50 protein-coding genes (1 of these 50 only partly in view) are annotated in these 57,671 nt (G+C 31.4%); 6 read left to right on the top strand and 44 right to left on the bottom strand.

Going from position 1 to position 57,671, the window contains the following annotated elements:
• The 3 genes from BUA92_RS09770 to BUA92_RS09760 all read right to left on the bottom strand — a co-directional run.
• On the bottom strand, positions 1–5,221 hold the 5' portion of the coding sequence (locus BUA92_RS09770; protein ID WP_073019108.1) for a glycoside hydrolase family 94 protein. The gene continues 3,383 nt to the left of window position 1, outside the view; 5,221 of the gene's 8,604 nt are visible here — the first part of the coding sequence; it begins with the start codon at positions 5,219–5,221; its stop codon lies off the left edge, out of view.
• A gap of 129 nt (positions 5,222–5,350) precedes the next feature.
• Positions 5,351–5,620: a putative Se/S carrier protein gene (locus BUA92_RS09765; protein WP_073019106.1), complete on the bottom strand. Its 270-nt coding sequence runs from the start codon at positions 5,618–5,620 to the stop codon at positions 5,351–5,353.
• A gap of 31 nt (positions 5,621–5,651) precedes the next feature.
• Positions 5,652–7,220 (bottom strand): P-loop NTPase family protein, encoded by a 1,569-nt coding sequence (locus BUA92_RS09760; protein WP_341412238.1) that lies wholly within the window; start codon positions 7,218–7,220, stop codon positions 5,652–5,654.
• A 258-nt stretch (positions 7,221–7,478) separates the two neighbouring features.
• Between BUA92_RS09760 and BUA92_RS09755 the strand changes: the two genes are divergently transcribed.
• Complete coding sequence (locus BUA92_RS09755; protein ID WP_073019104.1) at positions 7,479–8,615, top strand: aminotransferase class V-fold PLP-dependent enzyme; 1,137 nt, start codon at positions 7,479–7,481, stop codon at positions 8,613–8,615.
• Positions 8,616–8,844: 229 nt separating this feature from the next.
• Here the strand turns inward: BUA92_RS09755 and BUA92_RS09750 are convergent, their stop codons facing one another.
• The 5 genes from BUA92_RS09750 to BUA92_RS09730 all read right to left on the bottom strand — a co-directional run bounded on the left by BUA92_RS09750 (position 8,845) and on the right by BUA92_RS09730 (position 13,182).
• Complete coding sequence (locus BUA92_RS09750) at positions 8,845–9,930, bottom strand: ABC transporter permease (protein WP_073019101.1); 1,086 nt, start codon at positions 9,928–9,930, stop codon at positions 8,845–8,847.
• Position 9,931: 1 nt separating this feature from the next.
• Positions 9,932–10,666 (bottom strand): ABC transporter ATP-binding protein, encoded by a 735-nt coding sequence (locus tag BUA92_RS09745; RefSeq protein ID WP_073019099.1) that lies wholly within the window; start codon positions 10,664–10,666, stop codon positions 9,932–9,934.
• Between the two features lie 199 nt (positions 10,667–10,865).
• Positions 10,866–11,636 (bottom strand): YhfC family intramembrane metalloprotease, encoded by a 771-nt coding sequence (locus tag BUA92_RS09740; protein WP_073019096.1) that lies wholly within the window; start codon positions 11,634–11,636, stop codon positions 10,866–10,868.
• 17 nt (positions 11,637–11,653) lie between these two features.
• Positions 11,654–12,784 carry a DUF1648 domain-containing protein gene (locus BUA92_RS09735; protein WP_073019094.1) on the bottom strand — a complete coding sequence of 377 codons (1,131 nt, stop codon included), beginning with the start codon at positions 12,782–12,784 and terminating at the stop codon, positions 11,654–11,656.
• 20 nt (positions 12,785–12,804) lie between these two features.
• Positions 12,805–13,182 carry a GntR family transcriptional regulator gene (locus BUA92_RS09730; RefSeq protein ID WP_073019092.1) on the bottom strand — a complete coding sequence of 126 codons (378 nt, stop codon included), beginning with the start codon at positions 13,180–13,182 and terminating at the stop codon, positions 12,805–12,807.
• Between the two features lie 177 nt (positions 13,183–13,359).
• Between BUA92_RS09730 and BUA92_RS23260 the strand changes: the two genes are divergently transcribed.
• Complete coding sequence (locus BUA92_RS23260; protein WP_175550885.1) at positions 13,360–13,524, top strand: hypothetical protein; 165 nt, start codon at positions 13,360–13,362, stop codon at positions 13,522–13,524.
• A 99-nt stretch (positions 13,525–13,623) separates the two neighbouring features.
• Here BUA92_RS23260 and BUA92_RS09725 read toward each other — a convergent pair whose 3' ends face one another.
• The 3 genes from BUA92_RS09725 to BUA92_RS09715 form a co-directional block, all read right to left on the bottom strand.
• Positions 13,624–14,919, bottom strand: coding sequence for an acetyl-CoA hydrolase/transferase family protein (locus BUA92_RS09725; RefSeq protein ID WP_073019090.1), 1,296 nt, complete (start codon positions 14,917–14,919; stop codon positions 13,624–13,626).
• Between the two features lie 297 nt (positions 14,920–15,216).
• Positions 15,217–16,104 (bottom strand): hypothetical protein, encoded by an 888-nt coding sequence (locus tag BUA92_RS09720; protein ID WP_073019088.1) that lies wholly within the window; start codon positions 16,102–16,104, stop codon positions 15,217–15,219.
• Between the two features lie 12 nt (positions 16,105–16,116).
• On the bottom strand, positions 16,117–16,311 hold the full coding sequence (locus BUA92_RS09715) for a hypothetical protein (protein WP_073019086.1): 195 nt from the start codon (positions 16,309–16,311) through the stop codon (positions 16,117–16,119).
• A 283-nt stretch (positions 16,312–16,594) separates the two neighbouring features.
• On the opposite strand from BUA92_RS09715, the gene BUA92_RS09710 reads away from it, so the two are divergent.
• Positions 16,595–17,233 carry an isochorismatase family protein gene (locus tag BUA92_RS09710; RefSeq protein WP_073019084.1) on the top strand — a complete coding sequence of 213 codons (639 nt, stop codon included), beginning with the start codon at positions 16,595–16,597 and terminating at the stop codon, positions 17,231–17,233.
• Positions 17,234–17,314: 81 nt separating this feature from the next.
• Here the strand turns inward: BUA92_RS09710 and BUA92_RS09705 are convergent, their stop codons facing one another.
• The 33 genes from BUA92_RS09705 to BUA92_RS09545 form a co-directional block, all read right to left on the bottom strand.
• Complete coding sequence (locus BUA92_RS09705; protein ID WP_073019082.1) at positions 17,315–18,169, bottom strand: hypothetical protein; 855 nt, start codon at positions 18,167–18,169, stop codon at positions 17,315–17,317.
• Positions 18,170–18,291: 122 nt separating this feature from the next.
• Positions 18,292–18,474: a hypothetical protein gene (locus tag BUA92_RS09700; protein ID WP_021803588.1), complete on the bottom strand. Its 183-nt coding sequence runs from the start codon at positions 18,472–18,474 to the stop codon at positions 18,292–18,294.
• Between the two features lie 123 nt (positions 18,475–18,597).
• Positions 18,598–21,150, bottom strand: coding sequence for a selenium-dependent xanthine dehydrogenase (gene xdh, locus BUA92_RS09695; protein WP_073019079.1), 2,553 nt, complete (start codon positions 21,148–21,150; stop codon positions 18,598–18,600).
• A gap of 12 nt (positions 21,151–21,162) precedes the next feature.
• The gene (gene hydA, locus BUA92_RS09690) at positions 21,163–22,551 is read right to left on the bottom strand and encodes a dihydropyrimidinase (protein ID WP_073019077.1); all 1,389 of its coding nucleotides are present in this window, start codon (positions 22,549–22,551) and stop codon (positions 21,163–21,165) included.
• 23 nt (positions 22,552–22,574) lie between these two features.
• Complete coding sequence (locus BUA92_RS09685) at positions 22,575–23,663, bottom strand: 4Fe-4S binding protein (RefSeq protein WP_073019075.1); 1,089 nt, start codon at positions 23,661–23,663, stop codon at positions 22,575–22,577.
• A 26-nt stretch (positions 23,664–23,689) separates the two neighbouring features.
• Complete coding sequence (gene ssnA / locus BUA92_RS09680; RefSeq protein ID WP_073019073.1) at positions 23,690–25,015, bottom strand: putative aminohydrolase SsnA; 1,326 nt, start codon at positions 25,013–25,015, stop codon at positions 23,690–23,692.
• Positions 25,016–25,036: 21 nt separating this feature from the next.
• On the bottom strand, positions 25,037–26,626 hold the full coding sequence (locus tag BUA92_RS09675) for an N-acyl-D-amino-acid deacylase family protein (RefSeq protein ID WP_073019071.1): 1,590 nt from the start codon (positions 26,624–26,626) through the stop codon (positions 25,037–25,039).
• Between the two features lie 12 nt (positions 26,627–26,638).
• Positions 26,639–27,826 (bottom strand): YgeY family selenium metabolism-linked hydrolase, encoded by a 1,188-nt coding sequence (locus tag BUA92_RS09670; protein WP_073019069.1) that lies wholly within the window; start codon positions 27,824–27,826, stop codon positions 26,639–26,641.
• An 18-nt stretch (positions 27,827–27,844) separates the two neighbouring features.
• On the bottom strand, positions 27,845–29,062 hold the full coding sequence (gene dpaL, locus BUA92_RS09665; protein WP_073019067.1) for a diaminopropionate ammonia-lyase: 1,218 nt from the start codon (positions 29,060–29,062) through the stop codon (positions 27,845–27,847).
• Between the two features lie 352 nt (positions 29,063–29,414).
• A complete protein-coding gene (locus tag BUA92_RS09660) occupies positions 29,415–29,843 on the bottom strand; it encodes an MOSC domain-containing protein (protein ID WP_073019065.1) in 429 nt (142 codons plus the stop codon).
• A 2-nt stretch (positions 29,844–29,845) separates the two neighbouring features.
• Positions 29,846–30,814, bottom strand: coding sequence for a GTP 3',8-cyclase MoaA (moaA, locus tag BUA92_RS09655; protein WP_073019063.1), 969 nt, complete (start codon positions 30,812–30,814; stop codon positions 29,846–29,848).
• Between the two features lie 17 nt (positions 30,815–30,831).
• Complete coding sequence (locus BUA92_RS09650) at positions 30,832–31,425, bottom strand: nucleotidyltransferase family protein (RefSeq protein WP_073019060.1); 594 nt, start codon at positions 31,423–31,425, stop codon at positions 30,832–30,834.
• Between the two features lie 18 nt (positions 31,426–31,443).
• A complete protein-coding gene (gene xdh / locus BUA92_RS09645) occupies positions 31,444–33,999 on the bottom strand; it encodes a selenium-dependent xanthine dehydrogenase (protein WP_073019058.1) in 2,556 nt (851 codons plus the stop codon).
• A 380-nt stretch (positions 34,000–34,379) separates the two neighbouring features.
• A complete protein-coding gene (locus BUA92_RS09640; RefSeq protein WP_073019055.1) occupies positions 34,380–36,125 on the bottom strand; it encodes a sigma-54 interaction domain-containing protein in 1,746 nt (581 codons plus the stop codon).
• 18 nt (positions 36,126–36,143) lie between these two features.
• Positions 36,144–36,638 (bottom strand): cyclic pyranopterin monophosphate synthase MoaC, encoded by a 495-nt coding sequence (gene moaC, locus BUA92_RS09635; protein ID WP_073019053.1) that lies wholly within the window; start codon positions 36,636–36,638, stop codon positions 36,144–36,146.
• Positions 36,639–36,651: 13 nt separating this feature from the next.
• On the bottom strand, positions 36,652–37,668 hold the full coding sequence (locus BUA92_RS09630; RefSeq protein WP_073019051.1) for a molybdopterin-binding protein: 1,017 nt from the start codon (positions 37,666–37,668) through the stop codon (positions 36,652–36,654).
• A 12-nt stretch (positions 37,669–37,680) separates the two neighbouring features.
• Positions 37,681–38,169, bottom strand: coding sequence for a MogA/MoaB family molybdenum cofactor biosynthesis protein (locus tag BUA92_RS09625; protein ID WP_073019049.1), 489 nt, complete (start codon positions 38,167–38,169; stop codon positions 37,681–37,683).
• Between the two features lie 2 nt (positions 38,170–38,171).
• Positions 38,172–38,972, bottom strand: a complete 801-nt coding sequence (locus BUA92_RS09620) for an XdhC family protein (RefSeq protein ID WP_073019046.1) — start codon at positions 38,970–38,972, stop codon at positions 38,172–38,174.
• Between the two features lie 127 nt (positions 38,973–39,099).
• A complete protein-coding gene (yqeB, locus tag BUA92_RS09615) occupies positions 39,100–39,894 on the bottom strand; it encodes a selenium-dependent molybdenum cofactor biosynthesis protein YqeB (RefSeq protein WP_073019044.1) in 795 nt (264 codons plus the stop codon).
• Positions 39,894–40,481 carry a molybdenum cofactor cytidylyltransferase gene (gene mocA / locus BUA92_RS09610; protein WP_073019042.1) on the bottom strand — a complete coding sequence of 196 codons (588 nt, stop codon included), beginning with the start codon at positions 40,479–40,481 and terminating at the stop codon, positions 39,894–39,896. The genes yqeB and mocA overlap by 1 nt, the downstream gene beginning before the upstream one ends.
• Positions 40,474–41,193 (bottom strand): selenium cofactor biosynthesis protein YqeC, encoded by a 720-nt coding sequence (gene yqeC, locus BUA92_RS09605; RefSeq protein ID WP_073019039.1) that lies wholly within the window; start codon positions 41,191–41,193, stop codon positions 40,474–40,476. Before yqeC ends, mocA begins: the two co-directional genes overlap by 8 nt.
• Positions 41,183–41,449, bottom strand: coding sequence for a putative Se/S carrier protein (locus BUA92_RS09600; RefSeq protein ID WP_073019037.1), 267 nt, complete (start codon positions 41,447–41,449; stop codon positions 41,183–41,185). Before BUA92_RS09600 ends, yqeC begins: the two co-directional genes overlap by 11 nt.
• Positions 41,450–41,460: 11 nt before the next feature.
• The gene (gene yedF / locus BUA92_RS09595) at positions 41,461–42,060 is read right to left on the bottom strand and encodes a sulfurtransferase-like selenium metabolism protein YedF (RefSeq protein WP_073019035.1); all 600 of its coding nucleotides are present in this window, start codon (positions 42,058–42,060) and stop codon (positions 41,461–41,463) included.
• A gap of 15 nt (positions 42,061–42,075) precedes the next feature.
• A complete protein-coding gene (selD, locus tag BUA92_RS09590) occupies positions 42,076–43,107 on the bottom strand; it encodes a selenide, water dikinase SelD (protein WP_073019033.1) in 1,032 nt (343 codons plus the stop codon).
• 6 nt (positions 43,108–43,113) lie between these two features.
• Positions 43,114–43,881, bottom strand: coding sequence for an acyl-CoA dehydratase activase (locus tag BUA92_RS09585; RefSeq protein WP_073019030.1), 768 nt, complete (start codon positions 43,879–43,881; stop codon positions 43,114–43,116).
• Between the two features lie 8 nt (positions 43,882–43,889).
• Entirely contained in the window at positions 43,890–45,041 is a 1,152-nt protein-coding gene (locus tag BUA92_RS09580) for a double-cubane-cluster-containing anaerobic reductase (protein WP_073019028.1), read from the bottom strand.
• 149 nt (positions 45,042–45,190) lie between these two features.
• Positions 45,191–46,057 (bottom strand): FAD binding domain-containing protein, encoded by an 867-nt coding sequence (locus BUA92_RS09575; RefSeq protein ID WP_073019025.1) that lies wholly within the window; start codon positions 46,055–46,057, stop codon positions 45,191–45,193.
• Positions 46,051–46,524, bottom strand: coding sequence for a (2Fe-2S)-binding protein (locus BUA92_RS09570; protein WP_073019023.1), 474 nt, complete (start codon positions 46,522–46,524; stop codon positions 46,051–46,053). Before BUA92_RS09570 ends, BUA92_RS09575 begins: the two co-directional genes overlap by 7 nt.
• Positions 46,511–48,652 (bottom strand): xanthine dehydrogenase family protein molybdopterin-binding subunit, encoded by a 2,142-nt coding sequence (locus BUA92_RS09565; RefSeq protein ID WP_073019021.1) that lies wholly within the window; start codon positions 48,650–48,652, stop codon positions 46,511–46,513. Before BUA92_RS09565 ends, BUA92_RS09570 begins: the two co-directional genes overlap by 14 nt.
• Positions 48,653–48,762: 110 nt before the next feature.
• A complete protein-coding gene (locus BUA92_RS09560; RefSeq protein WP_021803617.1) occupies positions 48,763–49,692 on the bottom strand; it encodes an ABC transporter permease in 930 nt (309 codons plus the stop codon).
• Complete coding sequence (locus BUA92_RS09555) at positions 49,693–50,778, bottom strand: ABC transporter permease (RefSeq protein ID WP_073019019.1); 1,086 nt, start codon at positions 50,776–50,778, stop codon at positions 49,693–49,695. It abuts the gene before it with no gap.
• Positions 50,759–52,294: an ABC transporter ATP-binding protein gene (locus BUA92_RS09550; protein WP_073019017.1), complete on the bottom strand. Its 1,536-nt coding sequence runs from the start codon at positions 52,292–52,294 to the stop codon at positions 50,759–50,761. The genes BUA92_RS09555 and BUA92_RS09550 overlap by 20 nt, the downstream gene beginning before the upstream one ends.
• 20 nt (positions 52,295–52,314) lie before the next feature.
• Positions 52,315–53,421 carry a BMP family ABC transporter substrate-binding protein gene (locus tag BUA92_RS09545; protein ID WP_073019015.1) on the bottom strand — a complete coding sequence of 369 codons (1,107 nt, stop codon included), beginning with the start codon at positions 53,419–53,421 and terminating at the stop codon, positions 52,315–52,317.
• A gap of 696 nt (positions 53,422–54,117) precedes the next feature.
• Between BUA92_RS09545 and BUA92_RS09540 the strand changes: the two genes are divergently transcribed.
• The 3 genes from BUA92_RS09540 to BUA92_RS09530 are packed head-to-tail and all read left to right on the top strand — an operon-like array spanning position 54,118 to position 57,633.
• The gene (locus tag BUA92_RS09540; RefSeq protein ID WP_073019013.1) at positions 54,118–54,912 is read left to right on the top strand and encodes an FAD binding domain-containing protein; all 795 of its coding nucleotides are present in this window, start codon (positions 54,118–54,120) and stop codon (positions 54,910–54,912) included.
• On the top strand, positions 54,906–55,355 hold the full coding sequence (locus BUA92_RS09535) for a (2Fe-2S)-binding protein (protein ID WP_073019011.1): 450 nt from the start codon (positions 54,906–54,908) through the stop codon (positions 55,353–55,355). Before BUA92_RS09540 ends, BUA92_RS09535 begins: the two co-directional genes overlap by 7 nt.
• Before the next feature lies 1 nt (position 55,356).
• Positions 55,357–57,633: a xanthine dehydrogenase family protein molybdopterin-binding subunit gene (locus tag BUA92_RS09530; protein WP_073019009.1), complete on the top strand. Its 2,277-nt coding sequence runs from the start codon at positions 55,357–55,359 to the stop codon at positions 57,631–57,633.
• The last annotated feature ends 38 nt before the right edge of the window (positions 57,634–57,671 follow it).

The following is a 57,671-nucleotide window of genomic DNA, read 5'->3' as shown; positions in this document are numbered from 1 at the left end:
ATGTTGGATGAACTATATCTGCATTATAAGGTGCAAGCGTAGCTTCAGCATAACTAGTTACCTCCACAGTTCTGCTATGTTCACTATGATTAGTTATGGATATTCTTCTTACTTCTGCATTGTCCTCTTGAGACACAGTTATTTCATAATAAGTTGTAAGATTTCCATCTTTTCTCCTAAACTCAGCTTTATCCAGAGAGAATATAACCTCATACTCTTCTCCTTCATTCCCACATGGTGAATAAGCTGCGCTCCAATACTCATTAGAGTTTAAATTCTTTATATAAAAGAACATTCCTGTATTATCTAAAGTAAGATCTTCTCTCCATCTGTAAACAGTCATATCTTTTAGCTTGCCGTATCCACTTCCACTATTAGTTATCATGGTTGAATAATTACCATTTGATAAAAGATGACCCTCTGGATACTTACTCTTAGCAGTATTAAAGGTTCTTACTACAATATCTTGTTTTTCTAAGTTTAATTCTATAGGTTCAAATTTTTGTGGTCTATCATATACAACTCTCTTAGATACCTTCTCTTGTAGCAATAGTTCAGTAGCCTTAACCCTTGGTATTCTGTGGAATCTATCTTGAAAAATATTATGATTTAATACATTGGTTAAAGCCATTAAGCTCATGCCTTGATGATGAACCATAAAGCATTTAACTATGGCCTTATTTACATCTTTAGATAATCTATCCTTTGTATAATCAATAGCTTCATATAAACCATATTTCCCATCTAGTCCTTCATTTTTTAGATTTTTTATATTCTCTAAAGAACCTTTAAAATCTATTTGAAGTCCCATTACTGTGGAATATGGAGATACTACTAACTCGTTTGCTAACCCTCTTTTTAGGCCTATACTTGGAACTCCAAAAGCTTTATATTGATAATTTTTTGAGATATCAAATGTATAAAATGCTGACTCTGATATTCCCCAAGGCACCCCTCTTTTCCTTCCGTAACGCTGCTGAACACCTATTACTTCTCTATAAGTCTCATTTAACAGAGTATCTGGATAGTTTCTCATAATAAGTAGGGGCATGTAGTATTCAAACATAGTTCCAGACCAAGAAACAAGACCTTTTCCACTATCCATAAGAGTCATTGCTCTTCCTAAACTAAACCAGTGTCTTTGCTCCACATCACCTTTGGCTACTGCTATAAAACTTGCTTGCCTTGATTCTGATGCAAGTAAGTCATAATAAGAATTTCCAAGCTCATCTCTCTCTATGTCATATCCTATAGCAAAGAGATTTCTGCTTTTATTATATAAAATTGAGAAATCAGTATTCTCTGCCATACTGCATAAATTATCTTTTACTCTATTGATTTTATTGATTATTTTATTTACTTCTTCTTTTCCGTTATTAAAAAGAAGTTTAAACTCTTCCCACCAAACTTCATTTATATGGGTACCTGAAATAACTTCATCTATTTTATTATTTAATTCTGATAACTTAGTATTAGAAGGAATCTTTTTAAGCTCCTCTTCTTTCATATCTATTGAAGATATGTTTTGTATAAATATATCTACCCAAGGGAATATCCTTTGTATTTCTCCTAAATACTTATTTACAGAACTTTTTAACTTATTGTTCCAATACAAGTTTCTACAGCCATCAATCTTATCAACTTCTAAGGCTTTATTTCTTATATTAGTTAAAAGATTTCTCCAACTTATAATATCTAAATCTACTTCTCTAATATCACTTATTATAGGTGAGTAGATTTCTTTTATTCCTGAGGTTAACTCTATTTCTTCGTTGCATAACTCTAAAACATCGCATAATCCATCTATCTTCTTTTTATTAACTATAATATCATTTTTATATTCTTCAAGGGCTTCCTCAGCCACCCATAAATATCCTACTAGATTTCCACTATCAACTGTAGAAACATACCTTGGATATAAAGGTTCTTTACTTACAGTGTCATACCAATTATAAAAGTGTCCTTTATATTTTATAAGCCCATCCATGCTGGTTAGTATTTTTTCTAATCTATCTACAGTTTCTACTACCCCTATATATCCTAAGTCATAGGCCGCTAAATTAGATGTGATACCCATTCCCATGTTAGTAGGTGAAGTTCTTGTGGCTACTCCATTTGGAGGATCAGCCTGATAATTATCAGGTGCTAACCAGTTGTTTTCCTTATTAACAAAATCCTCAAAATATGCCCATGTCTTTCTGCTTAAAATTCTTAATAAATGAGTATCTTCCTTATTTATATCTAGACGAGTTAACGGTATATCACTACTAATATAATAAGCGACTACTGGACTTAAAAACCATAAAATACATGAAGGAAGTATTAATAACCCCGCTTCTGTGGAATTTAAGAAAGAAACCGCTAAAATTAATAGGGCTATAGCGGAACCTTGCCACATAAATGAAATAAAATCCTTCATTCCCCTCTTAAGCTTTGACTCCACATCTGCTGCTGTTTGCCATTCAAGAAGATTTTTTTTGCTAATAAAAACTCTATATAAAGTTTTTATTATGGCATTCATCATTAAATAAGCTTGATAAGGTAAAAAGCAAAAAATTAATAAAGTTTGTTCTAATGCTGTTTTCCCATTTCCTATTTTTCCTGATAAACTTATTCCCTTAATAGGTGAAACTACTGCCTCTGACACATCAAAAAGAATAGGACATAAAATAGCTAATAAAGCTATTACAATCCATTCTTCACTATGAGGAAATATAACAAAAGATAATAGTGTCAATAAAATAATCGATGGTGCTAAAATACTTCTCCTTAAGTTATCAAATATCTTCCACCTAGAAACAGTGTTTAAAGGAGACTTTTTAGTAATCCATTTAATAATCTGCCAATCTCCTCTTACCCATCTATGAAGTCTCATAGAACTCGAATTATAATAAGCCGGGTATCCATCTATAAGCTCTATATCTGTAACTAATGCTGTCCTTACATAAGAACCTTCTAATAAATCATGACTAAGCACTGTGTTTTCTGGAATTTCATCTTTAAGCATATAGTTAAAAATATCTACATCATAAATTCCTTTCCCTGTAAAAATGCCCTCGCCAAAAAAATCATTATATACATCTGATATAGCTGTAGTATATTTATCTATTCCTGTTTCCCCTGAGAAAATCTTTGAAAAAACAGTTTTATTTGCTGCAATAGTACCAACGCTTACTCTAGGCTGCATTAAGCCATATCCTCTTTTAACCCTTTTATCTTTTTCATCAACATGAGGTTTATTAAGTACATGGCACATAGCCCCTATAAGTTTTTTTGCAGTTTCTCTAGGTAATTGAGTATCTGCGTCTAAAGTTATTACATACTTAACTTTTTGAAGTTTTGTAATATCTCCGCTTATAGTATCATAACTTGTGTTTTTTGCTCCTCTTAGTAGAGCATTAAACTCCATAAGCTTACCACGTTTTCTTTCCCATCCAATCCATATATTTTCCTTGTCGTTATATTGTCTATATCTGTTAAAGAAATAAAATATATCTTCGCCATTATTTGAGTATTTATCATTTAATCTTTTCACTTCATTTAAAGCTACTTCTAATATGTGTTTATCTTCTTTTTCTTCTTTATTTTTACCGTCCTTAAAATCTCCTAAAAGCCCAAAGTATAGGTTTTTATGTTGATTTGCAAGATAATATACCTCCAAATCTCCTATCAAATCCAAAACTCTATCTTTATTACTTAATAGAGTTGGAATTACAACCATGGATGTGCAATCCTCTGGTAATTCCTTTGATAGCTCCATTTTAGGAATAAATTTAGGATCTAATAATTTATTTATACTCCAATGTAATATAGAAATAACTATCTCACTGCAAGGTATAAGAAGTACTAAAAAAGCTACTACATAAGTAATAGGATTTAGAGAATTCTTTACCATTCCTATAGATATAAAGCTTAATAAAATAGTGACAACAGTTATCGTACATAAGTAGAGGGCAGTTTTATGATTAAATATAAAACCTTCAAAACCATCCTTTATACTTCTTTTTCCACCAACTACTTTTTTCAATTTACTTATACCATCATCTATAAGGTAATAACCTATATGTCTTATATAAGCTTCATCACTATCAGCATTTTTTGCACACTCAATAGCTTTTTGTGCTATAACAACCTCATCTACATCTATGGTTTTTGATAATTTTTCTATCTTATGTCTATAGTGGTCTCTAGATTCAAAATCCATATTACAATAAATATTAGCTGGATCATTTTGCAATATTTTCTCCACCATACTTATTTCTTCGAATATGTCTCTCCAATTTATTGCAGCTACTGCTCTTATACTAGTAACTGAATTCCCCATTGATATCTGATAACTTCCTTGCTTTTGATGCTCAACAATTATCATCTTGTCAGCAGTAGTTTGCTGCAAAATTAACCTATCATCTATCCATTTATAAAATGGTGCTCTATCTACACCATTATCTCTAACAACCTTAAGTAATCTTTCCACAAAATGTGAACTATACTCTATATTTTCCTCTAAGGATATCCTTCTAAGTTCATCCTCAAGTCTTTCATTATTATATGCCTCTATAATTTTCTCAGCTAAAGTTTCTGCCTTTTGCTTTTCTTGTTGTGCATAAATTATTTTTTCTGCTATCTTACTTATATTTTGAATTAAAGCTATCCTTATCATAATAGGTAAAGCCCAAAGCTCTCCTGTAGTAAGAACAGAATTTTTTTGATATGCCTTTATAAAGGTTTCTATAATCTCTTCATCTACGGCTCCATCTGTATGAGAAATAAGTTCTACTGCTATGTGATAACACCTAGCATATCCCTTCATTATCCCTTTTTTAATTACCGGAAGCCCCTTATAATATGACATTGGCATATTATGTTTTATGTCCTTATATTCTCTTTCAATTAAATATAAATTATCTATCATCCATTCAGCTGCTGGCAGAATTTCTTTTCTTTGTTTAACCTGCTTATCTAAATATTCATAAGTCTTAATTATCTGACCATAACTATTGTCTAAGCTTTTAATTAATTTTCTTCTACAATTGGACTTCCTCGTAATGGTAGAAAAATATTGTGATATCTGAAAAGCATGCTTTTCTAAACTTTCTTTATTTATACTTATACTAGGAACATCCTCCATTAAATTATGGTCTTCTTCTCCTCTGCCTCTTAATAACATATAAAGTATAGCTACTCCAATTACTGCTAATATAGTTATATATCCATAGAGCATGTAATCCTCTCCTCACTTTTCTGATTAATAAAATTATTATGCCCCAAGAAATAAAAATTATATGAACCTATATAACAAAAAAATCACTATACTGTAGAATAATTTCTATCTACCTTATAGTGATTTTCCTTAAAGCTCTATTTTTTCTATGTTTCTATTTAATCCAATCTTACTAACATTGTAATATCCAGCTACATCAATATTTTCTTCTTTTAGCGTAGACATGGCTTTCTCTAAATCCTCAGTTTTTATTCTTATAGATAACCCACAACTTGCTGTTATATCTCTAGGTACAGGTAAAACTTTAACCTCTATATCATTTAGTTTTAATTCCTTCTCTGCTCTTATAGCATTACTTGTTGAGTTAAATGCAATTAAATTAAAAATTTCTTCATTCATCTTAATCACCTACTAGTAAATTATAAATATTTTAGACATAAACCTCAAAAATTTCCTTTTTATCTATAGTAAGAGTGCTTGTTTTATACTCTTTACTTTTATTGAAATTAAATATAAGAAGATATCCCTTATCTAATCCATGTATGTCTAAGTAATCACAAATTTGTTTTAACCCTTGTTTATGATACTCCGCTCCCCTCCATATTTTCATTTCAATTATATATTTGAAATTATTGTAGGTTATCACTAAATCTAATCTTTTTTCTTCTGATATTTGAACCTCTTTAAAATCGAATCCTGTTCCGTTGATTATAGGTTTTATGAACGCTAAGAATATAATCCTCCCATGATGTTCTATAAATTCTTTATCTTTAGCAGAATATTGCTCTTTCATAAATTGCTGGAACCTCTGAAGAATCTTTTCTATATTTAATCCTCCATCATTATTTGTGAAGCTGGATTTAATGTTGTACAAACTCATATTATTAGCTGAAGTTCGTACTTTTGATATCATATAGTTATAAATTATTTCTTCAAATATTTTATTACTTATTTCTACCCCATTTTCACCTTTCTTAAATATTCCATAGGTTAACCCTAATGCTATGGTTGGGTCCAACGGATTAAATATTATATGCTCTCCATCAACTAAAATTCTACTTACTAATTTATATAATTCTTTATTGTTTTCTAAGTTTTTGATTATGCTCTCAAACAAAGTATTTACTTCTTCATTAATCATTTTAATTGCTTTTCGAATTTCTTCTCTACTCCAAGGAAGCTTCTCTTCAAATAATATTTTTTCATCAATAATCTGACAAATCTTACTTACTAAATAGGGGTAGCCTCCTGTGAAGAAGTAAATTTCATCACTTAAAGCCTTAATATCCATATCATAGATATTATTAGCTTCCCTATACTCATTAAGCATAGTTGATATTTCTTCTGGGGAAAAACTCATATCTACATCAAAATCTACAGCTATATTCCAAGGTGAGTTATATTTAGCCTCTTCCTCTACTCTTAACTTTAATTTCAAACTTTTAATATCATACATCCCAACTAATATAACAGATTTAAAAGTATAATCTTCTCCTACTTCTCTTGCTAAATATTTTTTTCTTAACATTCCTATAAAACTTAAGAACAACTGATTATTTGAACTTTGATCAACCTCATCAATTAATAAAATTACTTCTTTCTCTGATAGTTCTATAAATTTAGTTATAGAATCTGATAATTCATCTAGATCTTGAACCTTGGTATTAAATAATTCTATTAATTGATTATTTTTTTCTATTTCAACTTTTATAGATTGATATATCAATTTTAAGAATTTATTTGAAAAGGTCTCTTCATCCTCAAAGGCTTTATGGAGTCCCCCTTCAAAACTAATATTTATAACTAAATATTCTTCAGTCAATAAATTTTTTAATCTGCTTAATGTAGTAGTTTTTCCGTATTGTCTAGGTCTATTTATAGTAAAATAAAATTCATTATCTATAAGTTCTTTAATCTGAATAAGCTTTTTACTTATATCAACCATGTAGTGTTTTCTTGGAACACAAACTCCTGTACTATTAAATCTTTTTTTAATCAACTATAAATACACCTCACTTTTAGTTTTAAATTACTAGATTAATTATACCATAATTTTTAGTTTAGAAAGATTTAGCTTTGTTTAAATCCATAAGTCTATGTTGGAAAGAAAAGTTGGTGAATTAAGAGATACATTTGCTATAATATTATGTAGTTGATAATTGAGAGTTGATGGTTAATGGAACTATCTAGTCAAAAAAACGCAATAATTCTCAATTCTCCACTTTCAACTTTCAACTGAAAAAGAGGTGCAAATATAATGATTTATTTTGATAATGCAGCTACAAGCTTCCCTAAACCAGATACTGTAGCTCTAGCTGTTGCAAATGCTATAAATACTTTAGGAAATCCTTCTAGAGGTTCTTACTCTTTAGCTCTTGATGCTTCTAGACTTGTATATAAAACCAGAGAAAAAGTTTCAGAATTATTTAACGTTGGTAATCCTCTAAATGTTGCCTTCACTTCAAATTCTACAGAAGCTTTAAATATATCTTTAAATGGTTGTCTGAGCATAGGTGATCATGTAATAACTACAGAACTTGAACACAATTCTGTTTTAAGACCACTTTATGCCTTAAGAGAAAAAGGAATTGATTTATCTATAATCCCTTCTGATATAAATGGAATTTTAAATTACTCTCAAATAGAAAAAGAAATTAAATCAACCACTAAAGCCATAGTCTGCACCCATGGTTCAAATCTTACAGGAAATCTTATAGATATAAACCTTATAGGAGAAATCTGCAAAAAAAACAATCTACTATTTATATTAGATGCTTCTCAAACTGCTGGAGTTTTCCCTATAGATATGCACAAATTCAACATAGATATAGTTTGCTTTACTGGTCATAAATCTTTAATGGGACCTCAAGGTACAGGCGGAGTATGTATAAAAGCTAATCTTCCAATACGTCCATTAAAAACAGGTGGCAGCGGAAGTCACTCTTATTCAAAGTCCCATCCCCTAGAAATGCCCGATGCTTTAGAAGCAGGAACAGTTAATAGCCACAGTATAGCAGGACTTTTAGCAGGACTTGAATTTATAGAGGAAATAGGAATAGATAAAATAAGAGAAAAGGAACTCTCTCATATGTGGAAGTTTTATAATGGAATTAAAGATACTCAAAACATACATATCTATGGAGACTTCTCCATTTTTTTAAGAGCTCCTATAGTTACTTTAAATCTTGGCGATTATGATTCAAACCTTGTATGTGATGAACTTTGGAATAACTATGAAATAGCAACAAGAGCTGGAGCTCACTGTGCTCCACTTATGCATGAAGCTTTAAGAACTAAAGAACAAGGAGCAGTAAGGTTTAGCTTTTCTTACTTTAATACCAATGATGAAATTGAGATTGGGATTAAAGCTATAAAAGAATTGTCTACACTATAGCTCTTCAGATGCTTATTTTTAATCCTCTTTAAATCCTTTTGCTTTTAAATTTTACCAAATACTGTGTTTACCTAAGTACATAGTTTTACTATGTACTATATTTAACTAAATGATTAGTTTTACTATATGCTTAGCTTTACTATATACTATGCTTATCTATGTATTTAGTTTAGCATAGTATAATGTGCAAAAAGTAGTTTTTATTATATTAAAAACTACTTTTTCACTTCTAAATCCTTCTATATTTCTTTAAAGCTAATATATTAAGCATTATAAATAATATTGCATATCCTGCAAGCATAAAAACATCAAAAGAAACTTCTCCTAAAGTGTATCCCTTTATAGCAACGTTTTTTAAAGCTTCAGCTCCATAGGTAAGTGGAAATACTTTAGATAAAACATGTACCCATGTTGGAGCTTCTGTTAAATTAAATATTCCGCTAAATAAAATCTGAGGAATTATTATCACTGGTATAAATTGAAACAACTGAAGTTCATTTCTTGCAAATGAAGATAAAAATGTACCTAAGGACAGAGAGCCCGCTGCAAGTATTATATTTATTAATAATACACTTAAAAAATTTCCTTTTAAATTTATATCTAATCCATAAAACATAAACAGTTGTATAATTACAGTCTGAATAACTACAAATACACCAAAGCCTATAAAATATCCAAGTACTATTTCACTTCTTTTTAAGGGAGTAGCTAATATTCTATCCAAGGTTCCGCTTATTCTCTCTCTCAAAAACGATACTCCTGCTATTAAAAATACAAAAAAGAATATAAAAAATCCCATCATGGTTGGTGCTAAAACATCAAACAAATCCATATCTTCTGAGCCATAAAGATAATTGATCTCTGGTTTATTAGGCATATCTACTTTCACTGTATTTCCCTTTAAGGCTTTACTGATATCTTTTATAAATACAGATAATTTATCTTCTGAATAAGATGACACTGCCTTACTTACAGAATTTATTGTAAGTTTTGCTGTATTAGGATCTGAACCATCAATAGTTATTTCTGCTTTGTCTCCACTAAAATCTATAAATCCATCCGATTTCTTTTCTTTAAGATTATTTATAGCTTCATTTTCATTAGATACATTTGTGACATCTGCCTCATCTTTAAGGAAAACTATAAACTCTTCTGGTGCTGATATTACATCAACCTTTGCCTTCTCTGGAGCAGAAGTCAATATTATACTAAAAAGATAAATAACAAATATAGGTGCTAATAACATCATTCCTATGGTTCGTTTATCTCCTATTATCTGCTTCATAACTCTTTTAGCCACAGTAATACTTCTCATATTATTTCTCCCCCTTTAAGCTTCCAAAATATAAAAAAGCACCTTCTATAGTTTCAGTCTTAGCTTGTTTTTTTAAGTCCTCTGGAGAAGATAATGCTGTTATCTTTCCATCTCTTATAAGGGCTAATCTATCGCATTTCTCAGCTTCATCCATAACATGAGTGGTAATTATTATAGTACAACCACTATCTTTAAGTTCATTAAACTTGCCCCAGAACTCCTGTCTAAGCACTGGATCTATTCCAACTGTTGGTTCATCTAATATTAGAATCTCAGGGGTGTGTATTAAAGCTATTGCAAGAGATAGTCTTCTTTTCATTCCGCCAGAGAAGTTTCTCACAGCCTTTTTTTCATCTTCTAAAAGATGTGTAAGTTTTAAAACCTCTCTAGCCCTCTCTTTTGCTATCTTTCCTTTTAATCCATAAAGTTCAGCAAAAAACAAAAGATTATCCATTGCATTTAAGTCCTCATATAAGGCATCAGATTGAGCCATATAACCAACCTTAGATGTTACTTTTAATGATGGAATTTTAGTATTTAATACTTCAATGCTTCCTAAATTAGGTGTCTGCATTCCAACTATAGACTTAACTAAAGTTGTTTTTCCAGAACCAGAAGGTCCTAAGATACCTAATACCTCACCTTTTTTTACCTCAATACTTACATTATCAAGTACTTTATTGGAACCAAATTTCTGTGTAATATTTTGTACAGAAATAACAGAATTACTGTGCATGGTAATTTGCCTCCTATATTTATAATTATTTTCTTATTCCATCAAGTAATATACGGGTCATTTTCTCTACCTCTTCTTCATCATTTTCAACTGGAAACATATTAGGGAAATTAACTGTAAATACAATATATTCCTAAAATATTTTATTGTAAATAGAAAAAACTCTGAGGACAAAAAATTATTCTCAGAGTTTTATTTCTTATTCAATATTCTCAAATATTTTTCTACTTCTTATAGTAAAAACTACTGCTATAATTGCAAATATACCTACAACTGCCTCTACTATAAAAACATTACTTATTATCTTGGTTTGATATAAAGCAGGAATAAAATCTACTAATGCATGGAGCAATATTGCATATAAAAGATAAATATTTTTTCTCTTTTTAATTCCATAAAACACTACAAAAGTAAGTCCAACTTGAACCATAAATGCAAATATTCTCTCAATACCACCAACCCCAATCATTAAAGGAGTTGCATTCATTACAGAAGATTTAATACCTTCAACCATAGATTCACTTTGTCCCTTTAGCATCGTATCTAAAGTGCCTGAGTTTAATGCAAAAGTTATTATTAAAGAGTTCAGAAAACTCAATCCTCCAACTAGTATAGCTTCTATTCCTCCATGACCTATAGCATATCCTAGTCCGTCTTTCCATTCTCTTTTATTCTTTAAAAAAGTTTTGAAAACCAAAAATCTTCCTGTTTCTTCAAATACTCCAGCAGCCAGCGCCCCATATATTCCAAAAGCAAAAGTATTTGTTGGAATTATATTAGAGTACATAACAATTTTATGAAGTATTTGCTCTAATATTAATGCAAATAATACAAAGCCTATTATTCCACCTAAGGTTGTCTTTATAGATATCCCTTCTTTAATTTTGAAATATATAAATATTCCTATAGGAAATAATACACAAATAACCATTACTATAATCATTGAAATTATTACATTATTACTTACCATATCAACACACCCCTACTTTATGAAAATATAACTGGCATTAGTATCATTATAGCTACAAATATTATGAATATTATCGATATAATAATAGATATTTTATTTCCAAAATTCATTGTCCATCCAGTTCCAAAACGCTTTTCTACAAATATTGATGGATCATTAGGATTATAGTAAAAAGATCCAAGTATCCAAAACTCATCGTCATCAACATTTATAACATCAGAATTTATATCTGATTCATCCTTATCCTTTATATTGCTTCCACCTTGACCTATTTTAATACTTATAATGATAGGTCCTATAACTACTGCTAGGAAAAAGATAATTAAAACTGGAGTAAATTTAGCTAAATCAAAAGAAATAATATTATAAGATTTTAAATTAAATGTTGTTAATAAAAGAGTTAATCCAATAGTTAAACAGTATATCATTATGGAATTAATTTTCTTAAACTTAAATAATTTTTGTGAAGCTTTAACAGGATTACTTGCATCAATTTTATTTTTACTTATAGCAATAGAGTAATTTGTAAAAGCTAAAATCCCAACTAATATTAAAGGCATTAATCCAGTACTTATAACTGAACCTACAGATTTAGATACAAAATTATCTGCAACACCTTGTATATTCCAATGCACAGCTATCTTCTCTGGAAGATTATCATAATTCATAAGCGGTAAAATTAAATTAGTTAAAGCTATAGCTCCAGGTATAATAAACCAAACAGGATGTACCACGGCATCTTTTCTTAAGGTTTTAGACATATTGGTATCAACATAAACCACCTGTTTTTTATTACCCATAAAATTATTTTTACTTTTATATATCTTCATCTTTTTATTAGCTCTTAAATAGATTACAAAATATGCTCCAATAATAACAATAGTAAATAATACTAAAGTTAAAGGGTGGTTAAACACATTGTTTAATATTATAAAATATATTATAGCAATAATTAAAGTTATCCCTGTTACTTCAATATAATAACTTCTAGATATTTTTTTAATTTCTTCATCTTTAGTCCTATCTAATGGTATTGAAACACCAAATATTAAATCCTTTCTAGTTATCTTAGGTGTAACTAAAAAAGTCAAATATAACAAAGCAAAAATGAAAATTGACATCACATTACTAATTAATTCGTTATTCATAAAACACCCCTCCTTGAGGTTTATTTATTATATTCGTCATACATACTTAAACACTCATTTATAAACTCTTCTTTATCCATTCCAAAACAATGCGCTTGAGCAATTATATTTTTCAATTCATCTTTTAAAGTTTCCTTAACCTTTTCGCTTGGCTTAATAGGTATTTCATTTACTACTGCACCTTTACGTCTATCAATAGTAACAAACCCTTCATCCTTTAATAGGTTATATCCCTTATTTACAGTGTGAAGATTTATACCAATGTCTTCAGCCATTTGTCTAACAGAAGGTAAACTCTCCTCAGGCTGAAGTTCTGAATTTGCTATTCCATGGACTATTTGGTTTTTAAGCTGAAGATATATAGGAACATCACTTTGAAAATCAATTCTTATGAGCATTTTATCTCCTCCTTTATTATTATATTTGTTATATATAATATATAACAAATATAATAATAGTTCAAGTATATTTAAAACTTTATTTTATGTACCAATTAAATGCATCATATTTATAACAAGTAAAAATATGGTATGATATCTTTATTAATTTATTTTTTATTTTTTAGGAGGAGTTCTATGAAAACTTTCTTATTTTATGCAGCTGTACTTATATTTCTCTCATCTTTACTTTCATTTTCTTATGGTTCAAATGGAATTTTTTTGTTTGCATTACTCTTTTCTTTAGGCTCAATAGTATTAGCCTTAAGGAAAATAATCTGTATTCTTGAGGAAAAATCTTAATTACATATTCTATTAATGATAGTCATTTAGTATAAATTCAATATCCTATAATAAAATATAGACATCCCACATTTCTATAGGATGTCTATATGCATATTTCTAAAACTTCATTTTAAATCTTCTTTCCCATTCACTTATCAATTCTTCTTTAAAATTAGGGTGTGCAACATTTATTAAATTTCTTGCTCTATCCCTTAAGGTTTTTCCTTTTAATTCTGCAATCCCGAATTCAGTAACAACGTAATGTATATCATTTCTAGATGTGGTTACCGCGGCTCCTTCATCTAACATAGGGACTATCCTTGAAAATTTTCCATGTCCAGCTGTTGAAGGCATTGCTATTATAGATTTACCGCCTTTACTCATTGCAGCTCCTCTTATAAAATCAACTTGTCCACCAACTCCACTAAACTGAGTTAATCCTATTGTATCTGCAGCCACTTGTCCCATAAGATCCACTTGGATACAAGAATTAATAGAAACCATCTTATCATTTTGAGCTATAACACGTGGATCATTAACATAGTCAACTGGATATACTATGATATTAGGATTATTATCTACATAATCATAAAGCTTTTTTGTTCCCATAAGAAATGTAATTACAGATCTACCTCTATGCAAAGTTTTAGCCTCATTTGTAATAACACCTGATTCAATTAACTCAACAACTCCATCAGAAATCATTTCCGAATGAAGCCCTAAATTCTTTTTATCTTTAAGGAATAATAAAACAGCATCTGGTATAGCCCCTATTCCTAATTGAAGAGTTGATTCATCGTCTACTAACTTTGCGCAGTTTTCACCAATAGCTCTTTCGAGCTCCCCAATCTTTGGAGGTGTAAGTTCAACTATATCATTTGATGTCTTTACTATATAATCTATCTTTGAAACATGTATAAAAGAATCTCCGATAGTTCTTGGCATCTTATCGTTTACTTCTGCTATAACAATTTTTGCTTCTTCTGCTGCTGCCTTAATATAGTCAACAGATACCCCAAAACTACAATATCCATGTTCATCAGGTGCACTAACATTAATTATAGCTACATCTACCCTTATACTTCTAAATAATTTAGGCATTTCAGAAAAAAAACATGGCGTATAATCTGCCCTTCCAGACATAACAGCCTCTCTAACTCCACCTCCAACAAACAAAGAATTGTGACGGAAATATGGCTCCATTTCAGGTTTTACATATTCACATTCTTCTAGCAAAAGCATATTCATGATTTCAACATTTCTATAATTTTCCTTGTTTAAAACCATGGCCTTAACAACATCTTTGGGAGCTGCACAAGCATTGCCTAAAACAACTCTATCCCCTGATTTTATTTTTCTAGAAGCTTCATCTGCAGTAACTATCTTACTTTCGAAATTTTTTTTCCATTCCATAAAAGAACCTCCTTGTCCTATATAAAATTCTTCTATATTATTACTATTTAATTATATCACTTTTTTCAGAAATAATGTTAATTTTTTAACATTAAATTGCTAATATTTTTCTAAATATTCAATTTTTTATTTATACAAATCTATGAATTCAAGAGTATTACGGAGATATCAAGGCTTTTTCTTTTATAATCATAATTTACAAACTTATAACGTTATATTCGTAGTTATTTTTTTAACATTTATTTTGTAATATATCTAAAATAAATGAGCTACCGCATATTTGCGATAGCTCATTTACTATCCTTTATCAGTGAATTTATTTAGTATTTGTTGACTTTCATTTAGGGAAAAACTAAACAAAAGCACAGCTATAACCAAGATCCACATCTCAGACTTAAAACTTAACTCAAACAAAGTATTTCCTATAATAAATACCTTCATAATATATAACGTAGACATTCCTATAAATAAAAAAACATTATTCCTTATATTCTTTATTTTTAATATCTTATCATCTTTATAAAAGTAGCTGAATTTTTCTTGAGATGTACGAATATATACAAAAAATGATATTAAAAGTACTACACCTATAAAAAATTTTATTTTACCTTTAAAAAGATCTGAAGTAGCAAGGTTAATGTACATTAAGCAAAAGGAAATCCATTTTGAATAAGTCTCATTCTTTTCAAGCTTAAACATTTTATCTACTTCATATCTATTATCTAGATTACACTTATCTAAATCTACATTTTTATAATAATAATATCTTTTTATCAAGTTATCCAACTTTTCATTTTCATATAAATCAAATTCTTTTATATCCTTATAATAATTATTATTGTTTATATCTTTTTTTATATCAAATTCTATCAGTATATTTGTTATAGTCATTAATATCATAAGTAAAATAAAAAATATCATTTTATTTTCATCACTATATAATACTGCTAAAAAAGCTAAAATCCTTATAATAAAATCTACTATGGATTTATTTTTAATACTTAAGTTATTTTTCCATAAATAATCCATAAAATCATATACTATTGCAATAAAGATAAGAGGTGTTATTGACCAAGCCTGTTGTAAAGAATTACTCTCTATCTTTAATCCAAATATTAAGTAAAGAAAATTATTTAAATAAAACAAAATATTAATTATAAATAATCTTGAAAACTTCTTTTTCATATTCTCCCCCTTTTACCATAGAAATATCTTTAAAATCGATGCAATGGCAGTTATAGTAATTCCTACTCCGCCGATTACAAGATACTTATTTAGTTTCACTCTACTAGTCCTACTGACATATCTCCTATTCCCAATAATATTAAAACCTATCTTAAATCTAAATAGATTAAATACTGCATAAAAATCTAATATTAAGCCTATCAACATTAAAATTAATATTAAATTTTTTCATAAATTCCCCTTTAGTTTTCTAAGTCGCTAATAAAAAGCTATATGTACCATTTTACTTAATTATTCCTACCTTTATATTACCATGAAATTAATGTGAATATGGGGTTTTTAAAATAAACGCTTAATTTTTAGTAATTATCGTTAAAACATTATAAGTTCAAGCTTTAATGTCATTAATTATAAAACATATGAAAATCGTCTAAGGGAATATTAATTAATGTAGTTTAAATCAAAAATATATTTTTAGGAGGTTCTAATTATGCAAGATAATACTAGATTTTATGAAACTTTGACTCCAGAAAATTCTGCTTTAATTTTAATTGACCATCAGGTTGGGTTACTTTCTACAGTGAAAACTTTACCTACAAATATTTTGAAAAATAATATTATCTCCTTAGCTGAAACTGCAAAACTATTTAATATTCCAGTTATATTAACTTCAAGTAAAAGCAGTGGCCCAAATGGTGAATTCTTAAAAGAAATTACTGAAATGTTTCCTGATGTGCAGGTAATAGATAGAACAATAATAAATGCTTGGGAAGATCAAAACTTTTTAAGAAAAGTTAAAGCTACCGGAAGAAGTAAATTAATAATGGCTGGAATAGTTACAGACGTATGTTTAACATTCCCAGCTATCTCCGCCGTAAGAGATGGTTATGATGTTTATGCTGCTATTGATTCATCTGGAACCTGGTGTCCTTTAGTTGAGCAATCAGCTATAAGTAGACTGGCTCAAGCTGGAGTAAAAACTACAAACTGGTTTGCTATTTCATCTGAGCTTCAAAAAGATTGGAACCTTCCTACAGGTCAAAAGCTTGGACAATTATATTACAACCATATAGCAGCCTACGAATATATGGTTGATTCAAGCAAAACTAAAGAAATGATTTTCTCGTAAATTCATTTAGCTATTGATTAAACTTATTTTCTCTTCGTTAATAGAAGAGAGATTCTCAAAACCTGAGAATCTCTCTTTAAACTATTTATTACCTTTAATTATTCTAATAAAAACATCCATATTTTTTGACATGAACTCTGTACTTGTAAAACCAGCATTTAATATTGATAACTTCATTCCTTTTGAAAAATCTTCTAAACTGTTTTTAGATACAGATTCAAATCTATTTTGAGTAATACTATTCTCAAGAGCTTCCATCTTTTTATTACTTTCTTCCCTAAACTTTTTAGACCAATCCAAATTAGTTGATGCTCTTTTTGCAAAATTTATAAGAATACTAGCCCAATCGCCCTTATTAATAACAGCATCTGCAAATTTTTTATATGTTTCTGGTTCAAACCTTTTCATGAGTTCTTCTGGATTTATATAATCCTTAGGGGCACCAACAGGTCTTTCAGGTGGAGTATAATAACTTACTATTCCTGTTTTAACATCCACTTCTCCCGTTTTAGAAATTGCCGCAATCTGTTTGATTGTACTCATAAAATCTTTAGCTTCATTCTCATTCATATAATTATTAGCAATAAATTCAGCCTGTGATAATCCCATTTCTAATAAAGCCGCCCTTTCCTTATCATTAGGGACATTTCCTTTATTAATAAAATTAGATTGAATTATGTTATAAACCGCCTCCTTAACTTCTGGAGACTTATCCTCAAGTATATTATTTAACGATTCATTAATTTGAGTAGTTCCAAAATATTTAGCTGCATGGTTTACAACTTCTGAAGCTAAACGCTGTCTTCCCTCATCACTTATCTCAATTCTATCATTAGTATGGGACAATTCTAACTTTTTATTAGAAACTAATTCAACCTTATTATTATCCTTAATTATTTCATATAAATTAAGATTAGATGAACTTGAAATCTTCATATCTACCTCCTGTATTTTTTAATTAATTATTCTCTTAATAAGGTTATCGGTAATAATTTCTATTCATAAACATAAAAAAGTGTAAAAATCATTTAAGTTTGATTTTTACACCTCTTTTTTATCTACACACTAACAGGCTCATCTATGTTTTCCATTAAAGCTCTTTCTCTTATAAAATAATCTAACGCCCTGTTTCTTGAATTTTGAATATCTGCATACTTCTCTGCTATTTCCTTATCCCTAAAAACCTTATCTACAGAAATTACATCATTTGTATCCATGCTTAGTACTATATAGACTTTCATAAAAAACCCCCTGTTTTAATTAGAATGTTTTACCAGTCTATACTAATCTATTCTATAATTTAACTCATTATGATACTTGTCTAAACAATATTTATCTCAATAATGATGTAAAAACATGAGTTTTTATTTTTTTCTATATGGGGTTTCACTAAGTGGAAGCTTTGTTCTAAACTTTCCATCTAATTTATAGTAGGCCCCTTGAACTGCTGGTGCTGTAGGAATAACAACTATCTCACCTATACCTTTTGCTCCATAGGCAACCTCATCAGTATTTTTTTCAATTATTATAGATTCTATATCTGGAACTTGATTAGCTCTAAAAAGTCCTAATGTTCCATATTTTGCGGTTGGGATGGAATCCTTTAAGGGATAATCCTCAGTTAAAGCATAACCAAGTCCCATAACTACTCCACCTTCTATCTGTCCTTCTACATTTTTAGGATTTACTGCTCTTCCTACATCATGAGCAGCTACTACTTTTTTAAGAATTCCATTTTCATCTATTATGGCAACTTGTGTTGCATATCCATAAGCTACATGACTTACTGGATTTTCTTTATCCGAACCTATAGGATCAGTAACTCCTTTGTATTCTCCATAATAATCATTGCCTTCAAGTTCTTCTAGTGTTTTATTTTCTAAGTCCTTTTTTAGTTTAATAGCTGCCTGCTTTGTAGCTTCTCCTGCAAATACAGTCTGCCTTGATGCTGTAGTAGTTCCTGAATTTGGTGTAACATGAGTGTCTGGATCTTCTACAACTATTTTGTCATAGGTTATTCCAGTGGTTTCACATACTATTTGAGCATTAACTGTTCCAATTCCCTGACCTATACAAGCTGCTCCACATCTTACATGAACTTTTCCAGCTATAATAGTCAACCTGCTTCTTCCGACGTCTGGCACTCCAACTCCTACCCCACTATTTTTAAGGGCACAAGCTATTCCTGCATATGGACTACTTTCATAAGCTTGCTTTACTTCTTCTAGAGTTTCTTTTAGTGCTGTTCCTTCATCTGCTATTTGTCCATTTGGTAGAACTTGACCTGGCTCTATAGCATTTTTATACCTTATCTCCCAGGGTGATATACCAACCATTTCTGCTAGTTGATTTAAATTACATTCTGTTGCGAAAGCTGTCTGAGTAACTCCAAAGCCTCTAAAAGCTCCTCCTGGTGGGTTGTTAGTATACACAGCTGTTCCAACTATATCAACATTTTGATAATTATATGGACCAGCTGCATGAGTGCAAGCTCTTTGAAGCACTGGTCCTCCAAGTGACGCATAAGCACCTGTATCAGATATAACAACCGCTTTCATAGCAGTTAATATGCCATTTTCATCACAAGCTGTTGTGAACTCCATCTCCATAGCATGCCTTTTAGGATGAATCATTATGCTTTCTTTTCTGCTTAATATTACTTTTACTGGCTTTTTAGTTATATAGGCTAAGAGTGCTGCATGGTGTTGAACACTCATATCTTCTTTACCACCAAAACCTCCCCCAACATATTTACTAACTATTCTTACCTCTTCTTCTGGAAGTCCTAAAAGAGACATTATTTCATGTTGATCATCAAATACGTTTTGCCCTCCAGTATAAACCTTAACTCCAAACCCATATGGCATACCTATAGCACATTCTGGCTCCATAAAGGCATGTTCAGTAAAGGGAACAGAATATTTATTTGTGACAACATACTTAGAATTTTTTATGGCTTCTTCAGCATTTCCCCTATTTAAAACCTGTTTAAAAAGTATATTTCCTTTTTCGTGAATTTTGGGTGCATTTATTTCTAAAGCCATTTCTGGTGAACTTAAAGGAATTCTTTCTTCATATTCTACTACTATTGCTTCTAAGCCTTCTTTAAGTGCTTTCTTATTTTCAGCAGCAACTAATGCTATAGAATCACCTATATACCTAGTTTCCTCTCCTTCAGCTATAAGTGCTGGCCAATCCTTAACTAAATGACCTAAATATCTATTTCCCGGGATATCCTTATATGTTAATATAGCCACTACACCTGGAATTTTTTTAGCTTCTTCTATATTTATGTTTTTAACTAATGCTCTAGGATATTTTGTTCTTAAAGCTGATCCATAAAGCATCCCATTAATTTTCATATCATCTACATATTTACCTGTTCCTAAGGTTTTAGCTAAAGCATCAACCCTATGAACGTTTTCTCCCATAACACCCTTAAAGTGTGTTTCTGGAACTTCTGTTCCTTCTCTTATGATTTTTGCAGCCATGTTAACTGCTTGCTCTATTTTGATATATCCTGTACATCTACATATATTCCCTCTTAACGCCTTCTTAATGTCCTCACTAGTGGGATTATTGTTTGTATCTATTAAAGCCTTTGCACTTATAACCATTCCAGGAATACAGAATCCACATTGAACTGCCCCTGCTTCTCCAAAGGAATACGCAAAAACTTCTTTTTCTCTCTCTGATAAACCTTCAACTGTAATTACATGTTTACCTTGTATTTTTGAGGTTTTTAATATACATGCTCTCATGGCTTTTCCATCTAAAAGAACCATACATGCACCACAAGCACCTTCTGAGCAGCCATTTTTTACTGAGGTTAAATCTTCCTGTTCTCTTAAAAATTCTAAGAGATTTATATCTTCTTTAGCCTCAACTTCCCTATTATTAAGAATAAATGTATACATCTCTTAGCCTCCTTAATTAAATTGCCTAATATTTCTCCTCTGATATATACCTATTGGTGAATTATCTATAAAGTTTTCGTCTTTTACAACTTCATTTCCTCTTAAAAACACATGCTCAATTGAACCTTTTCTTTTAAAGCCCTCATAAGGAGTATAGTCGACATTTTGGGTTTGTTTATCTTTTGTTATTACAGTTTCACTGTTAGGATTAAGAATAACTAAATCTGCATCACTTCCAACTTGTATTATTCCCTTTTTAGGATATAACCCAAAGTTTTTCGCAGCATTAGTTGATACTAATCTACACATATCATTTATAGATATCTTTCCTTCACAAACGCCATAGGTATACATTAGATAAACTCTATGTTCTACTCCTGGCCCCCCATTTGGGATTTTACTAAAATCATCTATTCCTAGATCTTTTTGCCCTTTATAGTTAAAGGAGCAATGATCTGTTCCTAGAAAATCTATATCTCCATTTCTAATTCCTTCCCAAAGAGCTTCATTATCATTTTTTCCTCTAAGAGGTGGAGACATAACATATTTTGCAGCTTCAAAGCTTTCATCTGTTTCTTTTCCATAATAGCTGTTATCTAAAAGGAGGTATTGAGGACAACTTTCAAGTACTACCTCTACACCTTTTGCTCTTGCCTTCTTGACCTCCTTAAGTCCCATTTCAGTACTTAAGTGAACCACCCAAACTGGAGCTTTTGCTACTTCTCCTATTGAAGCAAGTCTATTAATAGCCTCACTTTCTAAGCACGCTGGTCTAGTTTTAAAATGGTAATAAGGTTTAGTTTTATGATTTTTTCTAGCATTATAAACTAAAGCATCTATAATATCTCCATTTTCACAATGAAAGCCTATAAGTCCACCTATTTCTTTACTTCTAACTAAGGCCTCATATATTTCTCTATCTTTAACCATTAAATTTTTATAGGCCATATACATTTTAAAAGAGGTTACACCTTCATCTATCATAAGTTGCATATCTTTAGAAACTTTTTCGTTCCAATCAGTTATTGCCATGTGAAAACCATAGTCGCAGTATGCCTTATACTGAGCTTTTTTATGCCAATTACTTAGAGCATCTTCTAGAGATTCCCCTTTATTTTGCGTTGCAAAATCTAGTATGGTTGTGGTTCCCCCAACTATAGCAGCTTTAGTTCCCGTTTCAAAATTATCAGCTGTAAAGGTAGTTCCTGTATCCAAATCAAAATGTGTGTGAGTATCAATTGCTCCAGGAAGAATATAAGCACCTTTTACATCTATAACCTTGTCGTTTTCCTTTATTAAATTCTTACCCATGCTTTCAATTACTTCATTCTCTATTCTTATATCACATTCAATGGTTTCCTCTGGAGTAACAACTCTACCATTAATTAATACTGTCCCCATAACCATACCCCTTTCTCAACTAATTAAACGTAGGAAATTGATAATGCTTCTTTAGGACATCTAGTTACACAAAGTCCACAACCAAAGCATTTTTCATCATCTATAGTAAGCTTTCCATCAATTTCTATAGCATCATATACACAGCTTCTCTTACATATCCCACAGGTTATACACTTATCATGATTTACTACTGGAGGAACTGTGTGAGTTCTAAAGTTTCTTTCATTTATCTCCTTGGAAGCTAGTCCAACTATTTCATTTACATCTTTATAGCCTTTTGAATCTAAGAAATCATTAAGTTCTTTAGCAATTTTTCCATAAATGCTTGGACCTTTTAATATAGCTTCCGTGCATACCTGAACAGCTGAAGCTCCAGCCATTAACATTTCAGCAGCATCTCTTCCATTTGATACTCCGCCAACTCCTATTATAGGAATTTTTACAACCTGAGAAGCTTCAAATATACATCTAATAGCAAGTGGTCTTATAGCGGTTCCTGATAACCAGCCATAACCATTTTTACTTCCCATTATAGGTAGTCCTGTATTTATATCTATAGACATACATGGACCAAAGGAATTAATCATAACAAGTCCATCTGCACCTGCATCTTCTACTGCTTTTGCTATTACCTTAATGTCAGTATGTGGACTCATTTTCATAAATACCGGAACATCTAATGCTGCTTTTGCTGCCTTTAGTGCATTTACTATAGGTGTTACATCTGTTCCAACATAATGTGTTGAAAGCTCAACAGCATCTGCATAAGGTTTAACTAATGGAGCAACTATCTCAATCTGCTCCTTTGTGTATCCCATACTTACTATCATAGGAACTCCAGCTTCTTTAGCCTTTAAGTACTCTTTTTCTATCCATTGTTCTTTAGGCAATTCTGACCAAAGCTCAGTATTTAAAAATCCGCTATTAGTTGCTCCCATACAAGGTCTTGGAACATCTGCCGCATCTACTGATATAGTTTTAGTAACTAATCCACCAGCTCCTCCTTTTACTGCTGCTACACACATATCTCCATCTTTAGCACCTGGGCCAGCTGCTGTAAAAACTGGATTATTAAACTTCATACCTAAAATATCTATATTTAAATTTGCCATAATTAACTCCCCTTAATTAATTTATTTTAGATTCTTTCCCATAACTTTTGAGCTAGCTCTCTAGATTTTGAGAATATCTTTTCTTCATCTACTTTATTTATCACTCTGTTTCTCATTACTACTTTTCCATTTATTATTGTGTCTGTAACACATCTTCCTGACATTCCAAATATAATGTGTCCATTTATATTGTTTTCATTTAAAGGAGTAAGAGGATTATAATCTACAATAATTACATCCCCATAAGCTCCTTCTTTTAAAGCTCCAACTTCTTTGTTGAAATACTTAGAGCTTATTTTTCTATTATTATCAAATGCCATAGAGGATACTTCATTAAAGCCAACATTAGGATCACATAAATTATGTTTATGAATTATATTTCCTACCTTTATAGATTCCATCATGTCGCTAGTATATCCATCAGTTCCAAGACCCACATTGATCCCTCTTTCTATAAATTCTAAAACTGGTGAACATCCTACTGCATTCCCCATATTTGATTCTGGATTATGAACTACATTTGTATTTGTTTGCTTTAAAAGCTCCATTTCTCTACTATTAACATGAACACAATGAACAGCTATGGTTTTATCTGAAAGAATATCAAAATCCATAAGTCTTTCTACAACTCTTTTTCCATGATTTCTTAAGGAATCGTATAAATCATCTATTCCTTCTGAGGTATGTATGTGATAACCTGCATCTACTCCTTCCATAGCTTCTCTACACATATCTAAACTTTTGTCTGAAAGAGTAAATGCGGCATGCATTCCAAACATTCCTTTTAACATGTCCTCATTGACATTATTGTATTTTTTTATAAAGTTTATATTCTCCTTTATTCCAGCTTTAAGAATCTCTTCCCCATCTCTATCTGAAGTTTCATAACAAAGACAAGTTCTAACTCCAAGTTCTTTTGCTGCATCTCCTATTGTAAATAAACTTCCTTCAACACTATAAGGGCTTGCATGATGATCAAAAACAGTAGTTACTCCATTTTTTATACAATCTAAATAAGTAGTATAAGCACTATATTTTGTATCTTCTAGAGTTAAGCCTTTATCAAGTCTCCACCATAAATTCTCTAAAATATCAGTGAAGTTTTTAGGTGCTGGTCCTTTTCCTGCCATTCCTCTAGCAAAAGCACTATAAATATGCATATGTGTATTAATAAGGCCTGGCATAATCACCTTGCCTTTTGCATCTATAAACTCTTCCTCTTTATACTTTTCTTTAAGTACTGAATAGTCTCCCACAGCTATTATGGTGTTATCTCTTATAACTACTGCTCCATTTTCTATATATGGATTTTCATCATCCCTAGTTATTACTCTTCCATTTCCTATAATCAAAGGATTAGCCCCCTTACTTTCTTAATCTCTTCTTATTACCTTCCCCGCAATAATCTTGTTATATTGTCCTTCTTCCACAACAACATTACCATTTATGATTACATAATCAATTCCCTCTGGATATTGTGTAGGATCTACAAATGTTCCTTTATCCTTGACCGTATCCATATTTACTATTACTATATCAGCGTATTTTCCAACTTCTAAGCTTCCTCTACTTTTAATATTAAAAGCTTCTGCAGCTTTGTAGGTCATTTTATATACAGCTTCTTCTATAGAAAGAATATTTAATTCCTTAACATATCTATTTATAACCTTTGGGAAAGAACCATAAGCTCTAGGATGTGGTTTTCCTGAAAGAAGCCCATCTGTACAAACATTTTGCTCTTTTCTCTTCATGAATTTAATTACATGTTCCTCTAATCCATAGAAATCTACCATTCCTACTGCATTCTCTTCTTCGTACAATAAATCAAAAGTTGCATTATAAGGATCTTTTCCTTTAAGCTCACCTATCTCTAGTAGATTTTTACCTATTAGATGTTCATTTTCTTTAGTTCTGACGCTGGTTACAAATATCTGATCAAGACCTGCAAAGTCTATGAAATTATCCCATCCATCTATGCCATGCTCTATATCATAGATCATTTTCTTTCTTAATTCCTTATCTTTTAACCTCTCTAAAAGCTTATCTGTACCACCTGAATGTGCCCAAGGAGGTAAAACTACTCCAAGCATTGTACTTCCTGCCGTATATGGATATTGGTCGAAAGAAACTTTTATTCCTTCCTTTTGTGCCTTCTCTAAAAGCTCAATAACTCCATCAATATACTGCCAGTTATTTTTTCCGCATACTTTAAAATGTGAAAAGTGAACTTTAACACCAGATTCTCTTCCTATGTTTATAACTTCCTCCATGGATTTAAGAATAGTATCAGCTTCGCTTCTTTGGTGAACTACAAATACCCCATCATATTCTGCGACTACCTTACACATTTCTATAATTTCTTTTGTCTCGGAATATGCACAAGGAATATAGATTAACCCTGTTGATAATCCATACGCCCCTGCCTCCATTTCTCTTCTTACTATTTCACACATTTTCTCTATTTCTTCTGTTGTTGAATATCTGTCCTCTAAACCCATGGCTTCCATTCTTACATTTCCATGAGGCACTAGATAAAGTTCATTTAATCCTACTCCGTTTTTCTCCATAAGCTTAAGATAATTATCTGTAGTTTCATATTCCCAATCTATATTATCGCTTTCCCCATCAAGTCCTGCTAAGTTCTTTCTCCAAGTGCTTATATATTCTTTAGGAAGTGGAGCCATAGATATTCCATCCTGCCCTAATACTTCTGTAGTTATTCCTTGTCTTATCTTAATTTCATTAAAGGGATTATCTAATATTTTTAAATCTGAGTGACTATGAGTGTCTATAAATCCAGGACAAACTGCTCTTCCAGCTGCATCAATTATCTTATCTACTTCTGCTTTTATTTCTTCTTTGCTTATCTCTAATATTTTGTCATTCTCTATAAGTAAGTTTCCTAAATATCCTTTTTGCAAGGTTCCATCAACGATAGTTCCCCCTTTAATTAACACTCTCATTTTTAACACCCCTTATTTTTTATATAGAGAATTCAATATTCCGTAGTATCCTTCAGCTCCAATAAATAATTGTTCTAATTCTATATATTCATCTATAGTATGAGCCAAGTTTTCTTTCGATGGACCAAATCCTATAGTTCTTATTCCTTTTTCTCCTGCATAATGACTTCCGTTTGTACAGAAAGAGTATTGAGTTATTTCTGGATCTAACCCTGCACTTTTTAATCCTTCATAAGCTATTTGAACAAACTCATCCTTTTCTTCATAAAGCCAGCCTGGGAAAAATCTTTCCCCTGAAATAGTACTTCCTGTATAACAATTTTCAGTAGCTTTAGCATAAGAAACCTCAGCTTTAAGTTCTGAATCTTCCTTCATTAATTCTTCTACAAAAGCCTTTATGGGTGCTAATACACTTTCCTTTGTTTCTCCAACTAAAAGTCTTCTATCAAAGGTTGCCTTGCAATAATCAGGAACTACTGATGCACCTGGATACGGTGAAGATTTTATATCTGTTAACACCAATATCCCTTTACCTAGAACTGGATGCATTGGTGTTTCAAGTTCTTGAATTTTCTCTATAATTTTACTCATTTTATATACTGCATTTATACCTTTTTCAGGATTAGCTGAATGAGCTGGTTTTCCAAAGGTTTCTATAACTATCTCCGCACGTCCTCTTTGTCCTATTTTAAGATTTAACTCTGAAGATTCACCTATTACCACATAATCAGGATTTACAGCTTCACTTATTTTTCTTGAAGCTATTCCTTCAAATATCTCCTCATGTACAACCCCAGCTACATATATATCTCCCTTAAAGTCTTTTTTAATATCTTCAGCAAAGCAGGCCGCTGCAACTATCATGGCACTTAGTTGTCCCTTCATATCAGAAGTTCCACGACCATATATCTTTCCATCTACAATTTCTCCACCATAAGGATTGTGAGTCCACTTAGATTCATCTGGTACTGGCACTGTATCTATGTGCCCGTCAAATAAAATTATTTTTCCTTCTTCGCTTCCCTTTATATGTCCAATTATATTTCCATATTCATCTATAAAAAAATCATCGTAGCCTAACTCTTCAAAAACCGTCTTAATAGCTTCTGCTACATTTTTTTCTTCTCCAGAGTAGCTTTTGTTTCTTATTAGTTCTTGACACACTTCTGTAAGTTTATTTTTTCTTGCTTCTGATAACATACTTTCACCTCAATTATTTTATAATTCTTCTTTACTATTTAGACCTTTCCATACTATCTTTCTGTACATAGCTGGGTCTGTATCACCTTCAGTACTAAATAGTAAAACCTTAGAAGTCTCATCTAGTTTTAAATCTTCTTTTAGTTCCTTATAATCTAGATTAGTCATTATTTCATATAATAGTCCTGTAGTAACTGCTCCAGACTCTCCTGAAATCACTTTTCTATCATCTTTTAATGGATTTCCTAATATCCTCATTCCATTTGCTGATACCCAGTCTGGGCAAGATACAAATGCTGAGCTATAACTTTTAAGAACTTCCCATCCAATAGTATTTGCTTCTCCGCAAGCAAGTCCTGCCATTATAGTCTGCATATCTCCTCCCACAGCATAAGCTTTTCCATCTCCAGCTACTGCCGACTTATAAAAACAATCCGCTAAATTTGATTCAACTATAACAGTTGTTGGGCAATCTTCTCCAAACTCAGAAGCAAAAAAACCTTGAACTGCTCCTGCTAATGAGCCTACTCCTGCTTGAACAAAAACATGTGTTGGTTTTTCTATCTTAATCTCTTTTAGCTGCTCTGAAGCTTCTAGTGCCATAGTTCCATAACCTTGCATTATCCATGTTGGAATTTCTTCATAACCTTCCCAAGCTGTATCTTGTACCATAAGACCATTGTTCTCTTCAGCATACTTTGCTGCAAACCTTACTGCATCATCATAATTCATATCAGTAATGGAGGCTTCTGCACCTTCAGCTTGTATATGTGCCAATCTTGTTAAAGATGATCCTATAGGCATATAAATTACAGATTTTTGTTTAAGCTTATTTGCTGTCCAAGCTACACCTCTTCCATGATTTCCATCTGTAGCTGTTACAAAAGTTACTTCACCAAGCTTATCTCTAACTTCATCAGATATAATTTTTTCATAATCAAGTTCCGATATATCTGTTTCTAGCTTTTTAGCTATATATTTTGCCATAGCAAAAGAACCACCTAATACTTTAAACGCATTTAATCCGAATCTATACGATTCATCTTTTAGATATATTCCTCCAAGACCAATTTCTTTAGCTAAATTATCTAAAGATGCTACAGGAGTCCTCTCATATTGAGGAAAACTACCATGAAAGCTTTTAGCTTTAGAAACTTCTTTTTTAGATAAAAAGTCTGTGGAAGCCTTACCACAATTTTTTAGTTCATTAAATTTCCATTTTATAATGTTGTCCATTTGTTTCCGCTCCTTAATAGTACTAAATTAAAAAAAGCCCAATGTGATCCCTAATTAAAAATATATTCCAAAGAAATATATTTAGAAATTAAAAGCTCCTCATTGAACTTGTTTTTAATCTAAATTTTAAATTTCATTTTCAAATACTCATATGATTTATATAAGCAAATACTGTGCCAATTCACTATTAATTATTACTATTAATCATTAAGGCCTTGAAAACAAACAACTTATTAAATACTTGTGGAAAATCTTGAATCCGCTAAAACTTTCAGTAAATAAATCTTCTACTCTCAAAATGATATTTTATTATCATTTTGATAATACATCTTTATCTTATTATATTAAAATCCTAATATAATTCTATTTTTTCTCCTAAAGATATATCTCCACCTTTTAATACCTTGCCAAAAATCCCTTTGGTAGGCATTATACACTCCCCTACTGAATAAAAAATCTCACATTTATCATGACATTTTTTGCCTAATTGAGTTATTTCTATTAAAGCATCTCCAATTATGACTTTATCTCCTACTGATAAACTTGCTAAATCTATTCCTTCGGTAACTAAATTCTCACCAAAGTCTCCATAAACTACTTTACCACCTTTTTTATTAAAGGAATCAATTTCTTCCTTGGCCAATAAACTTACCTGCCTATGCCACTTTCCACCATGAGCATCTCCTTTTAATCCAAAGTCTTCAACTAATTCTATCTCTTTAACTTCTTCTTTTTTGGTCCCCTTTTTCACACTTGTACATATCGCTACTATTCTACCCATGGTTATCCTCCTATCTCATTCATAAATCTATTGTCCTTATCCTTTTCATCTTTTCCAAAGCTATGTTTAATAGGTTTATTATATATTTTGTCTCTTATTATCTCCAATAACTCTTCGTCATTCATTCCACTTCTGATTAAAGTCTTTAAATCTATACCATAATTCCAATGTAGACATTGTTTTAAAAATCCTTCTGAAGTTACTCTTATCCTATTGCAAGCTTCACAAAAATTATCGCTTATAGCACTTATAAACCCAACCTTACCTAAGGCATTCTTTAGTTTCATATACTTTGCCGGTCCACTTATTCCTATTATCTTTTCATCTTCAAGTACGTGCCCCTGCTTTATAATCTCTTTAACTTTATTATTGGTTATAGGGGTTAAATCTTTAGCTGCTCCTATAGGCATAAGCTCTATAAATCTTACATCCATTTTTTTATTTATTGTAAGAGCTGCTAAATTTAATATTTCATCTTCATTAACTCCTCCAATTATTACTGAATTAACCTTAACTTTAATACCTAAGTCTAATAAATTATCTATAACTCTTAATACAACTTTTAAATCTCCACCTCTAGTAATGTCTCTGTAGGTCGCTTCCTTTAAAGTATCTAAACTTATATTTACTCCTTTTAAACCTGCTTCTTTAAACTCTCGTTCTTTTCCTTCTAATAAAAGTGCATTGGTTGTTATATATATTTCTTCTATGCCAGGTACTCTGTGTATATCTTCTATTATTTTAAGTATGTTCTTTCTAGTAAGTGGTTCTCCACCTGTTAATCTCACTTTTTTTATGCCACATTTAGCCATTAATTTGACTAGCTTTATAACTTCATCATCCTGTAAGATTTTTTCTTTATCCATAAAAGTAATTTTATCTTTTGGCATACAGTAAACACATCTTAAATTACATACATCAGTTAATGAAATTCTTAAATATTCTATATTTCTTCCTTGTTTATCTATCAATTTTATCAATGCCACCTTTATAGATTATTCTTTCTTAATAAGGTTTCATATTCTTCTATAGTATCTATGTCATAAATAATATTTTCATCTTCTACCTGTAAATAATAAACCTCATCATCGTGATTTTTAATTACATCCTTTAAATTGTAATTTCTCCCTACCATTTCTAAATCTTTAAATATATCTTTAGAAAACAATACCGGATGTCCTTTTCTACCATTAACCATTGGTATTATGATCTTATGTTTGTTTTTATCATAAACTGATTCCATAAGTTGTAATGTTTCAGCCTTAATTGCTGGGGTATCTCCTAAAGCAAGATATAAAACTTCTGTATCATTATCTATTTTTTCAAAGCCTTTCTTGAAAGAACTTGCCATATCTCCAGCAAAATCTTCATTATATGCCCAAGTTATCTTATACTGTGAAAAAATTTCTTTTATTAAATCTGCTTTATATCCAACAACTATAATAAGTTTATCAATATTAATATCATTATAGCAAGTAATAGATTGTCCTAATACTGTTGTATCGCCCCAAGGAAGTAGCTGTTTTACAGTTCCCATCCTTTTACCTTGACCAGCAGCTAAAATAATAACAGAAGTTTTCATTTCTTACCCCTTTCATTTTTACTTCTTTTTATATGGAGTATTATCTAGCGGAAGAGTATATCTTCTTTCTCCATCAAAGGTTCTATAGGCTTCTGAAGTTGCCGCTAAAGTTGGTATTAAAACCAGTTCCCCAACCCCTTTAGCACCATATGCTAAGTCTCCTAGTTTCTTTTCTATAAGTTTATATTCTATCTTAGGAACATCTGTAGATCTCCATAAACCTATTGTTCCAAACTTTGATTTCACATATCCATCTTCTGTCTCAAATTTCTCTGTAAGAGCAAATCCAAGTCCCATAACAACTCCACCTTCTATCTGTCCTTCCACATTTGTAGGATTTATTGCTCTTCCAACATCTTGGGCTACAAATACTTTTTCAACCTTCCCCTTTTCATCTAAAATTACCATTTGGGTTGCATATCCATAAGCTATATGTTGTTTTGGATTTTCCTTATCTGAAGCTAACTTATCTGTAATTGCAGTAAAATCTGACTTAAATACTTCTCCTTCAAGCTCTTCTAATGTTTTTGTTTTTAGAGCTTCCTTTAATTTTAAAGAAACTCTTCTAGTTGCTTCTCCTGTAATTAATGTTTGTCTTGATGCTGTAGTAGGACCTGAATCTGGAGTAACCATAGTATCTGGTGAATGATATTCAATTAATTCTAAAGATATTCCTGTAGTTTCTCCACAAATTTGTGTCATGACTGTTGCCAGCCCTTGTCCTATACATTGAGCAGAGGTTTTTATAATTATCTTTCCATTTTTAACTTCTATATTACATCTCCCAGTATCTATTACTCCAACTCCGCAACCAGTGTTTTTCATAGCACAAGCAATACCTATGTATTTATGTTTTCCACTGTAATATTCATCTTTTATTGCTTCTAAAGTTTCTATTATCGCTGTACTCTCATCGCACAATTGCCCAGTTGGAAGAGTATCTCCTGGTTTTACAGCATTTTTGTATCTAAACTCCCATTTGTCTAAACCTACTTGCTCTGCAAGAATATTTATATTGGTTTCACTTCCAAAGGTTGTTTGAGGAACTCCAAATCCTCTAAATGCCCCTCCTGGCGGATTATTTGTATATATTGCATATCCGTTAAGTTCAATATTAGGTATTCTATATGGTCCACATAAATGAGTGCACGCTCTCTCTAGTACCACGGAACCAAGAGACGCATAAGCTCCTGTATCAGCTAAAACCTTAGCCTTTAAAGCTGTCAAATTTCCGTCCTCATCACAAGCTGTAGTTACTTCAACTTCCATTCCATGTCTCTTTGGATGTACAAGTAAACTTTCCTCTCTACTAAAGGTTATTTTAACTGGCTTTTTAGTATAGTAAGTAAGAAGAGCTGCATGGTGTTGCACTGTCAAATCTTCTTTTCCTCCAAATCCCCCTCCAACATATGCTGATATAACATGTACCTTATCTTCTGGAAGTCCTAATACATGACATATACCTTCATGATCTGAATGAATATGTTGTGAAGAAACATATAAAGTCAATACATCTCCTTCATAAAAAGCTATGGTTGCTTCTGGTTCTAAGAAGGCATGATCTATAGGCATAGTCTTATATTTTTTTGTTACAACATATTTTGATTCCTCAATTGCCTTATCTGGATTTCCTCTTTTTACATAAGTGTTACTTAAAATATTCCCTTTTTCATGTATCTTGTAGGCATCATCTTTTAAGGCATCATGAACATTAGTTATTGCTGGTAATTCTTCATATTCAACCTTTATTAATGAAAGCGCTTTTTCTAATATGTCCTTTGTTTCAGCTGCTACTATAGCTATAGCATCCCCTAAATATCTAGTCTCTTCTCCTATAGCTACCATAGTAGGCCAATCTTTGAATATATATCCTTGATAATTATTAGCTGGAATATCTTTGGCAGTAAGAACCGCATGTACACCTTGAAGCTTTTTAGCTTCATCTGTATCTATACTTAAAACCCTTGCTCTTGGATATATTGAGCGAAGAGCTTTTCCATATAACATTCCTTCTATGTAATAATCATCTGGATATTTTGCTGTGCCTAAAATCTTTTCTTTGGCATCAATTCTGACCATTCGTCTTCCTACTTTAGCCTCTTGCTCTAAATGAATTTTATTATGTTTTCTAAAAGCCTCAGCTGCCATTAAAATTGCTTTTTCTATTTTTACATACCCAGTGCATCTACATAAATTACTCTTTATTGCCTTTTTCACATCTTCTTCTGTAGGATTAGGATTGCTGTCTATTAATGCTTTAGCACTCATTATCATTCCTGGAATACAAAATCCACACTGAACAGCACCAGCATTTGAAAATGAATCTGTATAAACTTCTTTTTCAAGTTCTGTTAAACCTTCAACTGTAACTACTTCTTTTCCCTCTATATCCTTTATCTTTTTGATACAAGCTCTTATATTTTTTCCTTCAATAACTACAGTGCATGCTCCGCAAGTCCCTTTTGCACACCCATTTTTCACTGAAGTTAATCTTGCCTCATCTCTTAAATAATCAATTAACTTCAACTCTCCATCTGCAGAAACTTCTCTTCCGTTTAATATAAATCTAATCATAATTAGCCCCCTATATTTTTACTTTAGACTTAAAAGGAAAATAAAAAAACAAGTTCAGTACTCTCATATCAAATAAAAGAAAAATAAGTCTATTTTTCTTAAAATTTTGAAAGCTCGTCATTGAACTTGTTTCTATTTCTCTATTAAGTTTTTCTTTATAAACATTTCTTACTTTACCTTTCTAGCAAATTCTTTGCCAAATGTGTCAAAATTACTGATATATTAAAAATATAGGTGTATTTTTACGACTTAGATTATTTATTTTATTAAAAATATTTTTATGAAACTAAAAACCGCTTAAATTCCTTTTAACTTTTTAGATTTAGAAATTTTACTATAGTAACTAATTATCAAAATGATAAAAACTCTCATATTGATAACTATTCTTTAAAAGAGCCTATTTTTCTATATATAGTAGCTATTCCTATTCCCAACTTTTCTGCAACCATCTTTTTCCCATTGGTATCATAGCCATATTTATCTAAAGCTTTAAGTATATATTCTCTTTCTATATCCTTAAGAAATCTTATTTCTTCCTCTTCATGAAACGTCTCAACTTTGTTATTACCTAATATAGTATGTGGAAGCATTTCTTTTTCTATTATCCCTCTACTATCAGATAGATTAATTAAAAGTTCTACTACATTTTCAAGCTCACGAATATTTCCTGGCCAACTGTAATTTAATAAACTTTCATAAGCATCTTTATTAACAGTATGAACATACTTATCAAAAATTTTATTATATTTATCAATTAAAGTGTTTAATATAAGTTTAAAATCTTCTCTTCTTTCCCTAAGCGCTGGTATTTCTATAGGTATAACATTTAATCTATAATATAAATCTTCTCTAAATTTATTCTCCTTAATCATTTGCCTTAGATCTTTATTAGTAGCCGCAACTACTCTAATATCCAAGTTTACTAATTCATTAGAACCTATTCTTACTAAAGTTCTCTCTTGAAGAACCCTTAATAATTTAGCCTGAAGATATAGAGGCATGTCTCCAACCTCATCTAAAAATATTACCCCCTTATTTGCAAGCTCAAACTTACCTATTCTTCCATTAGGATTTGCACCACTAAACGCCCCTTTAACATATCCAAATAGTTCACTCTCTAGTAAGGTATCTGGTATAGCTGCACAGTTTATTCCTATAAAAGGGTTATTTCTTCTATCACTTTCAGCATGAATTGCCCTAGCTATAAGTTCCTTTCCAGTTCCACTTTCTCCAGTAACAAATACAGTTGATTTAGTGTTAGCTATTTTTCTTATTTTATCTTTTATTCCTTGCATGGTTTTTCCTTCTCCAATTATAGCCTCTAAACCTACTATTTTATTATCACTGGTTATTTTATACGCTTTTGTGTTTACATCCTTCAGCATATTAAAAATAAGCATTTTATTATAGCCCTCTAAGGTATCTTCTAGCGGTATTAGACTTCCTACAAGGTTATATTTTTTGCCGTTTATCCTTACTTTATAGAATTCTTCTTCTAATATATTTCCTTCTAAAAGTTTAAGCTGTATATTTCCATTAATATCACTGGGAGTTAATTCTAACTTTTTCATAGCTTTACTATTCATCTCAACTATTTTACTTTCAGAATTTATAATTATAACTCCGTTATCTACACTATTCACAACCTGCTTAAGTAAATTTATATAAGATACATTTCTTTCATTCCCCTTAAATTCATATATCTTTGCACTTATAAGTTCACTTATTTTATACAAAAACTCTAAATGGGAATCTAAATTATCAGACAGATAATTTTTTTGTTCAATAGTAGTACAAACTAGACCTATTACCCCTATTATTTCTTTTTGAAATATTATAGGCGTTGATATCTCCATCATTTCTAAACATTCATTTTTCTGATTGCAAAGTCTACATATTTCAGCTTCTCTAGGATTCTCTATAATTTGATGTTTCCCTGTAGCTAAAACATGTTTATAAACTACACCTTTGTTATCTCCATTTATATTGCTAGTAAATATTCCAGTCCCTGCTATAGTATTTAAGTTGCTATCTACAATTTCCACATCTACTTTTATTACGTTTGCTATAACTTCTGCATATTTTAAGACAGTACTCTGAATAGGCTTTAATAATGATTCTTTCATAACCCTAGCCCCCCAAACTTATTTAATCTTAGTATTATTGTCGTAAAGAAAGTGCCCGCTCTTTCCACCTATTTTTTCTATAAGGTGAATATCTTTAATAATCATTCCTTTATCTACGGCTTTACACATGTCATATATAGTAAGAGCAGTTATGGATACTGCTGTTAAAGCTTCCATTTCTACTCCTGTTTTCCCACTTACTTTTACTTCTGAATATATTTCAATTTCATTATTTTCTCTATTTATATTAAATTCAATCTTACAACCATTTATTAGTAGAGGATGACACATAGGAATTAGATCCGAGGTTTTTTTACTCCCCATAATACCTGCTATTCTAGCTACTCCTAGTACATCTCCCTTACCCATTTTACCTTCTTCTATTATCTTTAAAGTTTCAGGACTTACTTGTATTTTTCCAAAGGCTCTAGCTATTCTTTCGGTTATATCTTTTTCTGTTACATCAACCATTTTAGCTTTACCATGCTCATCAAAGTGAGTTAATTTTTCCATTTCACACCTCCTTTTAGTACTTTCCGAAACTACAATGAGGGAAGGTACATACTTCACAGTTTAAACATAAGCCACCTTGTCCATAAATAGCAATATCTCTTTTAGTTATTCTTTCACCTGATAAAACTCTAGGCAAAACTAGATCTAAAACTGTTCTTTTAGAGTGCATAACACATCCTGGAAGTCCCATTATAGGAATATCTCCATTATAAGCAAGTAAAAACATTGCTCCTGGTAAAACTGGAGAACCATAGGTTATAATCTCTGCACCTGTTGCCTTTATAGCTGAAGGGGTTAAATCGTCAGGATCTACAGACATGCCTCCTGTACACATTATGAGCTCGGCTCCTTCATTTATAAACTCCATAATAGCTGACTTAATTTTATCTAAATCATCTGGTAGTATTTTTTGCCCCAATACTTCACAGCTATATTCAGCAGCCTTTTCTCTTATAACAGGCCCAAAGGCATCTTTTATTCTTCCATAAAAAACTTCATTTCCTGTGGTTACTATACCTACTTTCTTTGGATTAACTTTAACTACTCTTACTATTTTATTTTTTATTGTATCTTCAGCTTCTATTATCTTTTTTTCATCTATAACTAAAGGAATTACTCTGGTTCCACCAACCTTTTCTCCCTTTTTTACATACATATTATCGTGAAGAGTAGCCATCATTATTTCATCTATCATATTTAAATTTAATAGTTCTTCTGAATCTATTTTAAGAAGTCCATCATGTTCTGCTATAAAATCTATCTTTCCTTCTTTTATCTCTCCAAATACAAGACCTTCACCACAAGCTAAATTCTTAAGCCTTATAGCAGCATCATTTTCATGTAAAAATCCTTCAATATCTTCCCACACATAAATATGGTCTTTTCCTAATGAAAGTAGTTCGTGTACATCCTCTTTTTTTATTAAATGTCCCTTTTTAAAAGCTCTACCTTTAAATCCTCCTGGAACTATTTTAGTAATATCATGAAATAAAATCATTCCCACTGCATCTTCAGTTTTTATCTTTTTCATCATTTCACCCCTTTATCTTGCACACTCAGAGTCTTCACCAATTAATATCTTTATTCCATGCTCTAACTCAGTTATTATATATTCTAGAGATTCTCTTACAGCTTTAGGACTTCCAGGTAGATTAACTATTAGGGTGTTCCCCCTTATGCCGGATACTCCTCTAGATAACATAGCCCTCTTAGTTATAGTTAAGCTGTAAGCTCTTATTGCCTCTGATATTCCTGGTACTTCTCTCTCAATTATTTCTTTAGTAGCTTCTGGTGTTACATCCCTTTTGCTAAAACCAGTCCCCCCAGTTGTAACTATCAAGTTTAACTTCAGTTCATCACTCATATATGTAAGCTCTTTTTTTAGAACTTCTCTTTCATCTGGAACTACTACATATCTATTGACTTCATATCCATTTGCTTCTACTATTTTTCTAATTACATCTCCACTTTTATCTACTCGTTCACCTTTAGAACCTTTATCACTAGCTGTTATTATTCCTACTGAATACAAACCTATTCCTCCCGTTCACTTAAATGTTTCAAGGTACCTTTGTTTTTAATCACCAGTATCTCACTTATAATAGATATGGCTATTTCTTCTGGAGTACCATTACATATATCAAGCCCTATAGGAGCATAAAGTTTTTTTATTTTCTCTTTATCTATATCTTCATTATTTAATTTCTCTTTTATTTCCTTAACCTTCTTTTTACTTCCCATCATGCCTATATATGCAACATCTCTATTTATAACTTCTTTAAGCGCTTCATAATCAGTAACATGCCCTCTAGTAACCAATATTACATAGCTTCTATTATTTAAATTAATCTCACTTAAGGCTTCACTAGGGGTACAGCATAAAAATTTCTTTACATCCTTAAAAGTATCAACATTTTTAAACTCTTCTCTATCATCTACTATATAAACATCAAAACTTAAACTACTTGCTATAGAAGCTATCTTTTGAGATACATGCCCTGCTCCAAAAATAACTAACTTTTCATTAGGTTTTACTATCCTAACAAAACCTTCTGATACTCCACCGCAAGTCATTTTCAACTCACCAGTTTCGTTTAAGGTGTATTTAAATGTAAAACTCTCTCCTGTTTCTAATGCTTTAAGACTTCTTTTTATTAAGTCAAACTCTATCTTCCCACCACCCACAGTGCCAATAGTTTTTCCATCTTTATATATAGCCATCATAGACTCTTCTGCACCTGGTACTGAACCTATGCTGTTTGTAAGCATAACTAAAGCTACTTCTTCATCTTTATTTAAGGCTTCAAGAACTTTTTCAAAAATAATCTTGCTCATAGTCCCCTCCTTATCAATTTTAATACTTTAGAAAGTTTATAGCAGTTTATATGATATTTTATTAATTAAATGTTATATTTTTATATAATTTATTATAACAACTGGGTATATATTTGTAAATCAACAATTATTGTCTGATTAAGTATATCAGAGCTTCTAATACCCCTCCACCTATAGTTCTAGCCTTATCAGAAATAGTGAAGCAGTTTTTTCTCTCTTCAAGCCTTGGGTCAATATCGGCAATTTTAAGTCCTTCATATACCTTGCTACTATTTCTTATTATCCCTCTTAAAACTCCATCTATAGTAGCTCTAACTATATAATCTCCTACATATGCTAAAGGTTCTTCTTTTTTTACTATATCCCCAATTTCTCTTATATTATTTATAACCCCATCACAAGGACTATATATAACTCTTTCTTTAGTGTATCCTCCTATATTACCTGGTGCACCAGTATCTGCTTGTGCTTCTCCCTTAAATATAAGTCTTCCTAAATTATGTCCTCTATTTGTTTCTACTACTACATCAACATCTTTTCCTGCTTCAAAACCTGGGCCTAAAGCTATGGTTATAGGTGCCATATTAATGTAGGTTCCTAAATTCTTTTTCGCTAATATTCCATCTACTACTGCCTTAGGTTTTAATAAGTTTATATAACTTCCTTTTGGATCTACAATCACAGGTACCTTATTATTTTTCCAAGCATCTTCTATTTCTTCTAAATTTCTTACCCTAACAGATTTTATTCCCTCAACTTCTATTTCATCTTCAAATAAAGCCTCGCTAAAACTTACCTCTCTTCTAATGCAGGTAGGGTTTTCTATTTCCAATACTAAAACCTTAAATCCACATCTATATAACTTTTGAATTACACCAGAGGCTATATCTCCTCCCCCTCTAACTATAACCATTTCTTTCATTATAGATTATCCTTCCTTTGTAACTGTAATTTTTCATAATCTTCCCAAGTATCTATATCCATCAGCTCATATTCATTGTCAACATCAATAAATACTAAACTGTCTTTATTTCTTTTAATAACTTCTCTTCCACCCTTATCTCCTTCTAAAGCTTTAAGTTCATCTATGAATATTGAAGAGAATATAACTGGACTACCATTTCTCTCTTTATATCTAGGAATTACTATATTCTGAGGATTATTTTTAAAAGCATCTATCATCTTCTCTATTGTTAGCTTACTTAATAAAGGTTGATCTCCTGTAAAAAACATGTATCCTTCTGCAACTGGAGAACTCTCTATTCCTAGTTTTATGGATTCACTTTGCCCAAGAATAGAATTTTTATTTTCCGCTACTTTAAATCCTTTTTTACATGCAATATCTAAAACTTCCTTATCCTTTGCTACTACAAGCCTTGAATAAAAATTAATCTGTAAAATCTTATCCATAATATGCTCAATAAGCTTTTTATCTCTATACTCTAAAAGAAGTTTATTTGTGCCTATTCTACTTCCGTATCCAGATGCCATAACTATACAATTAATCATAAACTTCCCCTCTTAAGCTTCCACAAATAATTTTATTTATATATCCATTATTTATTTTCTTTATCTTTTCTTTTAGACATTCCGCCAGCATCTTGTCTTTATGACTTTCAACCTTATTTATAAAAAGTATTTTTTCACCTTTTGCATCTTTAAATAATCCTTTTTCATGGAAAACTAGAGAAGTAATCATCTCTAAATCTACAACATCATCCAATTTTGAATTAGTTATATCTAAAAACCTGTCTACTCTATGAATATTTTCTTCATTAATTTCTTTTCCAACAACCTCTATACTTAAAACACCTACAGTTTTAGTAGTATTACTACTTACAACTGGCTCATCTTCTCTCCACCCTTTAATAGGTTTCTTTTTGGAGCCATCCCCTTCTACTAATACATAGTCAAATTTATGAAGCTGTTTTTCTAAAAGTTTTAAATTTAACCCCTTTATCTTATTCTCAGAATCTACACTTTCTCCATAAATATAAATACCCTTATCAATAACATATTCATTAAACTTATGGGAATCAATTTCTAGAAAATCAAACTGCTTAGTTTCAGGCATATATATTTTTGTTGTAGTGGTTATTAAAACTTTCCCCTCTCCTCTTAACTCTTCTCCTAAGGTAAACATTAAGGTAGTTTTCCCTCCTGCCCCAACAATAGTTATAACATCCCCTAACTTTACATCTAAAACTTCCTTAAGTTTCATAGCGAGTTACTTCCTTATTTAATCCTATTTTCTTAATCAAATAATAACCAGAAGTTTTTATGTTTTTGCTAATAAGAATCTCTCTAGCCTTATCTATATTATTGTTATCCAGCTTAAGTGAAAGGCCACAACCTGAAGTTATCTCTCTTGGAACAGGTATTATTCTTACATTTATATTATTCATAAGCTCTTTTTCAGCTCTAATAGCACTGTGAGTAGAATCAAAGGTTATTAAACTAAATATCTCCACATCCATTCTAATTCCTCTTATGGTTTAATGATTTTATCTGAAGAATTCATTTTTTCTACAATACTGTACATGTTAGTTACAGATCCAACAGCTAATTCTTCAGTTAATCCATAATAATTTAGACATGTTCCACAGGTTAATATTTCTACCCCTTGTTCTTCAAGCTTTTTCAAATCTTCTAATACAGCTGAGGTCTTAGTTGTAAGTTTAGCTCCTCCATTATAGAATAGAATGCAGGTTGGAAGAGTCTCTGTTTCTGTTACGGTATAAATAAAAGCTTTCATTAAAATAGTTCCTAATTCTTCATTTCCTTCTCCCATCTTGTCAGAAGAAATAACTACAGCTGTTGAACGTATAGTTTCCTTAGTTATAAGAACTTCTTTAACTTCTTCTTCTCCTTCTCCCTTTATTATCTTAACCTCATAGTGATCTTCACCTAATTTTTCACCCTCATACTTATATCCCATCTCTTTAGCCATTTTCTCTAAATTTTCTTTCGCTATTTCGTTATCTACAACTACTTGAATAACTCCATCTTTCTCAATTTCTTTTAAAGCTTTTTTAGCCTTTATTACTGGTATAGGGCAAAGTTCCCCTCTAGCATCAACTTTTATCATATTTCTCTCTCTCCTTTAATATTTCTCTATTATTATATTAAAATCTTGTTTTTCAATAACTTCTCCTACAATTTCTGATTTTAAATCAAGTTCTTGTAATTCCTTTAATAAATCATCTGCTTCATCCGAAGATAAACTTATCAAAAGTCCTCCAGAAGTTTGTGGATCAAATAGAATTTCCTCTAATGGAAACTCAATGTCTTTAAACAATACTTTATCCTTTAAATGTCTCCTATTTCTTTGTCCACCTGCTGTTATTAAAAACTCTTTAGCATAATCATAAGCTTCTTTTATATAAGGAATGGTGTTTCCATTTATCTTTATTGAATATTCATCTTTAATCATTTCATTTAGATGTCCTAAAAATCCAAAACCAGTTACATCAGTACATGCGTTAACTTTGTATTTTTTCATCTTATCAGCCGCATATTTATTTAAAGTTTCCATAGACTTTATAGCCTTATTATAAGCTTCTTCACTAGCTTCTCCTACCCTATGAGCCGTTGTTATTATTCCTACTCCTAGTGGTTTTGTAAGTATAAGCTTATCTCCTATCTTGCAATTATTATTAGGAAGAATCTTTGAAGGATGAACCACACCAGTTACAGATAAGCCATATTTAGGTTCTGGATCATTTATAGAATGCCCTCCCGATACAACTCCTCCTGCTTCATGAACTTTTTCAGCTCCTCCTCTAAGTATTTCTCCCAAGATTTCTGCCTCCATCTTTTCTGGAAATCCTACAATATTAAGAGCTACCTTTACCTCTCCACCCATGGCATATACATCACTTAAAGCATTAGCTGCAGCTATTTTGCCAAAGGTATATGGATCTTCAACTATTGGAGTAAAAAAGTCCAAGGTCTGAATAATAGCTATGTCATCTGTCAATTTATATACAGCTCCATCGTCTGAGCTATCAAAGCCTATTAATAAATTCTCATCAAACTTATTAGGAATTTTATCTAATACACTTTTAAGCATACCTGGACCTAACTTAGCTGTACATCCACCGCCACAGGTAAATTTCACGTTATTTTGGCTCATACTAATTCACTTCCTCAATTTAAATTGCTTCTCATATCCAATTATCGCTGCTCCTATTGCACCAGCATATTGTGATAAAGGAGATACCTTTATTTCTTTATTTATAAATCCTTCTAATCTTCTCTTAAATTCCTCGCTTCTACTAACTCCCCCAGAGAAAAACACACCTTCTTCAATATTTAATTTAGATGCGAAGGTAGCTGTTCTTTTTGCTATGGAAGATAAAATTCCTGATAGTATTTCTTCTCTTGGAACCTCTTTAGCAATTAGGCTAATAACTTCTGATTCTGCAAATACGGTACACATACTAGATATTGGATATGGCTTAACCCCTTTTGTAAGAGAGTCTATTGATGGCAATTCTTCATCTAAGGTCTTTACCATAACCTCTAAAAATCTTCCAGTCCCAGCTGCACATTTATCATTCATCAAAAAATCTGTAAGATTACCATCTCTATCTAGTTTTATAACCTTGCTATCTTGACCACCAATGTCTATTACAGTTCTTGTATTTTCACAAAGGTATTTAGCACCTTTTCCATGACAGGTAATTTCGGTAACCTTCTTATCTCCAAAATCCGCAAGTTCTCTCCCATAACCAGTAAGCACTACATAAGGTTTATCTTCAAGTCCATAAGATAAATCTGAATATATCTTCATCATACTCTCTCTAGGTCTTGAAGTTGTTTTAGTTATTATCTTTTTAACTATATTCCCATTATATAATATTCCTTTAGTTGAGGTAGAACCTGAATCTATTCCTATTGAATACATATTTTCACCTATAACATTTCTATAAATGCTGCCATTCTTGTATTTAACTGTCCTATATCTGACTGTGAATAATCTGTCTCTACTGCCATATATGGAACTTTATAATTGTTATTTGTAAATCTTTTTATTGAAAGAGTTTCTACTGCATAAGTATGGCAAGCCTGAAGTATTACATCTACTACCCCATCCACCTTATACTCTTCAATCATCTTTCCTAATAAAGTTTTTCTATTTTCATTAGGACTCATGCAAGAGCAGCCTATTGCAAGATATTTTTCTGCTAATGCATCAAATACATCCTTATCCTCATCTACTAAAAGCTCATTTGCTTTAGCAACTGTGCAGTTTTCAAAAGCAACTACATAACCACCATTATCTTCTATAGCTTTTACTACCTTTTCAGCAGCTCCCCCTATAGGACATCCTGTTATTAATATTCTTGGTCTACTATCTAACCTCACGCCTTGTGCATATTCTTTTTTTACTCTCTCAGTTAAACTAGAAAGTTCTTCTATAGATTGTTCTTTATCAAACTTAAAAGTCGCTCCATATATAACCTTTAGTATATCTGTTCCAGAAATAGCTGGTGGAGTTAACTTACCTATCTCGTAAAACTCTTTTAATGCTACTCTTTCTCTATTTTTTAAGTTTATAGCTTCTTTAATCTTATCTTCTGTAATTCTAAGTTCTAATTTATCTTCTAATAAATCTTTTAGCTTTATTATCTCACTTTTCCATAATTCATAGCTCTTTTCCCCAACTTGTGTATTAGGTAACTGCATGACATGAACAGCTTTAAATTCCCCTAAATATTCATACATCTTTTTCTTTCCATCACAGGTTGTCTCTCCTACAATTAAATCAGAGAAGTAAAAATAAGGACACTTATCTGTTTTCCCAAAACCATAGCTACTTTTTATTAGTGGACAAAGATTTCTAGGAAGATCCATTTCTGCATCTCCTATAGTTTCATCTGAGGTTGAACAAAGAGAAACTACTGCTGCTCCAGCCGCCATAGCTATTTCCTGGGGCATATATGTACAAAATGTTCCTATTAAAGGAATGTTCTTCTCCTTAAGTTCTTTTGCTATTATGAACCCATTTTTTCTTGCTTCAGAAAAATCTTCAAAAATTTCTGGCAAATCCTTTTTAATATCCATATATCAACACTCCTTAATCATTATTGCACAAAAACGTCACTGTAATTTAATTATACAATGACGTCTTTATATTATAAATTTAAAATTTAAAAGGGCTTTATCATATTTATATAATTTATTACTCATTATCCACTCTATATAGGAAGAATCTATTTTAATTTTAGAAAATCCTTTAATAAATTTACAGCTACCTGCTTTCTATAGTTTTTATTTGATCTTTGATCGTCTATAGGATTTATTAAATCTGAATAGTCCTCAATTAATTCTTCGCTTATTTCATCTAAATTGTTTATATTTTTTCCTATTAATTCATTCTCCATCTTTTTAGATTTAACTATTGTAGGTGCTACTGCTCCAAATGCTATTCTTATGTCCTTAATTACATCTTCCTCAATATTTATAAATCCTATAAAAGATAGTTTAGATATTGCTGTAGCTTTTCTAGTTCCAACCTTCTTATAATAATATTCATTAAAGTTAACTATAGGAATCCTTATTTCTTTTAAAATTTCATCACTACCCAATACATTTCTTCCTGGGGCAACAATAAAATCTTCTATAAATATTATCCTATCACCCTTTAGGCTTCCTACTACTAGTTCAGCTTCTAAAGCGTAAAGCAATGGAAGTATATCAGCAGCTGGCGAAGCATTACAGATATTCCCTCCTATAGTTGCTACATTCCTTATAGCAGGTGAAGCTATATCCTTAATTACAATTTTAAAATAATCAGGAATTAACTCATAGTTACTAATTTCAGAAAATGTACATGCAGCTCCTATATGAAGATAATCTCTCAAGGTGTATATCTTTTTTAATTCTGCTAGGTTTGCAACAAAGACAGTATTTTTATCAAACCTAGGTATAAGTCCTGAGGGTCTTTTCCTTCTTACCATAAGATCTGTTCCACCAGATAATATTATAGTCTCTTCTTTACTTCTTACCTCCAAAGCCTCTTTTAAACTTTCTGGTAAATACAATATTATATTAGAGTTCTCCTCTTTACTTATTACCATACAGTATCACCTCTTTTTGAAGCTAACTTAATAGCTTCGATTATTTTATCATATCCTGTACATCTACAAAGATTCCCTGATATTCCTTCTCTGATTTCATCCTCATTTGGTGTACTATTTTTAGTTAGTAGTGCATAGGATGCCATTATCATTCCTGGAGTACAAAAACCACATTGAACAGCTCCTGCATCCTCATATGCTTCCTTGAGTATATTAAATTCTTTAGTATCTACCAGGCCTTCTATTGTAATAACTTTAGCTCCATTTACATTACCTAAAGGTACACAACAAGAATTAATAAGATTTCCATCTATAATTACAGAACAAGCTCCACATTCGCCTTGTCCACAACCTTCTTTTGGCGCTATCAATTTAAAATCCTCTCTCAGAACATCTAAAAGTCGTCTTAATGGATTGCTTTCAATACTAACCTCTTTATTATTTAGATTGAATTTAATTTTTGTCATTTTTTATTACCTCCATTATTAACTCAGGGGTTACAGGAATCTGGCTCACTGTTTTTCCTATTGCATTTTGCACAGCAATTGCATAAGCAGATGCTGCTCCTATTAAAGTAAGTTCCCCTGCACTTTTAGCTCCAAAAGGACCGTAATCATAAGGTGTGTTAACTAACTTATTATGAATCTTAGGTAAATCCTTAGCTGTAGGTATTACGTAATCAGTGTTAGTTCTTTGAATTAGTCTTCCTTCTTTAGAATTCATAACCTCCATACCTGCATAACCTAAACCTTGAGCAACTCCACCTTCTATCTGACCTTCTATTATCTTTGCATCAATAGCCTTACCTATATCAAAAACAGCCCAAACACCCTTTATATCTACTTCATAAGTTATAGGATTAACTTCAACCTCTACTACGTTGGCTCCCCATGAATAAGTATTATACGCATCTCCAACTAAAGCTTCTGCATCCCAATTAAACCCTTCTGGGTGTTTATATTTTTCTAGAATCTCTATCTCTTCTCCAGATTTCCACTCTTCCTTCATTTTTATAGCCGCATTTTGAAGAAGTTTTCCTATAATCATTGTAGTTCTTGAAGCAACTGTAGGTCCTGAGTTTGGAACCCTATCAGTATCTGGATTTGCATATATTATATCTTCTAAAGGTATCTCTAAAGCATGGGCAACTATCTTCCTAAGTCCAGTCGTTACTCCCTGTCCCATTTCAACGTTAGATATAAGAATTTCTACTTTATCATCTTTATATTTTTTAAGCTTAACCTTTGCCTTTATAATATCCCTTTCACCATTTCCAGTGAATCCTCCACCATGGAAAAATAGAGACATTCCTACTCCCTTATATTTATCACTCTTTTTATACTGTTCATATTTCTCACTATATGAAGACATTTCTTCTATAGTTTCAATTATTTTTGGTAATACAATATCCTCTCTAAATACCCCACCAGTTGAAGATAGATTTCCTTTTTTCAATAAATTCTTTTTCTTAAAGTCCAAAGAATTTACTCCTAATTCCTTTGCCATAAATTCCATATGCATTTCTGTAGCAAAAAAAGATTGCGGTGCTCCAAAACCTCTGTAGGCTCCTGTTACAATATTATTTGTAGCAAAAGCTCTTCCCCTAACCTTTATATTTTCAACATCATATACCCCTATGGCTGCAAATATACTTCTTTGTAAAACTATATTAGATATCCCCATGTAAGCGCCACCATCTAATTTAACATCTGCATCTACACCTATTATCTTATGATTTTTATCTAAAAAAGTTTTTAAAATAATTTGTGAAGGATGTCTTTTGGTTGTACATTGAATATCTTCATCCCTATCAAATATAAGCTTAACTGGCTTTTTAATCTTTAATGCAGCAATAGCAACTTGCCCACCTATTAAGGAAGGATATTCTTCCTTTCCCCCAAAACCTCCACCAGTATTACTTTGAACTATTTGAACATCATCATAATCAAACCCTAAAGCATCTACTACTGCATCTTTAACATAATAAGGACACTGCATAGAGCCTATAACTTTAACTCTTCCATTTTCATAAGTTCCAACCATACCTTGAGTTTCTAAATATATGTGCTCTTGATATCCAGTTGTATATTCTTTTTCAAATACATAGGCGGCTTCTTTTTCAGTTTTATCTAGGTCACCTTTTCCATAATTATATTCTATAAAACAATTATCTTTTCCATATATAACTTCAGTTAGTGATTCAGATTCATCTATGGAGAAAACTCCTTTTAACTCTTTATAATTAACTTTTATCTCTGTTATTAATTCTTCAACCGTCTCTTTATCAGGTCCTACCAAAAGTAAAAGCGGTTCCCCAATGTAGTTTACTGTATCCTCAGCAAAAAATGGCATCTCATAATTTATAATTTTAACTCCATTTCTAGCAGGTACATCATTTTTATCTACTATATAATATCCTTCTGGAAGCCTCGGAATATCTATTGATAATATTTCTGCCCTTGCTTTTGTGGATCTTAATGTTTTGGCATACAAAGCATCTTCAAAGTGCATATCTGCTAAATATTCCGTTTTTCCTTTAATCTTATCCTCAACATCTATTCTCTTAACAGGTTTACTTATTTCATCAATAAGCATATAATCACCCCCTATTTTTCATAATCAACTCTAACTTATTGATTTAAAAATAAGGTTACTGCAAGTTTGTTTGCAGCAACCTCTAAACTAATTTATTTTTCTAAGATCTTTTATCTTTCTTCTCTAAAATATGATTGTCCTAAAGATTTAGGAGGAGAATTTTTTCTTGAATTTCTCATAGAAACCACTACAAGAACTACGAAGGTTGCTATATATGGAATAGCCGCAATCAAATATTGATTAATAAATGGACTGCTTATTCTAAATCCTAATATATCTAACCCTCCAAAGAAATAAGCTCCTATTAAAGCCTTAAATGGATTCCATCCTACAAATATAACTAAAGCTACAGCTATCCACCCACGACCAGCTGTAACATTTTCTTGCCATGCAGGTACATATACAAGAGAAAGATATGCTCCTCCAAGTCCACACAAAGCTCCACCTAAAAGAATATGCACATATTTATATAAATTAATATTTATACTTGCTGCATCTGCAGCTGCTGGATTTTCTCCTACAGCTATAACATTTAACCCTTTAGAAGTTTTATATAAATATAATCCTAAAACTATTGCACATATATATCCTAAATAAATAAAGGGATCTTGGTTAAATAAAGCTGTACCTAAAACTGGTATCTTTGATAATAAAGGAATCGCAACAGGTTTAAAGAATGCTTTTATACTATCTGGAGTTACCTGCCCTACAAGTTTAGTTCCAAGTAAACTTGATAATCCTGTTCCAAATATGGTTAAAGCTAAACCTGAAACAGTTTGATTTGCTCTAAGGGTAACAGTTAAAAAAGCATATACTAATGCTCCTAATGCTCCTGCAATCATAGCTGCTATTAAAGCAATAAATGGATTCCCAGTACTTAAGCCTACCATAAAGCCCATAACTGAACCCAAAAGCATTAACCCCTCAACTCCAAGGTTAAGATTTCCTACTTTTTCTATTATTATTTCTCCTAAAGTCCCAAAAAGAAGCGGTGTTCCTGCAATAACTGCTGCTGCTAAAAAATTCGTAATCCAATCCATTTATGCCACCTCCTGAACTTTTTCTCTTTTTTTAGATACTCCATTAAATATAAGCTTGAATCTTACAAAAAACTCACTTCCAAGTACACAGAAAAGTATAATTGCTTGCAATAATGAAGCTGCTGATTCAGGAATTCCATAAGCTGTTTGTATGAGTCTTGCACCAGACACTAAAGCTGCAAATAGTACAGCTACTATACTTATTCCTATGGAGCTTAAATTTCCAAGCCAAGCTATTATAACTGCTGTATTACCTACTCCACCTGATACCTCTACAGATAAGGTCTGACTTACTGCTGAAGCTTGTATAACTCCTGCAATTCCACATATTGCCCCACTTAAGAAAAGCGCTCCAAGAATTGTTTTCTTTATATCCATCCCTGCATATTTAGCCGTATTTTCACTTTCTCCGATTACTGAAATCTCATATCCTTTTTTAGTGTAGTTCATATAAATATATACTAAAACTGCTAAAATTATAGCTATAATCCATCCTATATGAACCCCAAAAAGTTTAGGCATAATAGCATTATCAGAGAAATTTGGAATCTTAGGAAAACCTAAAGAATTTTTATCTCTCCATGGACCATACTGTAAATAGGTTATAAATTTTAGAACAATATAGTTCATCATCAAGGTTGTAATAGTTTCATTAGTTCTATATTTTACTCTAAAATATGTTGGAATTAACACACATATTCCACCTAAAACAGCACCTACTACAAGCATTAGTAGCAATAATAATGGCTTAGGTAAGCTTTGAAAATTTAAAGCTAATAGCGCAGCTCCAAAAGCTCCCATCATTATCTGTCCTTCTCCCCCTATGTTCCAAAACTTCATTTTGAAGGCTATAGATACTCCTAAGCCAGCAATCAAAAGAGGGATAGCTTGAATTATTGTTTGTCTTATTCCATATGCAGAACCAAAAGCGCCTTTTAGCATTGTGCCATATACACTTAATGGATTTAATTTAAGAAAAAGAAGTAATAAGCTTACTATAACTAAAGCCAAAACTACTGCTAGTACTCTTATCTGCATACTTTTTTTATTATCTACTTCTGTTCTCTTAACTAGCCTCACTAGCATATTTATCACCATCCTTATTTCCGCTTGATACCATCATAAGACCAATTTCTTCTTTAGTAGCTTTTTCTGCCTCAATTACTCCAGTTACATTTCCACTATTTAAAACCATAATCCTATCACAAAGTTTAATAAGTACATCTAAATCTTCTCCAACAAATAAAATTGAGGTGCCTTTTTTCTTTTCCTCATTTATTAAGTTGTAAATGGTGTAACAAGTATTTATATCTAAACCTCTCACTGGATAAGCCATAACTATAAGTTTAGGATTTAAGCTTAATTCTCTTCCAAGTAAAACCTTCTGAATGTTTCCACCTGATAGATATCTTATAGGATAATATATTCCTGGTGTTTTAACCTCTAGCTTTTCTACTATATCCTTAGCCTTATCTACTAAACTTTTTCTATTAACAAACATACCCTTTTGTTTTCTATAATCTTTTAATAATAGATTATCTACTATTCCCATAGCTCCAACTAAACCCATTCCTAGTCTATCCTCTGGAATAAAACTCATAGCTATTCCTCTTTCCATAAATTCTTTAGAGGTTTTTCCAGCTAAGTTTTCTCCCTTAAAGTTTATTTCGCCATTATCAATTTTACATATTCCCGTTATAGCTTCACAAAGCTCCTTTTGACCACAACCTGCTATACCCGCTATACCTAATACTTCTCCAGCTTTTATCTCAAAACTTACATCCTTTAGTAGCTTTATCTTGTCGCTACCTGAAACACTTAAATCTGAAACCTTTAAAACTACTTCTCCAGCTTCACATTCTACCCTATCTATAAATAAATCCACTTCTTTTCCCACCATAAGTTCAGTAAGATTTTTAGGATTTGTATTCAACTTATCAACAGTACAGATTGTCTCACCTTTTCTTAATATAGTGATTCTATCTGAAACCTCCATAACTTCATCTAATTTATGTGTTATAAATATAACAGCGCAACCCTCTTTTTTCATTTTATTCATAATGTTAAATAACTTTTTAGTTTCTTGTGGTGTAAAAACCGATGTTGGTTCATCTAATATAAGAATATCTGCACCTCTATATAATACCTTTAATATCTCAAGATTTTGTCTTTCCCCAACAGACATGTCCTGAACATATTTATTAACATCTATATCTAACTCAAACCTATTACATATATCATTAATTTTATCTAAAAGCTTCTTTTGACTAACAAATAATTTATTCTCTTGTCCTAACAATACATTTTGTATAGCAGTCATTGATTCTACTAACTTAAAATGTTGATATATCATTCCAACTCCTGCTTTTATAGCATCTTTAGGTGATGTAAAAGTAACTTCTTTTCCATGTATGAATATTGAACCACTATCTGGAGTATAAACCCCAGATAGCATATTCATAAGTGTACTTTTACCTGCCCCATTTTCACCCAAAAGTGCATGTATTTCACCGGCATTTACGCTGAAATCAACATTGTTATTTGCTACAACTTTTCCAAATGTCTTGGTTATTCTTTTTACAGCAATTAACTCTGAATTCATAAAGTATCACTCCATATTAATTATTTTTGAATAGTTCCATCTACACCTTTTACAAACCAGTTCATAGAGAAGATTTCATCATCAGTCATAGTTTTTCCAGCTGCAACTTTTTCTGCTCCAGTTTGATCTTTTAGAGGTCCAACAAATATTTTGTTTTCTCCTGAAACTACTGCTGCTTTAGCTTTTTCTATCTTCTCCTTAGTTCCTTCTGCTACATTACTTGTAAGTGGTGCTATATCAACTAGACCATCTTTAATTCCACCCCAGTAGCTTCCAGATTTCCATGTACCATCTTGAATTGCTTTTATTTGAGCTGTGTAATAAACTCCCCAGTTAAATATGTCTGAAGTTAAGTTAGCTTTTGGAGCAGCTTCGCTCATGTCTATGTTATAACCTACTGAGAATACACCAGCTTCTTCTGCTGCTTGCTGTGCACCTGCTGTATTTTGATGTTGTCCTATAACATCAGCACCGTTTGCAATAAGAGCTTTTGCAGCTTCTTTTTCTTTAGCTGGATCATACCAAGTATTTGTCCAAACAACTTGTACAGTTATGCTAGGATCTACTGATTGTGCTCCTAAAGTAAATGCATTAATACCTCTTATAACTTCTGGTATTGGGAATGCTCCTACAAAACCAAGCTTTTTAGTTTTAGATTTCATACCAGCAGCTATACCTGATAAGTATCTAGCCTCATACTCTCTACCAAAGTAGTTAGATAAATTATCTGCTGTTTGATGTCCACCACCATGTAAGAACTTTACATCTGGATGAGCTTTTGCAGATGCAACCATACCATCCATAAATCCAAAACTTGCTCCAACTATTACGTTAGCACCTTGGCTAATCATATCTTCTACTACTTTTTGAACTTCAGCTGAATCTTCTTTAACAGATTCTTTATAAATTGTTTCAACTCCAGTTTGCTCCTCAAGATAAAGTCTACCTTTGTTGTGATTGAAGTTATATCCCCCATCTGTAATTGGACCTGATAATAAGAATCCAACTTTTATATCCTTTTTAGTTTCTTCAGTTTTCTTTCCTGAATCCCCCGATGTGCTACAACCAGTTAATGCTAATGATGCTGCAACTAAACCTGTTGCAAAGATTTTAAGAAATTTTTTCATGTTTTTTCCCCCTTAATTAAATACTTAAAATTTTGATTAACAATTGCTACCTTTACCTCCCTATCTTTCTAAATGACAATATTATTATTAAAAATAAAAAAGCAAGTTCAAAAGAGACTTTGAGTTTTAGAAATACAATAAAAAATCAATTTCTAAGCTCTAAAGTTCCTCATTGAACTTGCTTATAATAATATTCGTTATTAATTTTTAATGGCATAAAATAATAGTCATTTATCAAATAAAGATTCTAACTAAACTGCATAAATATATAGAGCAATTCCCGTGCCAACTTTTCTAATATGTAATTTAAGGAATATATGAATTAATATGGTTTAACACAGGGTACTTATTACTTATATTTATGCATTTTTACCATTAAAAGTATTCCATTTCTCTAATTATTTATTTTTCTAATAATTTTTTTATTAATCTTTTATATCAAAATGATAATTATTTATCATTTTGATATAAAAGATTGTATTTATTGATAATTATAATCCCAACTCTTTTCCTTCTAAAACCTCAATATATTTTTATCAAAGTGATAACAAGACCTTTTTTATTATACAACAGGATAATAAATCTGAACATACCCAATTAAAAATTAATATATGTACGCCTATATAGAATATGATATAATAAAATAGTTTGAAAACATTCGTGTTAATATAAAGTTTTTTAGGAGGAGTATAATATATGTTTACTTTGTTAGAATTCTTTCAACCTGAAACCTTAGAAGATGCCTACAATAAATTAGTGGCTAGAAAGACTAATACCATTCTAGGAGGATGTGCCTTTTTAAAAATGGGGTCAAAAAGGATAGGTACAGGAATAGACCTTTCAAAGCTTAACCTTAATTACATAAATGAAACTGATAATTATATAGAAATAGGTGCTTCAACTACATTTAGAGATATAGAAACAAGTGAAGCATTAAACAGCTACTTTAATGGAGTATTAAAAGAAGCAGTTAAAGATATTATTGGGGTTCAATTTAGAAATATGGTAACTGTAGGGGCTTCAGTATATTCAAAATACGGTTTTTCTGATTTTATAACTGCCTTATTAGCCCTTGATACAGAAGTAGAGCTATATAAAGGTGGGAGACTAAGCCTTCAAGATTTTTTAATCAAACCCTATGAAAAAGACATATTAACTAAAATTTATATAAAGAAAAATGAAAGAAAAGCTAGTTATAAATCTTTAAGAAATTCAAAAAGTGATTATCCTATATTAAATGTAACTGTATCAAAGCTTAATGATGATTTCAAAATAGTTGTAGGGGCTAGACCTGCCACTGCAAAAATCTCTATAGATGCGTCAAAGTTTTTATCAAAGGAAGGCTTTAGCGAAGCTTCTTTAAATAAAGCTCTAGATATAATGAGCTCTGAACTTATATTTGGAACCAATATGAGAGCAACTTATGAATACAGACAAGCTATAAGCAAAGTATTGGTAAAAAGAGCTATTATGGAGGTAATAAAATGTTAGTAAACTTAAATATAAATGGCAAAAATCATAAATTACAAGTTGAACCAGATGATATGCTTATAGATACTCTTAGAGCAAATGGTTATCTTGGAGCTAAAAAAGGTTGTGATACAAGCTGCTGTGGTTTATGTACAGTTTGGATAGATGGTTCTCCTTTATTATCTTGTACCTTACTTACATTAAAAGCTTGTGATAAAAAAATTGTTACTATAGAAGGAGTTCAAGAGGAAGCGAAAAAGTTTGGACAAATTCTTTCAAATGAAGGTGCAGAACAATGTGGATTCTGTAGTCCTGGTTTTATAATGACAGTAATCGCTATGAAAAATGAGCTAAAAAACCCTACTGAAGATGAGATAATTCATTATCTGACTGGAAACCTATGTAGATGTACAGGCTACATGGGACAACTTAGAGCAGTAAAAAAATACTTGGAGGTAATGTAATATGAAGTCAGTAGGAAAAAGCTTTAATAAAATAGATAGTTTAGCTTTAGTTACAGGAAAACCAGTATATACTGAGGATTTAGCACTACAAAACGCCTTAGTTATTAAAATATTAAGAAGTCCTCATGCTTTTGCTAGGATAAAATCCATAGATGTTTCAAGAGCTGAAAAACTTGAAGGAGTAGAATGTATATTTACTCATAAAGATGTACCTAAAACCCGCTTTACTTTAGCAGGACAATCCTTCCCTGAACCATCCCCTTATGATAACTTAATCCTAGATGAACTAGTTCGTTATGTTGGAGATGAAGTGGCTATCATAGCTGCTGTAGATGGAAAAACTGCTATAAAGGCCATGAATATGATTAAGGTTGAATATGAAGTATTGGAGCCTGTTTTGGATTTTGAAAAAGCTATAGACCATCCTTCAATAATTCACCCAGAAGAAGATATTCATCTAAACTTTCCAACAGGAATGGAGAAGGATAGAAATATAGTATGTACCAGAAACGATTCCTTTGGGGAAAATGTAGATGAGGTTATAAATAATTCCCCTGTAGTAGTTGAAAGCACATACTATCCTCAAGCACAAGCTCATGCAATGATGGAAACCTTCAGAAGTTTTAGTTACCTTGACCATATGGGAAGATTAGTAGTAACATCTTCAACTCAGGTTCCTTTCCACATAAAAAGACAATTAGCTAGAGCATTAGAGATATCCCCTAGTAAAATTAGAATAATTAAACCTAGGGTAGGTGGAGGTTTTGGTGGTAAACAAACCTCTGTAGTTGAAATATATACTGCTTTAGTTACCTTAAAAACAGGAAAGCCATCTAAAATAATATATGAAAGAAAAGAAAATTTTGAAGCAACTAATACTAGACATGCTATGAGAATCAAAGTTACTATAGGTTCCGAAAAAGATGGAACCATAAATGCCATAGATATAAATGCTTTATCTGACCAAGGAGCTTATGGAGAACATGGTTTTACAACCTTAGGTTTAGTGGCTGAAAAAACTCTTCCTTTATATAACAAGGTAAAAGCATCAAGATTCTTTGGCCAAGCAGTCTATACTAATAAAGTTATAGGAGCTGCCTTTAGAGGTTACGGTGCTACTCAAGGAACCTTTGCAGTTGAATCTGCTATGAATGAGCTCTCAGCAAAATTAAATATAGATCCTATTGAACTTAGGTTAAAAAACCTAGTAAAGTATGGAGAAACTACAAAAGCCTATGGAAAGCCAATTCAAAGTATATCCTTAGAAGATTGTATTGAAAAAGGTAAAACTCTTATTAATTGGGATGAAAAATATCCATCTAGAGAAGTTTCTCCTAATAAGATAAGATCAGTTGGCATGGCTATAACTATGCAAGGTTCAGGAATAGCTCATATAGACACTTCTTCTGTTGAAGTTAAATTAAATGAAGAAGGCGACTTTACCCTTTTAATAAGTGCTACTGATGTAGGAATGGGCTGCGATACAATCCTTACACAAATGGCAGCTGAGGTACTTGATACCTCCATGGAAAACATAACAGTTATTGCGGCAGATACAGATATAACCCCTTATGATCCAGGTTCTTATGCTTCAAGTGGAACCTATGTTACAGGTATGGCAGTGGTTAAGGCCTCTGAAGATTTAAAAACCAAAATTCTAGAAGAAGCTTCAAAAGCATTAGATATTCCTAAAGATGAATTAGAATTATCAGAAGATGTAGTTAAATCTAAAACTCATGATAAGCTAATATCACTTAAGGATTTAGCTGAAAAATTAACCGTTGGTCCTAAGGGTAAACACCTAATTGGTTTTGGAAATCACGGAAGTGACGTTACTCCACCACCATTTATGGCTGGTTTTGCAGAAGTTGAAGTAGATAAAGAAACAGGAAAAGTTGATTTATTAAACTATGTTGGAGTAGTTGACTGCGGAACTATAATAAATCCAAAACTTGCAAAAATCCAAGCTGAAGGCGGAATAGTTCAAGGAATAGGCCTAGCCTTATATGAAGATGTTAAATATGATCCTAATGGAAGACTTCAAAGCAACAGCTTTATGCAATACAAAATTCCAACAAGAAAAGATATCGGTAATATAATAGTTGATTTTGAAGAAAGCTATGAGCCAACTGGACCTTTTGGTGCAAAATCCATAGGTGAAATAGTAATAAACACACCTGCGCCAGCCATTGCAGCAGCAGTTTATAACGCTGTTGGAGTAAATGTAAGACACCTTCCTATAACTCCAGAAAAAGTTTTTATGGGAATGAATAAATAAATATTTTATAAATAATAGTCCATAAAGACCTAAATCTT

This window comes from Clostridium intestinale DSM 6191, from assembly GCF_900130055.1.
In the GTDB taxonomy this organism is placed as follows: domain Bacteria; phylum Bacillota; class Clostridia; order Clostridiales; family Clostridiaceae; genus Clostridium_T; species Clostridium_T intestinale.
Note: the sequence above shows the minus strand (reverse complement) of the source record. Positions and strands in the feature narration are given on the sequence as shown.

Excerpts from the sequence above, each read along its gene's own strand:
- BUA92_RS09765 (WP_073019106.1), bottom strand. The coding sequence starts at position 5,620 with ATGAATGAAGAAATTTTTAATTTAATTGCATTTAACTCAACAAGTAAT.
- BUA92_RS09755 (WP_073019104.1), top strand. The coding sequence starts at position 7,479 with ATGATTTATTTTGATAATGCAGCTACAAGCTTCCCTAAACCAGATACT.
- BUA92_RS09750 (WP_073019101.1), bottom strand. The coding sequence starts at position 9,930 with ATGAGAAGTATTACTGTGGCTAAAAGAGTTATGAAGCAGATAATAGGA.
- BUA92_RS09745 (WP_073019099.1), bottom strand. The coding sequence starts at position 10,666 with ATGCACAGTAATTCTGTTATTTCTGTACAAAATATTACACAGAAATTT.
- BUA92_RS09740 (WP_073019096.1), bottom strand. The coding sequence starts at position 11,636 with ATGGTAAGTAATAATGTAATAATTTCAATGATTATAGTAATGGTTATT.
- BUA92_RS09735 (WP_073019094.1), bottom strand. The coding sequence starts at position 12,784 with ATGAATAACGAATTAATTAGTAATGTGATGTCAATTTTCATTTTTGCT.
- BUA92_RS09730 (WP_073019092.1), bottom strand. The coding sequence starts at position 13,182 with ATGCTCATAAGAATTGATTTTCAAAGTGATGTTCCTATATATCTTCAG.
- BUA92_RS23260 (WP_175550885.1), top strand. The coding sequence starts at position 13,360 with ATGAAAACTTTCTTATTTTATGCAGCTGTACTTATATTTCTCTCATCT.
- BUA92_RS09725 (WP_073019090.1), bottom strand. The coding sequence starts at position 14,919 with ATGGAATGGAAAAAAAATTTCGAAAGTAAGATAGTTACTGCAGATGAA.
- BUA92_RS09720 (WP_073019088.1), bottom strand. The coding sequence starts at position 16,104 with ATGAAAAAGAAGTTTTCAAGATTATTTATAATTAATATTTTGTTTTAT.
- BUA92_RS09715 (WP_073019086.1), bottom strand. The coding sequence starts at position 16,311 with ATGTTGATAGGCTTAATATTAGATTTTTATGCAGTATTTAATCTATTT.
- BUA92_RS09710 (WP_073019084.1), top strand. The coding sequence starts at position 16,595 with ATGCAAGATAATACTAGATTTTATGAAACTTTGACTCCAGAAAATTCT.
- BUA92_RS09705 (WP_073019082.1), bottom strand. The coding sequence starts at position 18,169 with ATGAAGATTTCAAGTTCATCTAATCTTAATTTATATGAAATAATTAAG.
- BUA92_RS09700 (WP_021803588.1), bottom strand. The coding sequence starts at position 18,474 with ATGAAAGTCTATATAGTACTAAGCATGGATACAAATGATGTAATTTCT.
- xdh (WP_073019079.1), bottom strand. The coding sequence starts at position 21,150 with ATGTATACATTTATTCTTAATAATAGGGAAGTTGAGGCTAAAGAAGAT.
- hydA (WP_073019077.1), bottom strand. The coding sequence starts at position 22,551 with ATGGGGACAGTATTAATTAATGGTAGAGTTGTTACTCCAGAGGAAACC.
- BUA92_RS09685 (WP_073019075.1), bottom strand. The coding sequence starts at position 23,663 with ATGGCAAATTTAAATATAGATATTTTAGGTATGAAGTTTAATAATCCA.
- BUA92_RS09675 (WP_073019071.1), bottom strand. The coding sequence starts at position 26,626 with ATGAGAGTGTTAATTAAAGGGGGAACTATCGTTGATGGAACCTTGCAA.
- BUA92_RS09670 (WP_073019069.1), bottom strand. The coding sequence starts at position 27,826 with ATGTTATCAGAAGCAAGAAAAAATAAACTTACAGAAGTGTGTCAAGAA.
- dpaL (WP_073019067.1), bottom strand. The coding sequence starts at position 29,062 with ATGGACAACATTATAAAATGGAAATTTAATGAACTAAAAAATTGTGGT.
- BUA92_RS09660 (WP_073019065.1), bottom strand. The coding sequence starts at position 29,843 with ATGGGTAGAATAGTAGCGATATGTACAAGTGTGAAAAAGGGGACCAAA.
- BUA92_RS09650 (WP_073019060.1), bottom strand. The coding sequence starts at position 31,425 with ATGAAAACTTCTGTTATTATTTTAGCTGCTGGTCAAGGTAAAAGGATG.
- xdh (WP_073019058.1), bottom strand. The coding sequence starts at position 33,999 with ATGATTAGATTTATATTAAACGGAAGAGAAGTTTCTGCAGATGGAGAG.
- BUA92_RS09640 (WP_073019055.1), bottom strand. The coding sequence starts at position 36,125 with ATGAAAGAATCATTATTAAAGCCTATTCAGAGTACTGTCTTAAAATAT.
- moaC (WP_073019053.1), bottom strand. The coding sequence starts at position 36,638 with ATGGAAAAATTAACTCACTTTGATGAGCATGGTAAAGCTAAAATGGTT.
- BUA92_RS09630 (WP_073019051.1), bottom strand. The coding sequence starts at position 37,668 with ATGAAAAAGATAAAAACTGAAGATGCAGTGGGAATGATTTTATTTCAT.
- BUA92_RS09620 (WP_073019046.1), bottom strand. The coding sequence starts at position 38,972 with ATGAGCAAGATTATTTTTGAAAAAGTTCTTGAAGCCTTAAATAAAGAT.
- yqeB (WP_073019044.1), bottom strand. The coding sequence starts at position 39,894 with ATGAAAGAAATGGTTATAGTTAGAGGGGGAGGAGATATAGCCTCTGGT.
- mocA (WP_073019042.1), bottom strand. The coding sequence starts at position 40,481 with ATGATTAATTGTATAGTTATGGCATCTGGATACGGAAGTAGAATAGGC.
- yqeC (WP_073019039.1), bottom strand. The coding sequence starts at position 41,193 with ATGAAACTTAAGGAAGTTTTAGATGTAAAGTTAGGGGATGTTATAACT.
- BUA92_RS09600 (WP_073019037.1), bottom strand. The coding sequence starts at position 41,449 with ATGGATGTGGAGATATTTAGTTTAATAACCTTTGATTCTACTCACAGT.
- yedF (WP_073019035.1), bottom strand. The coding sequence starts at position 42,060 with ATGATAAAAGTTGATGCTAGAGGGGAACTTTGCCCTATACCAGTAATA.
- selD (WP_073019033.1), bottom strand. The coding sequence starts at position 43,107 with ATGAGCCAAAATAACGTGAAATTTACCTGTGGCGGTGGATGTACAGCT.
- BUA92_RS09585 (WP_073019030.1), bottom strand. The coding sequence starts at position 43,881 with ATGTATTCAATAGGAATAGATTCAGGTTCTACCTCAACTAAAGGAATA.
- BUA92_RS09580 (WP_073019028.1), bottom strand. The coding sequence starts at position 45,041 with ATGGATATTAAAAAGGATTTGCCAGAAATTTTTGAAGATTTTTCTGAA.
- BUA92_RS09575 (WP_073019025.1), bottom strand. The coding sequence starts at position 46,057 with ATGGTAATAAGTAAAGAGGAGAACTCTAATATAATATTGTATTTACCA.
- BUA92_RS09570 (WP_073019023.1), bottom strand. The coding sequence starts at position 46,524 with ATGACAAAAATTAAATTCAATCTAAATAATAAAGAGGTTAGTATTGAA.
- BUA92_RS09565 (WP_073019021.1), bottom strand. The coding sequence starts at position 48,652 with ATGCTTATTGATGAAATAAGTAAACCTGTTAAGAGAATAGATGTTGAG.
- BUA92_RS09560 (WP_021803617.1), bottom strand. The coding sequence starts at position 49,692 with ATGGATTGGATTACGAATTTTTTAGCAGCAGCAGTTATTGCAGGAACA.
- BUA92_RS09555 (WP_073019019.1), bottom strand. The coding sequence starts at position 50,778 with ATGCTAGTGAGGCTAGTTAAGAGAACAGAAGTAGATAATAAAAAAAGT.
- BUA92_RS09550 (WP_073019017.1), bottom strand. The coding sequence starts at position 52,294 with ATGAATTCAGAGTTAATTGCTGTAAAAAGAATAACCAAGACATTTGGA.
- BUA92_RS09545 (WP_073019015.1), bottom strand. The coding sequence starts at position 53,421 with ATGAAAAAATTTCTTAAAATCTTTGCAACAGGTTTAGTTGCAGCATCA.
- BUA92_RS09540 (WP_073019013.1), top strand. The coding sequence starts at position 54,118 with ATGTTTACTTTGTTAGAATTCTTTCAACCTGAAACCTTAGAAGATGCC.
- BUA92_RS09535 (WP_073019011.1), top strand. The coding sequence starts at position 54,906 with ATGTTAGTAAACTTAAATATAAATGGCAAAAATCATAAATTACAAGTT.
- BUA92_RS09530 (WP_073019009.1), top strand. The coding sequence starts at position 55,357 with ATGAAGTCAGTAGGAAAAAGCTTTAATAAAATAGATAGTTTAGCTTTA.